This window comes from Streptomyces sp. NPDC107538, from assembly GCF_055657445.1.
In genome coordinates, this window is the sequence record NZ_JBVKAY010000002.1 from 737,410 (window position 1) to 792,329 (window position 54,920).

A 54,920-nucleotide genomic window follows, 5' to 3' on the forward strand; every position below is an offset into this window, starting at 1 on the left:
CTGGCACATCTCCCTGAGCCATGACGCGGGGGTGGCATCGGCGGTGGTGATCGCGGAGGGGTGAGGGGTGCCTTGTGGCTGGGGGTGCGGATCGGGGGTGCCTTGTGGCTCGGCGGCGCGGGGCAGGGGCGCTTCAGGGCTCGGGGTACTGGTCTGGGGCGCCTCAGAGCTCGGGAGTGCGGGTCGTAGGGCGGCCGCGGGCCGTGCGCGGCTGATCGCGCAGTTCCCCGCGCCCCTGTAGGGCACAACCCCGGCTGCGCGCGTTGCCTCGGCGGTGGCGAACGGGGCGCCTTGTCACTCGGGGGTACGCGTCCCAGGGCGACCGCAGGCCGTACGTGGCTGATCGCGCAGTTCCCCGCGCCCCCAAGAGGCAGGGGGCTTCGCCCCTGCCATCCCACCCCACCCCACCCCGCCCCCTCCCTGCGGGCAATCGTGCCGCTGGGGCGGCACGGGTGGGCGCAGGCGGCGCCTCGTGACCGCCGAGCAGCGGGACCCACCCCGTCCAGCGACAGCAGAGGGCGCCCAAGGACCCCCGGCCCGCCCCCGACCACCCCCACCCGCCCCAAAAGCAAGGCAGACTCGTCCCCATGCGCTCAGCCCACCGCGTAGAAACCGTCCGCTCAGCCGAACGCACCCTGATGGCCCGCCTCCCCGACGGCGCCCTGATGCAACGCGCCGCCGCAGGCCTCGCCGCGGCCTGCGCGGACGCACTCCCCCGCCGCGTCTACGGCAGCCGCATCGTCCTCCTCACCGGCAGCGGAGACAACGGCGGCGACACCCTCTACGCCGGCGCCCGCCTGGCAAGGCGCGGCGCGGGCGTGACCGCCGTCCTCCTCACCCCCGACCGCACCCACCCCGAGGCACTGAAGGCCTTCCTCCGAGCAGGCGGCACGACCACCACAGCCACCGCCCCCACCACCGCCGCACGAATCCACCACGCCGACCTCGTCCTGGACGGCATCGTCGGCATCGGCGGCAAGGGCGGCCTCCGCCCCGAAGCCGCCCACCTGGCCGACCTCCTCACCACCTCCCCCGCCACGGTCATCGCCGTAGACCTCCCGTCCGGCATCGAGCCCGACACCGGCGAGGTGCACGGCGCAGCCGTCCGCGCCGACCTCACCATCACCTTCGGCACCCACAAACCGGGCCTCCTCATCGACCCGGCCCGCGAGCACGCCGGCACGGTCCGCCTGATCGACATCGGCCTCGCCGAAACCCTCCCGCCCACCCCCGCCCTGGAATCCCTCCAGCACGCCGACGTGGCCGCCCTCCTCCCCCACCCCACCGGCGAGAGCGACAAGTACCGCCGGGGCGTCGTGGGCATCGCGGCGGGCTCGGCCCGCTACCCGGGCGCGGCGGTCCTCGCGGTCGCGGGCGCCCTGCGCGGCGGCGCGGGCGCGGTCCGCTACGTCGGCGCGGCCACGGACGCCGTCCTGGCCCGCTACCCGGAGACCCTCGTCTCGAACACGGGCCCGAAGAACGCGGGCCGGGTCCAGGCCTGGGTCGCGGGCCCGGGCGCGGGCGACGACCCGGCCCCCGTCGCCGAGGCCCTCGCCACCGACGTCCCCGTCCTCCTGGACGCCGACGGCCTCCGCCTCGCCGACCGCGAGACGGTCCGCACCCGCGAGGCCCCCACCCTGCTGACCCCGCACGCCGGGGAGGCGGCGGCCCTCCTGGGCCTCTCCCGGGAGGAGGTCGAGTCCGCCCGCCTCACCGCCGTACACGCGCTGGCCCGCGCCTACGACGCCACCGTCCTCCTCAAGGGCTCCACCACCCTGATCGCCACCCCGGACCCCGACGCCCCGGTCCGTGTCAACGCCACCGGCACCCCCTGGCTGGCGACGGCCGGCAGCGGCGACGTCCTCTCGGGCCTGGCCGGCTCCCTCCTGGCAGCCGGCCTCTCCCCGCTGGACGCGGCGAGCGTGGCGGCGTACGTCCACGGCCTGGCGGGCCGCTACGCCGCCGACGGCGCCCCGGCGGGCGCCCACGACGTGGCGGACGCGATCCCGGCGGCCTGGCGCGACATCACCTCACCGACCCGCTGACCTCACTCCCCCTCGTCAACCTCGTCGACCCGGCCGCTGACCTCACTCCCCCTCCTCGATCCGGTCGATGGCCTCCCGCACCATCCCCAGATACTCGACCTCCTCGCACCGCGGCTTACTCCCCATCCGGTACATGTCAATCGCGTCATCCAGGCACTCGCCCAGATCCTCGTCCGGCAGGTCCGCCGAGAGCTCGCTGCACACCCGTCCGGCGAGCTCCGCGTCACCGCGCGTAGACCCCCACCGAACGGCGTCCCGTAACTTCAGACGCACGCCAAATGCCATCCCAATCCCCCAATTCCCCCTGCTGGACCGGAAGGCGGTCCCCTCCCGACCGCCCGGACGCTAGTCCTCCCCCCACCCGAGGTCCATACCTTCACCACAGTTCACGCACAGAGAGGGGAGAACCCCCTACCGTGCCCCCGGCCCCGGCGTGACGGAACCCACCGGCCCCCACCCCGCCACCCCGTTCAAACTCCGTTAACAATGGACTGTGATCTCACCGGTCTCCTCGTTGCCGCGGAGCGCCCACCGGCCCAGGCCGGAGGCGACTCCCTACGTCGACCTCACCCGTGCCGAGTGGAGCGCGCTGCGCGAAAAAACGCCGCTGCCACTGAACGCCGAGGAGGTCGAGAAGCTGCGCGGTCTGGGCGATGTCATCGACCTCGACGAGGTACGGGACATCTACCTGCCGCTGTCCCGGCTCCTCAACCTCTACGTCGGCGCCACCGACGGCCTGCGCGGCGCCCTGAACACGTTCCTGGGCGAGCAGGGCTCCCAGTCCGGCACCCCGTTCGTCATAGGCGTCGCCGGCTCCGTGGCCGTCGGCAAGTCGACCGTCGCCCGCCTCCTCCAGGCCCTGCTGGCCCGCTGGCCCGAGCACCCCCGCGTCGAACTGGTCACCACCGACGGCTTCCTGCTCCCCATGAAGGACCTCCAGGAACGCGGTCTGGTCTCCCGCAAGGGCTTCCCCGAGTCGTACGACCGCCGGGCCCTGACCCGTTTCGTCGCCGACATCAAGGCCGGCAAGGACGAGGTGACGGCCCCCGTCTACTCCCACCTCATCTACGACATCGTCCCCGGCCAGCGGCTCACGGTCCGCCGCCCCGACATCCTCATCGTCGAGGGCCTCAACGTCCTGCAGCCCGCCCTCCCCGGGCAGGACGGCCGCACCCGCGTCGGTCTCGCCGACTACTTCGACTTCAGCGTGTACGTCGACGCCGGCGCCGACGACATCGAGCGCTGGTACCTCAACCGCTTCAAGAAGCTCCGTCAGACCGCGTTCCAGAAGCAGGACTCGTACTTCCGCAAGTACACCCAGGTCTCCGAGGACGACGCCGTCGACTACGCCCGCACCCTCTGGCGCACCATCAACAAGCCCAACCTGGTCGAGAACATCGCCCCCACCCGGGGCCGCGCCACCCTCATCATCCGCAAGGGCGCCGACCACAAGGTCCGCCGCCTGAGCCTGCGCAAGCTGTAGCCCCCGCACCGGGCCCAGCCCCTTCACCCGACCCGGCTACCCTGCGGGCATGCTGCATCTGCGCCTGATCACCCCGGCCGAGAAGACGGCCGAGGTCGTACGCCTGATCGAGGGGACGGTCGGGACCACCCATCTCGTCGTCCTGCCCGGCACCGCCCGCAACCCCGCCGGCGACGTCGTGATGTGCGACGTCGCACGCGAGGCGGGCGACGAACTGATCGCCGCGCTCCGGGCGTTGGACTTGGACGAGACCGGTTCGATCGCGGTCGAGAACATCGACCTGTCGCTGTCCAGGCGGGCCGACAAGGCGGAGAAGGAGGCCCCGGGCGAGGGCGCCGACGCGGTCCTCTGGGAACACCTGACCGACGCGACCCACGAGGAGTCGACGCTCTCCCTCACCTACATCGCGTTCATCACACTGGCCACGATGATCGCGGCCTGCGGCGTGGTCCTCGACAACGCGGTCCTGATCGTCGGCGCGATGGCGGTGGGCCCGGAGTTCGGCCCCCTGGCCGGCATCAGCACCTCCCTCGTCCAACGCCACCCGCGCCTGGCCGTACGGTCGCTCGTCGCCCTGCTGGTGGGCTTCGCCGTGGCGATGGCGGTGACGGTGGGCTTCAGCCTCTTCATGGACACGCTCGGCTACTTCACCGAGGCCAAACTGGAGGCCGACCGCCCCAACACCGCCTTCGTCTACGCCCCCGACGCCTTCTCCTTCATCGTGGCGGTCCTGGCGGGCATCGCCGGCACCCTCTCCCTCACCTCGGCGAAGTCGGGCGCCCTGGTGGGCGTCGCCATCTCGGTCACCACGGTCCCGGCGGCGGCCAACGCGGCGGTCGCCCTGGCCTACGGCGACACCAAACAGACGGTGGGCTCCACGGAGCAACTCCTCCTGAACCTCCTGGGCATCGTCCTCGCAGGCACCCTGACCCTGCTCCTCCAGAAGTGGCTGTGGTCCAGGCAACGCAGCACTTCATAACCGGGCCCAGCACAAAAGGGGCGCGAGGAACTGCGCGACAAGCCACGACGAACCCGCAGCCCGCACCACACAGAACCCCACGCCCCTACCCGGAACGACCGGAACCCCAGAACTACCCGAGCGCCGACTTCACCACATCAGCCAACCGCCCAGCCACAGACCGAGCCTGCTCGATATCGGCCGCCTCCACCATCACCCGCACCAACGGCTCGGTCCCCGAGGGCCGCAACAACACCCGCCCCGTGGACCCCAGTTCGGCCTCGGCCTCACCCACCGCCGCCGCCAGCTCCGCCGACGTGGACACCCGCGACCGGTCCACGTCCGGCACATTGATGAGCACCTGCGGCAGCCGCTCCATCACCCCGGCGAGCTCCCGCAGCGTACGCCCGGTCTGCGCCACCCGCGCCGCCAGCAGCAGCCCCGTCAGCGTGCCGTCACCCGTCGTCGCGTGGTCGGAGATGATCACATGCCCGGACTGCTCGCCCCCGAGCGCGTACCCGTGCTCCTTCATCTCCTCCAGCACATACCGGTCCCCGACCGCGGCCTGCACCAGCCGCAGCCCCTCCCGCTCCAGCGCCAGCTTGAACCCGAGGTTGGACATCACGGTGGCGACCACGGTGTCGGACCGCAGCACGCCCCGCTCCCGCATCGCCAGCGCGAGGACGGCGAGGATCTGGTCCCCGTCGACCTCGTCGCCCTCGTGGTCCACCGCGAGGCACCGGTCCGCGTCCCCGTCGTGCGCGATCCCGAGATGCGCCCCGTGCTCCAGGACAGCGGCCTTCAGCGGCCCGAGGTGCGTCGACCCGCACCCGTCGTTGATGTTGAGCCCGTCCGGCTCGGCCCCGATCGTGACGATCTCGGCGCCGGCGCGGGTGAACGCCTCCGGCGAGACCCCGGCGGCGGCACCGTGCGCCTCGTCCAGGACGATCTTGAGCCCGTCGAGCCGGTTGGGGAGGGCGGCGAGCAGATGCCCGACATACCGCTCGAAGCCGTCGTCGTACGACCGGACACGGCCGACGCCCGCACCCGTGGGCCGCTCCCAGGGGGCCCCGGTGCGGTGCTCCTCGTAGACGCCCTCGATCCTGTCCTCCAGCTCGTCGGCGAGCTTGTGACCGCCGCGGGCGAAGAACTTGACCCCGTTGTCGGGCATGGCGTTGTGGCTGGCGGAGAGCATCACACCGAGGTCGGCGCCCAGCTCGCCGGTGAGGAACGCCACCGCGGGGGTGGGCAGCACACCGACGCGCAGCACATCGACGCCCGCGCTGGCGAGGCCGGCCACGACGGCCGCCTCCAGGAACTCTCCGGACGCCCGCGGATCCCGTCCGACCACCGCCACCGGCTTGTGGCCCTCGAACGTTCCCGCCTCGGCGAGTACATGTGCCGCCGCGACGGAGAGTCCGAGCGCGAGCTCGGCCGTCAGATCCGCGTTGGCGACACCGCGCACGCCGTCCGTGCCGAAGAGTCGTCCCACTGTGGTGTCCTCCGAATTGCTGAGAATGTGCGGCTCGTACTGTTGGCCCCGAGTGTCCCGGCTTTCCCCGGACCAAGTACATCCCCTGAGACTGTCCTCCCCCTTTCGGGGTTGTACCGACAGTCTGTGTATAAGCCTGCGATAAGCGATCGCCCCTGCTACGCAAACCGCCCCGGCGGCACGGGTACGTGCCACCGGGGCGATACGCGCAATGCGCAACGCACGCGATACGCGCCCTGCGGCGCGAGCGCGGATTTAGCGCTTGCTGTACTGCGGAGCCTTGCGGGCCTTCTTCAGACCGGCCTTCTTGCGCTCGACCGCACGGTCGTCGCGGCGGAGGAAGCCGGCCTTCTTGAGGGCGCCACGGTTGTTGTCGACGTCGGCCTCGTTCAGCGCGCGGGCGACACCGAGACGGAGCGCACCGGCCTGGCCGGAGACACCGCCACCGGAGATGCGGGCGACGACGTCGTAACGGCCTTCGAGCTCAAGAACCTTGAACGGCTCGTTGACCTCCTGCTGGTGCACCTTGTTGGGGAAGTAGTCCTCAAGGGTGCGGCCGTTGATCTTCCACTTGCCGGAGCCCGGGACGATCCGGACGCGGGCGATGGCGTTCTTGCGACGGCCCAGGCCGGCGGCCGGCTGCGGGTCGCCGAAGCGGGAGGCCATGGACTCGGAGGTGTACTCGCCCTCGACGGGGACGTCCGACTCCGTGGTGTAGCTGTCGATGTCGACAAGCTCGGTCTCTTCGACCGGCTGCTCAACGGTGGTCTCGGCCACGATTCTCCTCAGATTCTTTCTTCGAGCTTGGGGGTGTGGCCGGACTTACTGCGCGACCTGGGTGATCTCGAACGGCACCGGCTGCTGGGCAGCGTGCGGGTGCTGGTCGCCCGAGTAGACCTTCAGCTTCGAAAGCATCTGACGGCCCAGGGTGTTCTTGGGGATCATGCCCTTGATGGCCTTCTCGACGGCCTTCTCGGGGTTCTTCGCCAACAGCTCGTCGTAACGGACGGAGCGCAGACCACCCGGGTAGCCGGAGTGGCGGTACGCCAGCTTCTGGGTCTTCTTGTTGCCGGACAGGTGAACCTTGTCGGCGTTGATGATGATGACGAAGTCGCCCATGTCCATGTGCGGGGCATAGGTCGGCTTGTGCTTGCCACGGAGGAGGTTCGCGGCAGTGGTAGCCAGACGGCCCAGGACGATGTCCTGTGCGTCGATGACGTGCCACTGGCGAGTCACATCGCCGGGCTTGGGGCTGTACGTGCGCACTTCGCAGCCTTCTTCTTCAGTGGATGGGTGCTGACACAGGCATCACTGAAGCGATCGTGCAGCTGGGGACGACAGTGCCGGGAACGCTGCCCGTATGCCGCCCACTGGTAACTGCTCCAGGGAACCTACGCAAGGGCTTCTCGCCTGAGAGCGACCAAGCCAATACGCATAACAATCCGCAAGAGTACTCGGGCGGCCCCGGACGGGTCAAAACGGCCCCGGAACGGGGGACCACGGCCCCCGTTGATCCACTTCGCCCGTGGGTTCGATACGATCCGGCCCCACGTGCCGCGAGGTACGCGATTGTGTCATGCAAGCTGCAAACTACGGGGTTCACATATGAAGTTCCGCAAGAACGTTGCCGCCGCGATCGTGGCGGCCGGTGTCGCACTGACGCTGGGCAGCGCAGGGACGGCGTCCGCGTCGAGCTACTACTCGGTGCCCGGCGGCCAGGTGAAGTTCACGTCCAAGGGCGAGATCCTCAAGATCTGGGACATGAAGGCGGGCAAGACCGGTCTCTACGTCTCCGTCTACGACCTGTCCGCGAAGAACCCGACGATGGACGACTGCCACGTCAAGGGCAAGGGCAAGAGCAAGACCTGCAACATGGGTTTCACGAATGGGCACAAGCTCGAGATCACCGTCTACTCGTACACGAAGCTGAACGACCACAGCACGCGCAAGATCGTCGCCAGCTGGAAGGACAAGGCGTAAGCCGCAACCGGGGCAAGTCATCTCCTCCATGGCTGTCGGCGTGACCCATAACTGAAGAAGGCCTCCCCCCGCCCGTCTAAACTGCGCCCCATGAGCTTTGGGCAGGGGGGGTCTCAGTGGAGCCCCGGGGGTTCCCACAATCCGTGGGACAATCAGTTCAATTCCAGCAGTAATCAGACCCCGGACTGGGCGTCACTCGCCGAGCAGTCCGAAACACGCAACAGACGCCGCAGACTGCTGCTGATCGTCGGCGGCGCACTCGCCACGGTCGGCATAGGCATCGCCGTGGCCGTCGCCGTCGTCAACACCGACGGCGGCAGCACCACGGCGAACGGCCCGAACGACCTCCCGGCCACGGCGGACATCCCGAGCGCCAGCGCCAAGACGGACCCGTCGTTCGCCCCGACCTCGGCCCCGCCACCGCTGGACCCGAAGGAGTTCATCTCCAGCTCGGGCAAGGACAAGGCGCCGATCAGCCCGGACATCCTCTTCCCGGGCTCCCAGCTGACCAAGCGCGAGGGCGTCGTCTACCGCAAGGGCGCCACGGCTTCGACGAAAGACTGCGCCTCGGCCGTCCAGGGCACCCTCGACAAGCTGCTGACCAGCAACGACTGCACCCGCTTCATGCGCGTGACCTACTTCCGGGAGAAGATCGCGGTCACGATCGGCGTCGCCCTGTTCGACACCGAGGCGAAGGCGACCAAGGTCAAGGAGGACTGGGACAAGCAGAGCACCATCGTCTCCGTCTCCGGTGAGGGCGTCCCCACCTTCTGCCGGACGACGGTGTGTCGCACGACCGCCAACTCCTACGGCCGCTACGCCTACTTCACCCTCTCCGGCTTCACCGACGGCAAGGACGTGACGGAGAAGGATAAGGCCGTCTTCGAGGCCGGCGACGACCTCGGCGAGTCCACATACGAACACATTCACCGCCGGGGCGAGACCCAGGCGGCCGCCGCGGCCAACGGCCAGTAGCACGTTCCGGTAGCCACACACCTCCCCCGCCCCGGGGTCAGCAGCAGCCGGCCCCGGGTGCCCCCGGCAGGCTCCGCCGGTTCCGCGCCTCCTTGCTCCGCGCGGCCAGCAGCTCGTCCGCCGGGTACCCGACCTCCTCCAGGGTCAGCCCGTGCGGCCGTACGACGTGCACGGCGGAGTCCCGTACACCGGCGGCCAGCACCTTCCCGGGCCACTCGGGCGCCCGGTGCCCGTCCCCCACGAACAGCAGCGCCCCGATCAGCGACCGCACCATGTTGTGGCAGAACGCGTCGGCCCGCACGGTCGCGGTGATCACCCCGTCGTCCCCGCGCACCAGGCTCAGCTCCTGGAGCGTACGGATGGTGGTGGCCCCCTCCCGCCGCTTGCAGTAGGCGGCGAAGTCGTGCTCCCCGAGCAGCGCCCGCGCGGCCTCGTTCATGGCGTCGACGTCGAGCGGCCAGTCGTGCCACAGCACGTGACCGCGCAGCAACGGGTCGACACCCCCGGGGTTGTCCGTCACCCGGTACGCGTACCGCCGCCAGACGGCCGAGAACCGCGCGTTGAAGCCGCTGGGCGCCTCCCTGAGGGCCCAGACCCGTACGTCCCTGGAGAGCCGTCCCGCGAGCCGCTTGAGGAGCTTCCCGTGGTGCTCGTCCCAGACCTCCCGCGGCAGGTCGACATGCGCCACCTGGCCCCGCGCGTGCACCCCCGCGTCGGTCCGCCCCGCCACGGTCAGCTCGTACGTCTCCCGCGACCGCGTCACGGTCCGCAGCGCGTCCTCGATCTCCCCCTGCACGGTCCGCCGCCCCCCGGCCTGCTTGGCCCACCCGGAGAACTCACTCCCGTCGTACGACAGGTCCAGCCGGACACGGACATGACCGGGCGCCGCTTCATCACTCACGTACAGCTCCTCTCAGGTACAAAAAAGCGGGCCCGCTCCCGTAACAGGAACGGACCCACTCAGACGCGCCCCCATCAGGGGCGCGGGGAACTGCGCGACCAGCCACGACGAACCCGCAGCCGCCAACCGCACAGCACCCCGCAGACGCTTATGCGTCCTTCGACTCCTCAGCGGCCTCGTCAGCAGCCTCGTCAGCCTTGGTGGTGTCCACCTTGGCCTCGGCGGCGGGCGCCTCGGCGTCCTTGGCGGCACGCTTGGTGGCAGCCTCGGCCTCACCGGTGGCCTGCTGCGCGACCGTCAGCGCCTCGACCAGCTCGATGACAGCCATGGGCGCGTTGTCGCCACGGCGGTTACCGATCTTGGTGATACGGGTGTAGCCACCCGGACGGTTCTCGTACCGCGGGCCGATCTCGGTGAAGAGCGTGTGCACGACGCTCTTGTCCGTGATGACCTGGAGCACCTGGCGGCGGTTGTGAAGGTCGCCCTTCTTGCCCTTGGTGATCAGACGCTCGGCGTAGGGCCGCAGACGGCGGGCCTTCGCCTCGGTGGTGGTGATGCGACCGTGCTCGAAAAGGCTCTTCGCGAGGTTCGCGAGCAGCAGCTTCTCGTGCGCGGCACTGCCGCCCAGACGGGCACCCTTGGTGGGCTTCGGCATGGTGTTTCTCCTAGGTGTCTGCCCCGGCCGTACCAGGTACCGGGGTCAGTATCCGAGCGGGCGGATGCCCGTCGAAGATCCGGAGTTCTTTACGACTCCGGAGGGTCCGCGCCCCGTAAGGGGCGCGGGGAACTGCGCGACCAGCCACTACGGACCCGCAGCCAGAATCCGGCCGTCTCGCGGAGCGACTAGTACTGCTCGGTCTCCACGAAGCCCGCGTCCGCATCGTCGTCCGCACCGAACGCGTCCGCCGCAGCGGTGGGGTCGAACCCGGGAGGCGAGTCCTTGAGCGCGAGGCCCATACCCGCCAGCTTCGCCTTGACCTCGTCGATCGACTTCGCACCGAAGTTACGAATGTCGAGCAGGTCCGCCTCGGAGCGCGCGACCAGCTCACCCACGGAGTGGATGCCCTCACGCTTGAGGCAGTTGTACGACCGAACGGTGAGCTCCAGCTCCTCGATCGGCAGCGCCAGATCAGCGGCCAGGGCGGCGTCCGTGGGGGACGGGCCCATGTCGATGCCCTCGGCGTCGATGTTCAGCTCACGGGCGAGACCGAACAGCTCGACCAGGGTCTTACCGGCGGAGGCCATGGCGTCACGGGGACGCATCGCCTGCTTGGTCTCGACGTCGACGATCAGCTTGTCGAAGTCGGTGCGCTGCTCGACACGCGTGGCCTCGACCTTGTACGTGACCTTGAGAACCGGCGAGTAGATCGAGTCGACCGGGATACGGCCGATCTCCTGGCCCACCTGCTTGTTCTGCACGGCGGAGACATAACCGCGGCCACGCTCGACCGTCAGCTCCATCTCCAGCTTGCCCTTGCCGTTGAGCGTGGCGAGGACGAGGTCGGGGTTGTGCACCTCGACACCGGCCGGGGGCGCGATGTCGGCGGCGGTGACCAGACCCGGACCCTGCTTGCGCAGGTACATCACGACCGGCTCGTCGTGCTCCGAGGAGACGACCAGCTGCTTGATGTTGAGGATCAGGTCGGTGACGTCCTCCTTGACGCCCGGCACGGTGGTGAACTCGTGCAGGACACCGTCGATCCGGATGCTGGTGACAGCCGCACCGGGGATCGACGACAGGAGCGTACGACGCAGGGAGTTGCCGAGGGTGTAGCCGAAGCCCGGCTCCAGCGGCTCGATCACGAACCGGGAGCGGAATTCGTCGACGACCTCTTCGGTCAACGAAGGGCGCTGAGCGATCAGCATGTGGTGATCCTTCTGTCATGGGCGCCCGCTATTTGACGCCCTTGAGAACTACAAGGGTACGGGCGATATGGCCCCGAAGAGCCATACCGCCCGAAAACCTCAGACCAAGCAGTCGCGCACCCGACCCGAAGGGTCAGACGCGGCGGCGCTTGGGGGGACGGCAGCCGTTGTGCGGGGTGGGCGTGACGTCCTGGATGGAGCCGACCTCGAGACCGGTCGCCTGCAGCGAACGGATGGCCGTCTCACGACCCGAGCCCGGGCCCTTGACGAACACGTCGACCTTGCGCATGCCGTGCTCCTGCGCGCGACGGGCGGCCGACTCGGCGGCCATCTGCGCGGCGAACGGCGTGGACTTCCGGGAGCCCTTGAAACCGACGTGGCCGGCGGAGGCCCAGGAGATCACGTTGCCCGAGGGGTCCGTGATCGAGACGATCGTGTTGTTGAACGTGCTCTTGATGTGCGCGTGGCCGTGAGCGACGTTCTTCTTTTCCTTGCGGCGCACCTTCTTGGCAGCGCCCTGACGACCCTTGGGGGGCATCTACAAACTCCTACGGGGAGGTGGTCGGTCCTACAGCGAAGACCGCTGATGAAGCGTTGTCCGCTGAGGACTACTTCTTGCCCGGCTTCTTCTTACCGGCGATGGCGCGACGCGGGCCCTTGCGGGTGCGGGCGTTGGTGCTGGTGCGCTGACCGCGGACGGGCAGACCACGACGGTGACGGAGACCCTGGTAGCAGCCGATCTCCACCTTGCGGCGGATGTCGGCCTGGACCTCGCGACGGAGGTCACCCTCGGTCTTGATGTTGTTGTCCACGTACTCGCGGATCGCGACGAGCTGCTCCTCGGAGAGGTCGCGGACGCGGGTGTCGGGGTTGACGCCGGTCGCTGCCAGCGTCTCCTGGGAGAGGGTCCGGCCGATGCCGAACACGTAGGTGAGGGCGACCTCCACGCGCTTGTCGCGCGGGATGTCAACACCGGAAACGCGTGCCATTCAATGGCTCCTGGTGATTGTCGGAGGTCTTCAACAGAACCGGCTCCCGGCCGCCGTACCAGGTACGAACCGGGTCCCCGGCCTCCGAGCCGGGGGTGTCAGACACGTTGCGAAAGCCGTGTCTGGGTCCTGCGTATGAACAAATTCAGCTCGCGTCGCGCGAATCCCTGCGATGTCGATGCAGAGGGAGTGGTCGAACGTGCGTCAGCCCTGGCGCTGCTTGTGGCGCGGGTTCTCGCAGATGACCATGACCCGACCGTGACGGCGGATCACCCTGCACTTGTCGCAGATCTTCTTGACGCTCGGCTTGACCTTCATGGGATCGAGGTTCTCCGAGTCAGAGGGATCTACTTGTAGCGGTAGACGATCCGGCCACGCGTCAGGTCGTACGGAGACAGCTCCACCACGACCCGGTCGTCAGGGAGGATACGGATGTAGTGCATACGCATCTTGCCGCTGATGTGTGCCAGGACCTGGTGGCCGTTCTGGAGCTCGACCTTGAACATGGCGTTCGGAAGAGACTCGACGACAGTGCCCTCGATCTCGATGGCACCTTGCTTCTTGGCCACGCTTCGCCCTTCGAATCGACTACCTTGATCGACTCCACGTAACCGAATGAAGACACACGGAAACACGAGAGCCGACGAGTCAGTCTACGCCAGGGCCCCGAGAAACACGAATTCGGGTAAGGATGCCCAGGCCCGAAGATCCTTATGCGGCGCCAGCCGCACCAAGGGGCGCGGGGAACTGCGCGATCAGCCCCCACCCACCCGCAACCGGCGACGAACCCTCAGCCCACCGGATCAGGAGCCGCGGTGATCCCGAACTCCGCGAGCTTCGCCCGACCCCCGTCCGGCGCCGTCAGCACCAACGGCCCCTGCTCGGTCAGAGCAACCGAGTGCTCCCAGTGCGACGACCACGTCCCGTCCGTGCTCACCACGGTCCAGTCGTCCGCGAGAACCTTCGTCTTCGGCGTCCCCAGAGCCACCATCGGCTCGATCGCGAGACAGAACCCGGGCACCAGCTTCGGCCCCTTCCCCCGCCGCCGCTCGACATAGTTCAGCAGATGCGGGTCCATGTGCATCTCGGTCCCGATGCCGTGGCCGCCGTAGTCCTCGACGATCCCGTACTTCCCGCCGCCCGGCTTCGGCTGCCGGCGGATGTACGTCTCGATGGCCCGTGACACGTCGACCAGCCGGTTGCCCACCTTCATCGCGGCGATCCCGGCCCACATGGACTCCTCGGTCACCCGCGACAGCTCGATCAGCTCCGGAGCGTGGCCGGAGCCCACGAAGGCGGTGTAGGCGGCGTCCCCGTGCCAGCCGTCGACGATCGCGCCGCAGTCGATGGAGATGATGTCGCCGTCCTTCAGGACGACCTCGTCGCTCGGGATGCCGTGCACCACGACCTCGTTCACCGAGGTGCAGATCGTCGCCGGGAAGCCGCCGTACCCGAGGAAGTTCGACTTCGCCCCGTGCTCAGCGAGCACCTTGCGGGCGACCTCGTCGAGGTCCTTCGTGGAGGCACCCGGCACGGCGGCCTCCCGGGTGGCCGCGTGGATCGCGGCGACGACCAGCCCCGCCTCGCGCATCTTGGCGATCTGCTCGGGGCTCTTGATCTGCACCATGGGGGCCTGCGCTCTCCGTCTTCCGTGACTGCGAACTGCGTGACTGCGTAACTGCGAACTGAAGAAAACTGCCTACACAACAGTACGGCCGCGGCGCCCTTCCCGGGCACCGCGGCCTATGTACCGACCGACGACCTAGTTGTCGTCGTCCTCGCGCTTGAGCGCCTCCATGGCGCGCTGGGTGACTTCCTCCACCGGACCGAGCGACGAGATCGTCACCACGAGGCCCTGGGCCTTGTAGTAGTCGATGATCGGCTCGGTCTGGGTGTGGTAGACCTCCAGACGCTTGCGGACGGTCTCCTCGGAGTCGTCGTCACGCTGGTACAGCTCGCCGCCGCAGACGTCGCAGACGCCCTCGCGCTTCGGCTGCTTGTACGTGACGTGGAAGACGTGGGCGGAGTCGTTCCGGCAGATGCGCCGGCCGGCGATCCGCTTGACGACCTCCTCCTCGGGGACCTCCAGGTCCAGCACCGCGTCCAGGTTCATGGACTCTTCCTGGAGCGTCACGTCCAGCGCCTCGGCCTGCGAGACGTTGCGCGGGAAGCCGTCGAGCAGGAAGCCGTGCTCGGCGTCCGGCTGCTCCATGCGGTCCTTGGCCATCGCGATGGTGACCTCGTCCGGCACCAGCTCGCCCTTGTCCATGTAGGACTTCGCGAGTTTGCCGAGCTCCGTCTGCTTGCTGATGTTGGCCCGGAACAGGTCGCCCGTGGAGATGTGCGGGATCGACAGGTTCTGTGCCAGGAACGCGGCCTGCGTTCCCTTACCCGCACCCGGCGGCCCGACGAGGACGATTCGCATCAGCGGAGGAACCCTTCGTAATTGCGCTGCTGGAGCTGGCTCTCGATCTGCTTCACCGTCTCCAGACCCACACCCACGATGATCAGGATGCTGGTACCGCCGAACGGGAAGTTCTGGTTTGCCCCGAGGGGCGCCAACGCCATTGTCGGTACGAGAGCGATCAGACCCAGGTACAGCGAACCCGGCCAGGTGATCCGGTTGAGCACGTAGCTCAGGTACTCAGCGGTCGGTCGGCCAGCCCGGATGCCCGGGATGAAGCCACCATACTTCTTCATGTTGTCCGCGACTTCCTCGGGGTTGAACGAGATGGCCACGTAGAAGAAAGCGAAGAAGATGATGAGGAAGAAATAGATCGTGATGTGCGCCGGCGCGGCGGTGTCCGCGAGATTCTTGGTGACCCAAGTCGCCCAGCCCGCCGTGGAGTTGGAGAACTGCACGATGAGAGCCGGAATGTAGAGCAGCGACGAGGCGAAAATCACAGGGATGATGCCCGCCTGGTTGACCTTCAACGGAATGTAGGTCGAGGTGCCACCGTAGGAACGGCGCCCGATCATGCGCTTGGCGTACTGGACCGGGATACGGCGCTGAGCCTGCTCGACGAAGACCACCAGCGCGACCATGACCAGACCCACGGCGATGACGATGCCGAACTCGATCCAGCCGCCCGCCAGGTCGCCCTGCTCCTTGATCGCCCACAGCGCGGACGGGAAGGTGGCGGCGATCGAGATGAACATCAGGATCGACATGCCGTTGCCGATACCGCGGTCGGTGATCAGCTCACCGAGCCACATGACGACGGCCGTACCGGCGGTCATGGTGATGACCATGACCATGGTGGTGAAGATCGACTGGTCGGGGACGATCAGGCCGGCCTGCGCACAGCCGTTGAACAGCGAGCCGCTGCGGGCGGTGGCGACGAGGCCGGTGCCCTGGAGGATCGCCAGGGCGACCGTCAGATAACGCGTGTACTGCGTGATCTTCGCCGTACCGGCCTGGCCCTCCTTCTTGAGGGCTTCCAGACGCGGGATCACCACGGTCAGCAGCTGCAGAATGATGCTCGCCGTGATGTACGGCATGATGCCGAGCGCGAAGATCGTGATCTGCAGCAGCGCGCCACCACTGAACATGTTGACCAGGCCGAAGAGACCCGAGTTGGTCTGGGCCTGGTCGATGCAGAACTGGACGGCGGAGTAGTCGACACCCGGGATCGGCACATGTGTGCCGATCCGGTAGATCACGATGATGCCGAACGTGAAGAGCAGCTTCTTGCGCAGGTCGGGCGTCTTGAACGCCCGGGCGAACGCGGTGAGCACGGTGCCTCCTGCGACCCCCGCGCTACTGCGTCAAGGGTGACGGTTTTGAGATTCTGATGAGGACGACTTACGTAACGTTTAACTGCCGCGTCGAGTGCCCCGTGCGGGGTCCCCTGTGAAAACGGACAGTGCAGGCCACCTTACCGGCGGGACTGCCTCCCTAGGAACGACCAACCGGGGATACCCCATTTGTGGGGTATCCCCGGTCGGGATCGCTCAAGTCATCGAGACGCCTGCTGTGTTCAGACGAGCTCGGTGACGGTACCGCCGGCGGCGGTGATCTTCTCCTTGGCGGAGCCGGAGACGGCGTCGACCGTCACCTGCAGCGCCACGGAGATCTCGCCCTGGCCGAGGACCTTGACGAGACTGTTCTTGCGGACGGCACCCTTGGCGACCAGGTCGGCAACGGTGACCTCCCCACCCTCGGGGTAGAGGGAGGCGAGCTTGTCCAGGTTCACGACCTGGAACTCCGTCTTGAAGGGGTTCTTGAAGCCCTTCAGCTTCGGGAGACGCATGTGGAGGGGCATCTGGCCACCCTCGAAGCGCTCCGGAACCTGGTAGCGGGCCTTCGTACCCTTGGTACCACGACCGGCCGTCTTACCCTTCGACGCCTCACCACGACCGACACGGGTCTTGGCGGTCTTGGCGCCGGGGGCCGGACGGAGGTTGTGGATCTTCAGCGGGTTGTTCTCCGCCATGATCAGACCTCCTCAACCGTCACGAGGTGGCGGACGGTGTGCACCATGCCGCGGAACTCGGGGCGGTCCTCCTTGACGACCTGCGTGTTGATGCCCTTGAGACCAAGGGAACGCAGGGTGTCACGGTGGTTCTGCTTGCTGCCGATGTAGGACTTGACCTGCGTAATCTTGAGCTGCGCCATGATTACGCACCCGCCCCGGCACGCGCACGGAGAAGAGCCGCGGGAGCGACGTCCTCGAGGGGCAGACCACGGCGGGCCGCGATCTCCTCGGGACGCTGCAGACCCTTCAGGGCCTCCACGGTCGCGTGCACGATGTTGATCGCGTTGTCGGAGCCGAGCGACTTCGACAGCACGTCGTGGATACCGGCGCACTCGAGCACGGCACGCACCGGGCCACCGGCGATAACGCCGGTACCGGGGGACGCGGGCTTGAGCAGGACGACGCCGGCAGCCTTCTCACCCTGGATGGGGTGCGGGATGGTGCCCTGGATACGGGGGACCTTGAAGAAGTGCTTCTTGGCCTCCTCCACACCCTTGGCGATGGCGGCCGGCACCTCCTTGGCCTTGCCGTAACCGACACCCACGGTGCCATCGCCATCGCCCACTACGACGAGCGCAGTGAAGCTGAAGCGACGACCACCCTTCACAACCTTGGCGACGCGGTTGATCGCGACAACGCGCTCAACGTACGCGGTCTTCTCGGCGGCAGCTGCGCCGCCGTCACGGCCCTTCCGGTCCCGCCGCTCGCCGCCACCGGCACCGCCACCGCGGCGCTGGGGTCCAGCCATTGGATTTACCTCTCTCTTTCCGCTAGCTACGCAGCGAGCTCAGAACTTGAGCCCGGCCTCGCGGGCGGCGTCGGCCAGGGCCGCGATGCGACCCGCATACCGGTTACCACCTCGGTCGAACACAACGGCCTCGACACCGGCGGCCTTGGCACGCTCGGCGACCAGGGCGCCGACCTTGCCGGCCTGCGCCGACTTGTCCTCCGACGCACCACGGATCGACGAGTCCAGGGTGGACGCCGACGCAAGGGTGTGCCCCTTGAGGTCGTCGATCACCTGGGCCACGATGTGGCGGTTCGAGCGGGTCACGACCAGGCGGGGACGCTCAGCCGTACCGTTGACCTTCTTACGGATCCGGATGTGGCGCCGCTTGATGGCTGCACGCTTGTAAGCGTCGCCCTTAGCGATCTTCGTACCGTATGCCATGGCTTACTTACCCGCCTTTCCGACCTTGCGGCGGATGACTTCGCCCTCGTACTTGACGCCCTTGGCCTTGTACGGGTCGGGCTTGCGCAGCTTGCGGATGTTGGCCGCAACCTCGCCGACCTTCTGCTTGTCGATGCCCTCGACCGAGAACCGGGTGGGGTTCTCCACCTTGAAGGTGATGCCCTCGGGCGCCTCGACGGTGATCGGGTGGCTGTAGCCGAGCGCGAACTCGAGGTTCGAGCCCTTGGCCTGCACGCGGTAACCGACACCGCTGATTTCGAGCTTCTTCACGTAACCCGTGGTCACGCCGGTGATCATGTTCGCCACCAGCGTGCGGGACAGGCCGTGCAGGGCCTTGTTCTGACGCTCGTCGTTGGGGCGGGTGACGTTCAGAACGCCGTCCTCACCCTTGGCGATGTCGATCGGCGAAGCGACGGTGTGGGTCAGCGAGCCCTTGGGGCCCTTGACCGAGACCGTACGGCCGTCGATGGTGACGTCCACGCCGGCGGGAACCGTGATGGGGAGCTTGCCAATACGCGACATAGCTTTTTCCTCCGATTCCTTTCCGCTACCAGACGTAGGCGAGAACTTCTCCGCCTACGCCCTTCTTGCCGGCCTGCTTGTCGGTGAGGAGCCCGTGCGACGTGGAGATGATCGCCACGCCGAGGCCGCCCAGCACCTTGGGCAGGGAGGTGGACTTCGCGTAAACCCGGAGACCGGGCTTGGAGATCCGCTTGATGCCCGCGATGGAGCGCTCACGGTTGGGGCCGAACTTCAGCTCCAGGACGAGGTTCTTGCCGACCTCGGCGTCCTCGACCTTCCAGCCCGTGATGAAGCCCTCCTGCTGGAGGATCTCCGCGATGTGAGACTTGATCTTCGATGCCGGCATCGTCACGGAGTCGTGGTATGCCGAGTTCGCGTTCCGCAGACGCGTAAGCATGTCTGCGATCGGATCAGTCATGGTCATGAATTGGCCTTCGGCCTCTCTCGCCGGGGTTTCCTGTATGCGCCATCCCTCTCCCCACTCGGTGGCGGGACGGGTGCGGTGCGGGGACCTACGGCGTAGTAAGTCGTACGGGCGGCAACAGGCGCCCAACCCTCCAAGCCTAAGCCATGGAAGGGAGGGCGCCTGACACGCCCAGTGCTTACCGAGAGCTTCGGGAGTCCCTTAAAGCGGGGACTACCAGGAGCTCTTGGTCACGCCCGGCAGCTCGCCACGGTGAGCCATCTCACGAAGGCACACGCGGCACAGGCCGAACTTGCGGTACACGGAGTGGGGACGGCCGCAGCGCTGGCAGCGCGTGTAGCCACGCACGCCGAACTTGGGCTTGCGAGCAGCCTTCGCGATCAGAGCCTTCTTCGCCATCTCGCTCACGCCTCCTTGAAGGGGAAGCCGAGGTGACGAAGGAGGGCGCGGCCCTCAGCGTCGTTGGTCGCCGTGGTCACCACGGTGATGTCCATACCCCGGGTACGGTCGATCTTGTCCTGGTCGATCTCGTGGAACATGACCTGCTCGGTGAGACCGAAGGTGTAGTTGCCACGGCCGTCGAACTGCTTGGGGGACAGACCACGGAAGTCGCGGATGCGCGGGAGCGCGAGCGACAGGGTGCGGTCCAGGAACTCCCACATGCGGTCGCCACGGAGCGTGACGTGGGCACCGATCGGCTGGCCCTCACGCAGCTTGAACTGCGCGATGGACTTGCGGGCCTTGGTGACGGCCGGCTTCTGCCCGGTGATCGTGGTGAGGTCGCGGATGGCGCCCTCGATCAGCTTGGAGTCGCGGGCGGCGTCGCCCACACCCATGTTGACCACGATCTTGACGAGGCCCGGGGTCTGCATGACGTTCTCGTACGAGAACTCTTCCTGCAGCTTGCCCGCGATCTCCTCGCGGTACTTCGTCTTGAGACGCGGAGTCGTGGTGGTAGCCATCAGATGTCCTCACCCGTCCGCTTGGCAACGCGAACCTTGTTGCCCTCGTCGTCGAAGCGGTAGCCGACACGCGTGACGACCTTCTTGCCGTCCTTCTCCACGACCAGCTGGACGTTGGAGACGTGGATCGGCGCCTCGACGGTGACGATGCCACCGGCCTGCGAACCCTTGGCGGTCGGGCCGGCCTTGGTGTGCTTCTTGACCCGGTTGACACCCTCGACCAGGACGCGGTCCTCGCGGGGGAAGGCCGCGATGACCTTGCCCTGCTTGCCCTTGTCCTTACCGGTGATGACCTGGACCAGGTCGCCCTTCTTGATCTTCATGCTTACAGCACCTCCGGCGCGAGCGAGATGATCTTCATGAACTTCTTCTCGCGCAGCTCCCGGCCGACCGGGCCGAAGATACGGGTGCCACGAGGGTCGCCGTCGTTCTTGAGAATGACGGCGGCGTTCTCGTCGAAGCGGATGTACGAGCCGTCCGGACGGCGGCGCTCCTTGACGGTGCGAACGATGACCGCCTTGATGACGTCACCCTTCTTCACGTTGCCGCCGGGGATCGCGTCCTTGACGGTGGCGACGATGACGTCACCGATGCCCGCGTAGCGGCGACCGGAGCCACCGAGCACACGGATGCAAAGGATCTCCTTCGCACCAGTGTTGTCGGCGACACGCAGTCGCGACTCCTGCTGGATCACGTCTATCTCCTGATTGTCTGCCGGTTCCCGGCAGGGGCCGCCTCGTTACGAGGGAGCCCCTGCCGAGCCTGGCGGAACTGACCTGCGGATGTACCCCGCAGGAATTACTTGGCCTTCTCGAGGATCTCGACGACGCGCCAGTGCTTCGTGGCGGACAGCGGCCGGGTCTCCATGAGGAGGACACGGTCGCCGACGCCGGCGGCGTTCTGCTCGTCGTGCGCCTTGAGCTTGCTCGTGCTGCGGATGACCTTGCCGTACAGGGCGTGCTTCTTGCGGTCCTCGACGGCGACGACGACGGTCTTGTCCATCTTGTCGCTGACGACGATGCCCTCACGGGTCTTGCGGAATCCGCGCGCCTCGGTGTTCGTCTCAGTCACGTTGTTCTCGCTCATCAGGCGTTCTCCACCGTTTCGATGCCCAGCTCACGCTCGCGCATCAGGGTGTAGATCCGCGCGATGTCCTTGCGGACCGCCTTCAGACGGCCATGGTTCTCAAGCTGTCCGGTCGCCGCCTGGAAGCGGAGGTTGAACAGCTCTTCCTTGGCCTCGCGGAGCTTGTTCAGCAGCTCCTCGTTGCCCAGCTCGCGCAGCTCGGACGCCTTGGTACCGGCCGACATCACGCTTCACCTGCCTCGCGCTTGACGATCCGGCACTTCATCGGCAGCTTGTGGGCGGCGCGAGTGAGGGCCTCACGGGCGATCTTCTCGTTCGGGTAGGACAGTTCGAACATGACCCGGCCCGGGTGCACGTTCGCGATCCACCACTCCGGCGAACCCTTACCGGAACCCATGCGGGTCTCGGCCGGCTTCTTCGTGAGCGGGCGGTCCGGGTAGATGTTGATCCAGACCTTGCCGCCACGCTTGATGTGGCGGGTCATCGCGATACGGGCCGCCTCGATCTGGCGGTTGGTCACGTACGCCGGCGTGAGGGCCTGAATGCCGTACTCGCCGAACGCAACCGTCGTACCGCCCTTGGCCTGGCCACGGCGCTTCGGGTGGTGCTGCTTGCGGTGCTTGACCCTACGAGGGATCAGCATGTCGGTCAGGCCTCCGTTCCGGTGCTCTCAGCCGGAGCGGCGGCGGCGGGAGCCTCGGCCTTGGGGGCCTCGGCGCCGGCAGCCTGCTGCGGCTTACGACCGCGACCGCCACGCTCGCCACCGCGGCCACCACGGCCGGCGGGGCGGTCAGCGCCACCACGGGCCGGGCGGTTGCCGGCGCGGGCAGCGGCGTTCTCGGCGCGGACCTCGGCGATGTTCTTGACGTCGCCCTTGTAGATCCAGACCTTCACACCGATGCGGCCGAAGGTCGTCTTGGCCTCGAAGAAGCCGTAGTCCACGTTCGCGCGGAGCGTGTGCAGGGGCACACGGCCCTCGCGGTAGAACTCCGAGCGGGACATCTCGGCGCCACCGAGGCGGCCACCGCACTGGATCTTGATGCCCTTGGCGCCGGCCTTCATGGCGGACTGCATGCTCTTACGCATGGCCCGACGGAAGGAGACGCGGGAGGAGAGCTGCTCGGCGACGGCCTGGGCCACCAGCTGAGCGTCCGTCTCCGGGTTCTTGACCTCGAGGATGTTCAGCTGGACCTGCTTGCCGGTCAGCTTCTCCAGGTCGCCGCGGATACGGTCGGCCTCGGCGCCGCGGCGGCCGATGACGATGCCCGGACGCGCGGTGTGGATGTCGACGCGGACGCGGTCACGGGTGCGCTCGATCTCCACCTTCGAGATGCCGGCGCGCTCCATGCCGGACGTCATCATCCGACGGATGGCGACGTCTTCCTTGACGTAGTCCTTGTACAGCTTGTCGGCGTACCAACGCGACTTGAAGTCGGTCGTGACACCGAGCCGGAACCCATGCGGGTTTACCTTCTGGCCCATTACCGGGTTCCTTCCTTGCTGCTGACGACCACGGTGATGTGGCTGGTCCGCTTGCGGATCCGGTAGGCACGGCCCTGGGCACGCGGACGGAACCGCTTCAGGGTCGGGCCCTCGTCGACGTACGCCTCGCTGATGAACAGCGAAGTGGCGTCCGTGTGGTCGTAGTTGTGCGCGGCGTTGGCGATGGCGCTGTCCAGCACCTTGCCGACCGGCACGCTCGCGGCCTGCGGGGCGAAACGCAGGACCGCCTGAGCCTCCGTGGCGTCGAGGCCACGGATGAGGTCCACCACTCGGCGGGCCTTCATGGGCGTGACGCGGATGTACCGCGCCTGGGCCCTGGCTTCCATGGTTGTCCTTCCAGTGTCTGTCATGGTCATTCCACCCCGCTGTTAGCGGCGCTTCGACTTCCGGTCGTCCTTGACGTGACCCCGGAAGGTGCGCGTCGGCGAGAACTCGCCGAGCTTGTGGCCGACCATCGACTCGGTGACGAACACCGGAATGTGGGTCTTGCCGTTGTGCACCGCGATCGTGTGGCCGAGCATGGCCGGGATGATCATCGAGCGACGGGACCAGGTCTTGATGACGTTCTTGGTGCCGGCTTCGTTCTGTACGTCCACCTTCTTGATGAGGTGTCCGTCGACGAAGGGCCCCTTCTTGAGACTGCGCGGCATCTAAACCCGCTCCTAGCGCTTCTTGTTCGTCTTGCGGCGGCGGACGATGTACTTGCTCGAAGCCTTCTTCGGCGAGCGAGTACGACCCTCCTTCTGACCCCAGGGGCTGACCGGGTGGCGACCACCGGAGGTCTTGCCCTCACCACCACCGTGGGGGTGGTCAACCGGGTTCATCGCCACACCGCGAACGGTCGGGCGGACGCCCAGCCAGCGCTTACGACCGGCCTTGCCCCAGTTGATGTTGCTCTGCTCGGCGTTGCCGACCTCGCCGACGGTGGCGCGGCAGCGCACGTCGACCAGACGGATCTCACCGGACGGCATGCGGAGGTGGGCGTAGGCGCCCTCCTTCGCGAGCAGCTGCACGGAGGTACCGGCGGAGCGGGCGAACTTGGCGCCGCCACCGGGACGGAGCTCGATCGCGTGGATCGTGGTACCGACCGGGATGTTGCGGAGCGCCAGGTTGTTGCCCGGCTTGATGTCGGCCCCGGGACCGTTCTCCACCCGGTCGCCCTGCTGCAGGTTGCGCGGGGCGAGGATGTAGCGCTTCTCGCCGTCCGCGTAGTGCAGCAGCGCGATGCGCGCGGTGCGGTTGGGGTCGTACTCGATGTGCGCGACCTTCGCCGGCACGCCGTCCTTGTCGTGGCGACGGAAGTCGATGACACGGAAGGCGCGCTTGTGTCCGCCACCCTGGTGGCGAACGGTCACACGACCGGCGTTGTTACGGCCGCCCTTGCTGTGCAGGGGGCGGACCAGCGACTTCTCCGGCGTGGACCGCGTGATCTCGACGAAGTCGGCGACGCTGGAGCCGCGACGGCCCGGCGTAGTCGGCTTGTACTTGCGGATTCCCATTTCTCAGTCCTCGTCCGATATCGGACGATCCGACCCGCTTACGCGGTCGGACCGCCGAAGATGTCGATACGGTCGCCCTCGGCAAGGGTCACGATCGCGCGCTTGCTGTCGGCACGCTTGCCGAAGCCGGTGCGGGTCCGCTTGCGCTTGCCCTGGCGGTTGATCGTGTTGACCCCGGTGACCTTGACCGAGAAGACCGCCTGGACGGCCTGCTTGATCTGGGTCTTGTTGGCGCCGGGGGCCACGATGAACGTGTACTTGCCCTCGTCGAGGAGCGCGTAGCTCTTCTCCGACACGACCGGCTTCAGCAGGACGTCACGGTGGTCCGTGAACGCCTTGCTGGGCGCGGTGACGACGGTGTTCTTGCCCTCGGTGGCGTGGCGCTTCGCCTTGGCGACGCGCGCGACCTTGGCGGCCTTGGCCGCCTTGGAGGCGATGGAGGGGTGACGAATCGCCATCAGACCTCAGTCCCTTCGGTGTCGTTGGCCTTGTTCGGGCCGGACACGAAGGACTCCAGGGCGCCCTGGGTGAAGACCACATCGTCGGAGACGATCACGTCGTACGTGTTCAGCTGGCCCGGCTCCAGGATGTGCACCTGGGGCAGGTTGCGGGCGGAGAGCCACGCGGCCTCGTCGGCACGCTCGACGACCAGGAGCAGGTTCTTGCGCTCCGAGATCTTGCCGAACAGCGACTTGGCGGCCTTCGTGGAGGGGTTCTCGCCCTCGATCACGCCGGAGACGACGTGGATGCGGTTGTGGCGGGCCCGGTCGGTGAGGGCGTGGCGCAGGGCCGCGGCCTTCATCTTCTTCGGGGTCCGCTGCGAGTAGTCACGCGGCTGCGGGCCGTGGACGACGCCACCACCGGCGAACTGCGGCGCGCGGGTCGAGCCCTGGCGCGCACGGCCGGTGCCCTTCTGACGGTAAGGCTTCTTACCGCCACCACGAACCTCGCCGCGGGTCTTGGTCTTGTGCGTGCCCTGGCGGGCGGCCGCGTTCTGCGCGACGACGACCTGGTGGATCAGCGGGATGCTGACCTTCTCCACGCCGAAGATCTCCGCGGGGAGTTCGACGCTTCCGGTCTTCTCGCCGGCAGGCGAAAGGATGTCAACAGTGCTCATCGGTACCTCAGGCCCCCTTGGCCGCGGTGCGGACCAGGACGAGGCCGCCGTTCGGACCGGGAACCGCGCCCTTGATGAGCAGCAGACCCTTCTCCGCGTCAACGGCGTGGACGGTCAGGTTCTGGGTGGTGACCCGCTCGTTGCCCATGCGACCCGCCATGCGGAGGCCCTTGAACACACGGCCCGGGGTGGCGCAGCCACCGATGGAGCCGGGAGAGCGGTGCTTGCGCTGGGTGCCGTGACCGGCGCCGAGGCCCTTGAAGTTGTGACGCTTCATGACACCGGCGAAGCCCTTGCCCTTGCTCTTGCCGGTCACGTCCACCTTGACGCCGGCCTCGAAGACCTCGGCGGAGATCTCCTGGCCCAGCGTGTACTCGGAGGCGTCCGCGGTGCGGATCTCGACGAGGTGACGGCGGGGGGTGACGTCGGCCTTGGCGAAGTGACCCTTGAGGGGCTTGTTCACCTTGCGCGGGTCGATCTCGCCGAAGGCGATCTGGACCGACTCGTAGCCGTCGACATCGTTCGTACGGACCTGGGTCACGACGTTGGGGCCGGCCTTGACGACGGTGACCGGAACAACACGGTTGTTCTCGTCCCACACCTGCGTCATGCCGAGCTTCTCGCCCAGGATTCCCTTGATCTGCTTAGCCATTCTCAGATCACCGATCCCTAGAGCTTGATCTCGATGTCGACACCGGCCGGGAGGTCGAGTCGCATCAGAGAGTCAACGGTCTTGGGCGTCGGGTCGAGGATGTCGATCAGGCGCTTGTGCGTGCGCATCTCGAAGTGCTCGCGCGAGTCCTTGTACTTGTGCGGCGACTTGATGACGCAGTACACGTTCTTCTCAGTGGGCAGCGGCACCGGGCCCGCGACCGACGCACCAGTGCGGGTCACCGTCTCGACGATCTTCTTCGCCGAGGAGTCGATGACCTCGTGGTCGTAGGCCTTGAGCCGGATGCGGATCTTCTGTCCCGCCATGGCTACTCAGTAGTCCTTTGTCTCGTTTAACGCTCTGGAACCCGGTGTCCTGTTCACCCGCCCCTCCGACCCACGCGGTCGGGTGTGTCGCGCTTCCACTGACACGGATGCCCCTTGTTCGAGCATCCCTGGTCCGGGAAACACGGCCTCACCTTCAGCCGCGGGCCGGGGGCAGAAGCCCACCGGGTGCCTGGCCTGTGCCGTACCTTGCTTCCCGAAAGATTCCCGTACGTCCGCCCCAGCGCTGCCATGTGGCAGTTAAGGCGACGAGTACTGTGGGACTCGCTTCCGGTCCTCCCGGCGGGAGGCGCGCAGCATCAACACTCGACCGAGCAACCCCGCTAGTCTGCCATACGGCCCACCGGCTCCGCCAATCGAGCCGGAGAGATTACCCCGAGAGTGACAGAGGTCAAACCCGACGCCCGGGGGCACGGGGGCGGTGACCGCTCGACTCCTCAAGTCGGCTCCTCAGACCGGCTCCGCCGTACGCCGTCGTGGCCCCGCCCAGTACACCGTGCCCAGCGCCAGGACCAGGGCGGCGGGGAGGAGCAGGACCGTCGCCGGGTGTACGTGTTCGTGGAGGAGCCAGGCGCCCAGGAGGCCGCCGGCGAACATCGCGGCGACCGAGGCGAGGCGGCGGCCCTCGTCGCGGAGGCCCGGGCCGGCGCGGGTGACGGGGAGCGGGGGCAGGCCGCTGAGGAAGGCGGTGAGGGCGCGGGTGGAGACCGTGGTGGGGACGTCCGCGACCCGGACCCGCAGGGTGGTGACGTTGCGGACACCCATGGCCGCGGCGACCAGGGCGACCACGGCGAAGTGCGGGCCGTCCACCGGGGTGCCCGGTGTGTCGACGTCGGTGCGCCAGGCGACCAGACCGCCGAGCCCCAGCAGCAGCGCCTCGACGATCAGCGCGGGCCCCAGCCACCGGTGGCCACGCGCGTCCACACCCGCCTCGAACCGGGAGCCGAGCACCGCGCCGACCGCGAACGCCGCACACGAGACACCCGCCGCGGCCGGCGACAGCCCGGCGACGCCGATGAGCGCGAAGGAGAGGAAGAGCAGGTTCCCGGTCTGCACCGCGGTGAACACCGGTCCGAGCACGAGAAAGCTGACGGCCTCGATCATGCCGGTCGTCAGCGTGAGCGCCACCATGGCGGAGGTGAGCCCGACGCCCGCTCGGGGTTTCATACCCGGACCCTAGGCCGCGCATAATCCGCTCGCCCGCCCACGAGCCGCACTCCTACGCTGATCAGGTAAGTCGGCTGCCACGGGGGAACCGGGGAACGTCCATCATGCGCACGCACTATCCGAGGACCCGGCATCTGCCCTGGTCCCCCGGCGCCACCGCCGACGATCTACGGGTCACCGACCTGTCCGGCCTGCGCGGCCACGAGGTCGTGGTGACCGAGAAACTCGACGGCGAGAACACCACGCTGTACCGCGACGGCGTGCACGCCCGCTCACTCGACTCCGCGCACCACCCCTCCCGTACCTGGGTCAAGGCGCTCCAGGCCCGTATCGGCCCCGCCGTGCCCGAGGGCTGGCGGGTGTGCGGCGAGAACATGTTCGCCCGGCATTCGATCGCGTACGACGACCTGGACAGCTGGTTCTACGGCTTCTCGGTGTGGGACGCGGACGGGCGCTGTCTGGACTGGGACCGGACGCTGGACTTTCTGCGTGGACTCGGGGTGCCCGCGCCGCGCGTGCTGTGGCGGGGCGTGTTCGACGAGCGCGCGCTGCGGGCCCTGCGGCTGGACCTCAGGCGGCAGGAGGGCTACGTCGTCCGGGTCGCCGACGGCTTCGCCGCGGAGGAGTTCGGCGCGCGGGTCGCGAAGTGGGTGCGGGCCGGGCACGTGCGGACGGACACGCACTGGATGCACGCGGCGGTCGTCGAGAACGGGCTGGGCGCGCGTGCGCCGCTGTGGGCCGTGCGCTCCGGCGCACCCGCCGACGCGGACGCGCTGGCGGAGGCGGTCGGACTGCCCGGCGAGGGCGACCGGGAGGCCGTGGCCCGCTTCGAACCGGCGCAAGCCACCGGCGACGACCGGCTCGTCGGCGTCCTGGCCACGCTGCTGCACGGCCAAGGCTCCGGCCACGGCGGCCGGCGGGCCCGGGTCGCCGCCCGGCTGGCCGGCGTCGTGGGCATGCCGCTCGCGCGCCGGGTCGCCGACCTGGTGGGGCTGCACCCCGCGCTGCACCGGCCGTATCCCGACGAGGAGCGCGGGACCGGCCTGGCCCGGCTCTCCCTGGCCACCGATCTCGGGCTGCTGCACGCGGTGGCGCGGGCCACGGCGGTGACGGACGAGGCGCGGGAGCAGGTGGAGTGGTCGGCGCTGCACGCCGAGGAGGTGCGGGGCCCGGACGGGACCGCCCTGCGGGAGGCGTTCGCGGGGCTGTCGGCCGACGCGGCCGTCCGGTGCCGGGCGGAGGCGCGGGAGGCGTACGCGCGGGGGCGCGTAGCGGATGTGGACGCGGCCGTCGCCGCGACCTGGCGGTGGCGGTCGGGGGCGTACCCGAGGCTGGTCCAGCTGGTCGGCCCGGCGGGGAGCGGCAAGAGCACGTTCGCGCGGGGGCTCGGGGGCGTGGACGCGTACGTATCGCTGGACGATCTGCGCGCGGCACGCGGCGCGCGCGCCGATCAGCGCGCCAACGCGGATGTCCTGCGCGCCGGGCTCGACCGGCTGGACGGCGCGCTGGCCGCCGGCGGGACGACGGTCTGGGACGCCACCTCGCTCACCCATCAGCAGCGCGCGCTGGTGCACGCGGTCGCGCACCGCCGCAACGCGCTGGTCACGCACGCCGTGGTGCTGGTGGACGAGGACGAACTCGTACGACGCAACACCCGGCGCGAACATCCGGTGCCGCCCGAGGTGCTCACCGGTCAGCTGCGCCGCTTCGCCCCGCCGTATCCGGGCGACGCGCACCGCACCTGGTACATCGGGGCGAGCGGGACCATAGAGGACGAGATCTGAGGAAGAGGTCTGAGGAACCGTGCGGACGAGCGAGGAGATCTATCACCGGGTGCGCTGGGACGCGCGCTTCGACCCGGCCCGTTTCGTGCTCGGCGTGCTCCAGCGGAACGCCGCGCCCAAGCGGGTCCCGCTGCCCGCGTTCGTGCCCGGCGGTGAGATCCCGTGGCACCGGGTGCTGTTCTTCGAGGCGGACGGCGAGGTGGTCTGGGACCGGGCCACGGGTGTGGACCGGATGGACGCGACGGACGCGGGGCGCGTACGGGAGGCCCGGCTGCTCCGGGCGCCCTTCTTCACGGCGCGCACGCCGCACGCGTGGGACGGCGAGCGCTGGGCGCCCGCGTCCGGCTCACCGCGCACGGCCGCCTCCGACCGCGTCCGGGTGCTGACCTGGAACACCCTCTGGAACCGCTACGACGCCGACCTCATCGACACCGCCCGGCGCAGACCCCTGCTGCTGCGGGCCCTGCGCGAGGCCGAGGTGGACGTGATCGCGTTGCAGGAGGTCGAGGCGGAGCTGCTGGCCCTGCTCCTGCGCGAGCCCTGGCTGCGCGAGGGCTGGACCCTCGCCACGGACCCGCGTGGCCGGGACGTGGACACGTACGGGCTGCTTTTGCTGAGCCGGCTGCCGGTCCGCGAGGCCGCGTTCCACGCGCTGGGCGCGCACAAGGCGGTGATCGCCACGGTGGTGGAGACCGGCGTACGCCCCCTCGTCGTCGCGGCGACGCATCTGAGCAGCGACCACTCGGCCGACGGCGCGGGCCGCCGTACGGCCGAACTGTCCCGTATCGCCGAGGGGTTGGCGGGTCTGGACTCCGATCTGCTCCTCCTCGGCGACTTCAACGACGGCGGCGACACCCCACAGACGACGCTGGGCATGCGGGACGCATGGAGCGAGGCGCACGGCCCGCAGGACATGACACCGACCTTCGACCCGACCGCCAACCCGCTGGCCGCGATCTCGTCCCTGTCCGGACGGGCGTCGCGGCTGGACCGGGTACTGCTGCGCGGCGCGGAGCTGCGGGTGGAGCGGGCCGAGCTGTACGGGGACGCGCCCACGGCGGAGGGGCTGTACGTCTCGGACCACTACGGGGTACGAGCGGAGGTGGGCCCCGCCACCACCGCGGACACCGGCCTCGCCCGCCTGGACGTCCGACCGACGGCCCGTACGGCGCTGGCGTGGCTGCCGCCCGAGGACCTGTGGCCGCCGCTGCAGGACATCCGCCGGAGGCACGACCCGCAGATCCACCGCTGGCCCCCGCATGTGAACGTCCTCTTCGGCTTCGTACCGGAGCACGCGTTCGAGGAGGCGGCGTCGGTGCTGGAGACGGCGATGACGGCGATGACGGCCACGACCTCCCCGTTCGACGCCCGGCTGGAGGGCGTGCACTGGTTCGGGCACCGGGACGACGCGACGGTGTGGCTGGACCCGGCGGCGGCGGGCGAGGGCCCGTGGGCCGCCCTGCACGACACCCTCGTACGCCACTTCCCGAGCTGCCGGGGCCGCCACGAGGGCTTCACCCCGCACCTGAGTCTGGGCCGCACCACCGACCCGAACACCTTGGCGACGGCCTGCGCGGCACGGCTCGGTCCCCTGTCGGCGAAGGTCGGCGAGCTGGCCCTGCTGTCGCGGCGCGGGGACGAGCCGATGCGGGTGCGGGGGACGGTGGCGCTGGGGACGGGTGAGGTGCGCTGGAGGGAGGAGGAGCGGGGGTCTGACGAGGGTGGCGAGGCCGACGGGGACGAGGTGGCCGACCGGGTCACCCGCCTCCTCACGGACGCGCTCCCCGCCGGTGTCGTCCACGTGGTCGGCTCCCGGCGCATGGGCTGCGCGCTGCCCGGCGCGGATCTGGACCTGGTGGCGGCACTGCCGGGCGCGGTCGAACTGGCCGATGTTCAGGCGAAGTTGATCGCGATGCCGGGTGCGGCAGCCGACGGCGTACGCGAGGTGATCGGGGCGCGCGTACCCGGCGTACGGCTGCGGCTCGACGGGCTGGACGTGGATCTGGCGGTCGTGGCCACCGGTTCGATGGACCCGGCTGAGGCGGTGGAGCGGCGGGCCGAACTGGGCGAGGCGGCGGCGATCGCGCTCAGCGCGGTGAGCGACGCGGAGGCGGTGCTCGCCTCGGCGGGCGCGCAGGGGCCGGCGTTCGCGCGGCTGGCCCGACAGGTCAAGGCGTGGGCGAGGGCGCGGGGCCTGGACTCGGCACCGTTCGGCGGTCTGCCGGGCCTGGCGTGGTCCGTGCTGGCCGCGCGCACGGTGAGGGAAACGGGTGGCGGGGAGACGGGCGAGGCCGGTGTCCAGTCGCCCTCCGACCTCCTCCGGCACTTCTTCGCGACGTGGGCGGCATGGGACTGGCGAGAGCCGGTAGGAGCCCCTGCGGACACTCCCCTTCCCCTCCCCCTCACCATCACGACCCCCTCGGCCCCGGTCCGCCCCTGCACGGACCAGGTCACGGTGGGCATGCGCGACCTGATCACCCAAGAGCTGTTCCGGGCCTGGGAGTTGCTGGAGGAGGGGAGCCCTCTGTCCGCCCTTCTCACCCCTCCCCCACTCCACCGCCGCCACGCCGCGTGGGCGATCGTGACGGTGGAGGGGGGTGCGGACGAGGACCGGGGCCGGGTACGCGGCAGGATGCGGGCCCTGATCACGGACCTCGCCGAGGCGGCCCCCGACTGCCACGCCTGGCCCCGCCCCTTCACCACGGCCCCCACCCGCTACGCCATCGGCCTGGGGAAGACCCCACCGGCCCCGGCCGACCTGACCGCCGTGGCGGAGCGTCGGCTACGCGGCTTGCCGGGGGTCACGCTGACGAGGGCCGAGGGCGGCGAGGTGCCGAGCCTGTACTGAGGCGGTCAGCGCACGTCGACGTAGGCCACCGGGCTGGTGGCGGTGCCGGTCGTGGTGTTGCCGTAGTACACCCAGCGGTAGAAGCCGTCGGCGGAGGCGTTGACCGTGGTCTTCAGGCCGCCGGTGCTGCTGGTGGTGACCTTCTTGACCGTCTTGAACGAGGTGGCGTCCGAGGCGCGGTACTGGAGGCTGACCGTACGGCCGCTGTAGCCGCCGTACTTCTTGGTGCTCCAGTTCGCCCGGGTGACCTTGCCCGTGACGGTGATCTTCTTGCCCTTGGTGACCGTCTCCGGGGTGGCGCCCACGGTCGCCTTGGCCGCGCGCTTGAGCTGCACGGTCATGGACCGGGTCTCGTACTCCTCGGTCTTGAGACCGCCGTTGGACTTCCACAGCCGCAGTGCGACGGCGGTCTTCCAGGTGGTGGCCGCCGCGTTGGTGTCGACCTGCTTCCGGCTCCAGTGCGGGTCGATGTGGAACTCGCCCTCGCAGCGGGCGTGCTTGGCGTCGACCTCGAAACAGGTGTAGATACCCGGCCCGATGTAGCCGTCGCCGGTGTCGACGGCCTTGCTCATGCCACCGCGGTAGATGAAGGGGTGCGCGGTGTAACCGGAGGGCTTCGCGGTGCTCTGCCCGGCCGGCAGAGTGATGTTGAAGGAGATCGGCGGCGCCACTTCCTTCGTCGTGCCGACCACGATCGGCTTGCCCTTGTTGATGACGATGTCCGACACGGTGATACCGGTGTCCGCCGCCTGAGCCGCCGGCGCGTTCAGCACCGTAAGCCCGAGCGCCCCCACGAGCGCGGCCACCGCGACGGTTCGTCTGCCTGACTTCATTCACACCTCTTCGAACGAATGCCCTACTAGGAAGCGGCAGAGTACCAAGGGTGATCTCACGGCGATTCCACACGTCAAACCCACCGGAGGGGGCAGACTTTGCTCTCGTTCAGGGATGGGTGACAGAACGCGAAAGAACCGGAGAAACCGACGTCATGGTGAAGGTGCGGCTGGAGACCAGCCGGGAACACGTCGCCGAGCTGGCACGGCTGCGCGATCCGATCGGCGCGGTCGAGGAGCTGATCTGGAACAGCGTCGACGCCGACGCCGGACACGTGACCGTCACGCTGGAGCGCAACGACCTGGGCGGCGTGGACCGGGTCCGCGTCCAGGACGACGGCAGCGGGATGCCGGCCGAGCACTGCGAGGAGTACTTCCGGCCGATCGGCGCCTCCTGGAAGAAGCGCGCTCAGGGCAGCCCCGTGAAGAAGCGCGCCCTGCACGGCAAGAACGGGCGCGGCCGGGTCCGCGCCTTCGCCCTCGGCATCCAGGTGCGCTGGACCAGCGTCAGCGACGCGCTCGGGGGCCGGCAGCAGCTGGTGATAGAGGCGGACCGGCGCTCGATGGACGAGTTCGACATCGGCGACCCGGAACCCACCGACGATCCGACCGGCACGCTCTTCGAGGCGTTCGGCGGGGACGAGCAGCTGGACATCCTCGCGGAGGACCGGGCCCGCTCATCGCTCACCACGGCCTTCGCCACGTACCTGGAGAAATACCCGGACGTCCGGATCGAGTACGACGGCCAGGACCTTGACCCGGCCGCCGAGCAGTCGCACGTGAGCGACTACGACCTGCCTTCCCCCGCCGCTTGGAGCGGCGACCCGGCGCGTCTGAAGGTGGTCGAGTGGCGCAAGCCCGTCACCCGCGCGCTCTTCCTGTGCGACGGAGAAGGCATGTCGCGAGCGCAGCTCAAGCCCGGCATCCAGGCCCCCGGCTTCGAGTTCACGGCACATCTCACCTGGTCCGGCTTCGACGACGTCGACTCCGAGGACCTCGCCTTCACCGACTGGGCGGCCCACGGGCCGCTGGCCGAAGTGCTCGCGGCGGCCCGTGACCAGCTCAAGACTCACTTCCGCGCACGTGTGGACGAACGACGGCGGGAACAAGTCGCGGAATGGCGCCGGGAAGGCATCTACCCGTACGCGGGGCAGCCTGCCGACGCACGCGAACGAACCGAACGCGAGACATTCGACGCGGTGGCCACGACCGTCTTCCGCCACCTGCCCAAGTCCACCGGCACGCGCAGAACCACGTTCGCCCTGCTTCGCTCAGTGCTCGCGCACGAGCCCTCGGACGTGCTGCGCATCGCCGAGGAACTGTTCAACCTCTCCAAGCAGGAACGCGAGCAGCTCAACCGGCTGCTCGACCGCACTCCCTTGTCAGCCCTGGTCAAGGCCTCCACGGCCGCGACCAGCCGGCTGGACTTCCTGGCGGCCCTGGAACACCTCGTCTTCGACCCCGAAGCCAAGAACCGCGTGAAGGAGCGCTCCGAGCTGCACCGAATCCTGGAGAACGAGTGCTGGGTCTTCGGCGAGGAGTACGGCCTGCATGTGAGCGATCGAAGCCTCACCGAGGTTCTACGGCAGCACTGCCACCTGCTGGGCCGCGAGAAGCCGACGGGCCCTCCCGTGCTCCGGCCCGACGGGCGCCAGGGGATTGTCGACCTCATGCTGTCGAGAGCGTCCCGGCACCGCCATGACGAACGGCACCACCTGGTGGTCGAACTCAAGCGCCCCGGCCTCACCCTGGGGTCGGCTGAGTTCGAGCAGCTCAGCAGCTACGCACAGGCTGTGCGCAAGGATGACCGGTTCCGGGACACTCGCACCACGTGGGACTTCTGGCTGGTCGGCAACGACATGACGGACACGCTCCGGGAGCTGTCCCACCAGCCCCACAATCCCCCCGGCTGCGCCCTCAACCAGCCGACGTACCGGATCTGGGTACGCACCTGGGGCGAACTCGTCCAGGACTGCGAAGCTCGGCTGCGTTTCTACGGGCAACAGCTGGAGTACCAGTCCTCCACCGAACACGCGATGGACTACCTGGTCCGCAACCACGGCGACGCGGTGGCGGAACTGGTCGCGGACGGAACGGTCCCCTCACCCCGCCGGGACGGTCAGCCCCCGGCCGCGTACGACACGAAGTCCGCCCAGGCGGAGGGCGTGAGCGCGAGCTGAGGGAGGCGTATGTCTTTGGAGTCGCGGATGTGGACGGTGCCGGGGGCGTGGGCGATCTCGACGCAGGACTCGCCATTGGTGCCGCTGCTGTAGCTGCTCTTGAACCACGCCAGTGCGGAGGCGTCCCCGGCCCCGGCCTCGTCGATCACATCTCCCCCGACAGCTGCTCGACGAAGGCCGCCCAAGCCGACGACGTGAGCGCGAGCCCGGGGAGCCGTATGTCCTTCGAGTCACGGACGTGGACAGTGCCGGGGGCGTGGGCGATCTCGACGCAGGACTCGCCATTGGTGCCGTCGCTGTAGCTGCTCTTGAACCACGCCAGTGCGGAGGCGTCCCCGGCGGAGGCCTTGCGGATCATGTCTCTCCCAGCAGTTGCTCGATGAAGGCCAGCGACTCCCGCGTGGGGAGGGCTTGCGCTCGGATGGTGCCGTACAGCAGCTCGATGATGCGCAGTTGCCGTAGATCGGAGACAGGCCGTCCCTGAAAGACACCGTCGGCGCGTCCCACTGCCGTGCCGTCCTCGAACTTCAGCAGCTCGACCCGGCCGTCCAGTCCCGGGTGGGCGCCGCTGTTGGTCGGCATCACCTGGAGCGTCACATTACGCATCTGGCCCACCTCCAGCAGACGGTGGAGCTGCTGCCGCCACACCATTGTGCCCCCGACCTCCCGGCGTAGAGGGGCCTCTTCCAGCACGAAGGCGATCGAGGGCGCAGGGTCCCGGTCGAACACGGACTGGCGGGCCACACGAGCGGCCACCATCCGCTCCACATCGTCCGGCGAGTACGCGGGCTTCCACGCCTCGATCAGGGTCCGCGCGTGCTCCGGCGTCTGCAGCAGCCCGCTGAGGCTGTTGCAGACGTACACCCCGATCTCAACCGCCTGCCCCTCCAGCTTCCCCAGCTCCCGCACCTTCTTCGGGTACCGGACCTTCTTCACGTCCTCCCAGGTCGCCGAGACGAGCCCGCCCGCGCCCAGCACCTCGTCGGACTTGTCCAGGTACTCCTGTCGGGGGATCCGCTTGCCGGCCTCGATCTTGTAGACGAGGTCCTCGCCGTACCCGATCGCCACCGCGAAGTCGGCCACCCGCATGCCGACGGCCTCGCGCCTCAACCGCAGCTGTCGCCCCACGGTCTCGACGACCGCGACGCCCCAGTCGTCGTCGGGGTCCACCTCCCAACCCGGCTCGTCCGTCGCGTCCTTGAGCCCGTCCACGTGCATCGCGCACCCCTTTGCCGTACCGCTGTGACGCAACGCCCCCTACCCGTACGCCCGTTTTGGACAAGCCCGACAGCGCCGGACAAGCCCTGGACAGTAACCGTACGTACCGGCGCAGTCACTGTGCACACTAGGCATACGCCGCCACGCTGAGTGAGGTGAATCCGGAAACCGTCGCCCCCGACACCGAACTCGTCGGCCCCGCCCGCAACTTCAGCGTGCGGCTGTCACCCACGCCTCGCGGAGCCCGTCTCGCGCGTCTCCTCGCCACCGAGCAACTGCGCGCGTGGGGGCTGCCCTTGCACCCGGCGGACCACATCGTCGCCGAGCTGGCGGCCAACGCGGCGACCCACGGCCGCGTACCGGGCCGCGACTTCGACCTGACGCTGTACGTCATCGGCGGCACCCTGCGCATCGAGGTGACGGACACGCGCGGCGAACGGCTCCCCCGAGCCCAACATCCCTCCCCCTACGCCGAGTCCGGGCGAGGCCTCCTCCTCGTCGAGGCCCTCGCCGACCGTTGGGGCACCGCGCCGGGAAGGCCGCCGCGCAAGACCGTCTGGGCCGAAATCACCCTGCGACCGGGACCCGATGTCGTGTGCTTCGGTGCGGCGGACGGTCTTTCCCCAAGGACCCTGGGAGTGAAAGAACCGCACCAAACCCCACCCCTCCTCCCGCCCGGCAGGCCGCCTCACCCTCGCGGGTGAACATCGCCCGCTCAGCTGGATTCGGCAGCGGTCACCTGCCCTACGCTCAGCGCAGCAGGACCACACAACCGCAGACATACGACGGCCCCCGCCGGGACTGCAATCCCAGTGCGAGGGCCTGACCACCAAGGAAGCAGAGACCCTTCCCGATGGATACCCAGCACCCTAGCGCGCCCTCGCGCGCCCCCGCCCGGCTTGCCGACGACAACCACCCGAACCGGCAGAGCCAGTCCCACGGCGGCGGTCTGATCCACGAGCACACCCGCCACACCACCCGCTTCACCGTGATCGGCAACCACCTCGCCCAGCACCCGGAGCTGTCGCTCCTCGCGATCGGGCTGGGGGCTCACATCCAGTCGTTGCCGAAAGGCGCCCGCATCGACATCAAGAGCCTCGCCGCCCGCTTCAAGGAGGGCGCGACCCGTATCGCCGCCGCGCTGAACGAGCTGGAGCACCACGGCTATCTGCGCCGGGAGCGCGTACGCATCCCCGGCGGCCGGATCATCACCCGTACGACGTCCTGCAACCAGCCCGGCCGCAGCCGTAGCCGTAGCCACAGTCACAGCCACGCGGAGGACGAGCCCGTACGCCCGGCACGCGCGCCCCGGCGGGAGAAGGCCCCCCGCAAGCCCCTCCCCGAGGTCCCCCAACCCGCCTACCGCTCCCCCACCCTCCTCCAGACCGCCACCGACCTCCTCGCCGACCTGCGCCGCACGGACCCCCGACTGCTCCTCTCGGCCTGCGACGCCGCGCACCTCGCCCCGGGCGTGGCCGCCTGGCTGGAGCGCGACCTCACCCCCACCGCCGTACGCCACGCCTTGACCGGCGATCTCCCGAACGAGCCCCTCCACCGCCCGGCCGCCCTCCTGGCCCACCGGCTCATGGCCCAGCTGCCACCCCTGCCGCCGTACCGGGCGCCCGCGTCACCACCGGCCGTCCAGTACCCCATGACGAACTGCGACGGCTGCGACCGCGGCTTCCGGGGCCCGGCGGGAAGCCGCTGCCGCGACTGCGGCCCCGCCCACACCACGCCCGACCAGACTCCTGACCTCACGGAGCCCGCCTAGCATGAACGTGACGATCCTTGCCTCCGGGCACAGACGAGGAGCGAGCGCCATGACCATCACCCCGGACAACGCACAGCACGGCGCCTCCCACCCCTACCGGGCCATGCGGGACTTCGTTCAGTCGATGGACGACACCCTCCCCGGCAAGTTCGAGATCACCAAGGAAGGGATCGTCCACGACATGCTGTCGCCCGTGAAGCAGCACGAACTCACCGCGCTGCGCCTGCGGAAACGGCTTGAGCGGCTCATGCCCGACGACCTGGTGGCCCACACGGGCACCCCGGATGTGGAGGACGAGCCGGAGGGGGTCATGCGACACCCCGACGTGATGCTCATCGCCGAGGCGGACATGGAAGGAGACGGATCCTTCGACGCCCGTACGCTGATCGCCGCGATCGAGATCGTGTCCCGCTCCAACCCCGACAACGACTGGATCGGCAAGGTCCGCGACTATCCCCTGCTCGGCATCCCCGTCTACGCCGTCTTCGACCCCCGCACCGGCACCGGCGCCGTCCTCACCGACATCCACTCCACCCCTGACGGCCCCCGCTACGCCACCCGCAAGGACTTCGTCTACGGCGAGGACGTCACCATCGCGGACTGGACCATCTCCACGAAGAACCTGCCCCTCTACCCGGACAAAAGCTGACAACGCCCGGGGCAGGGAGCACCGGGGTCACCGCCCCGCGGCCAACCCCTCCCGCAGCTCGGCATACGCCGCCTTCCGCCCGTACCCCTCGTCCATCGGCGTCGCCGCCCCCTGCCCCGCGAACACCCCGGGCACCCATGAGTACCGGTCCGTGAACCCCCACACCGTGAACGACGTACAGCTCCGCGCCCCGAGGCACGCGTCCAGCAGCCGCCGGAAGTACGACGCCTGGGTCGCGAGCTTCTCGGAGTCGGTCGGCAGAATCATCCGCACGTCCACCTCCGTGAACGCCGTCCGCATCCCCAGCGCCTCGAACCGGGCGAGGTTCTCCGCGACCTGCCCCGGGAAGCCGTACTGGATCGCGAGGTGCCCCTGCGCGCCGAAGCCCTGCACCGGTACGCCCTCCGCGCGCAACCGCTTCGCCAGTTCGTAGTACGCCGTGGACTTCGGGTTGACGCCCTCCACGTTGTAGTCGTTGAGGAAGAGCTTCGCCTTGGGGTCGGCCGCGTGGGCCCAGCGGAACGCGTCCGCGATGTACGACGGGCCCAGCTCACGCAGCCAGATCGAGTTCCGCAGGCTGCCGTCCTCCTCGAAGACCTCGTTCACCACGTCCCACTGCTGGATCTTCCCCTTGTACCGCTTCACCTCGGTGGTGATGTGCTTCCGGAGGATCCCGCGCAGCTCCGCCGCGCCGATCGACCCGTCCGCCACCCCGGCCGTCAGCCAGCCCGGCAGCTGGCTGTGCCAGACCAGGGTGTGACCGCGCACGACCTGACCGTGGGCGCGCGCGGAGCGGACCAGGTCATCGGCGGCCTTCCACTCGTACACACCGCGCTGCGGCTCGACCGACTCCCACTTCATGACGTTCTCGGCCGTCACCGAGTCGAACTCACGGCCCACAGTCCTGCGATACGTCCGGTCCTCGGCCAGCGCGGTCATGTCCACGGCCGTGCCGACACGCACCCCGGCCCGGTCGGCAAGCTGTCTCAACGACGGTCCGGACGCCCCGTGCGCCGAGGCCGGCTGCACAGCCACCCCCGTGGCCAGCAACGCCCCGGCGACCAGCGCGAGCACGGGCGTACGAAGGCGGTTCATGTACGTCATCTGCGAGTCCCTTCTCAGATCCGGCGGCTCTCCAACGGCCCCAGATACGTCGGCGTCAACCCACCCACATCGATCACCAGCCGCTGCAACACCACCGTCGGGTCGACCATCCAGAACGTCAGCCGGTGCGTCCCGGGCCCGGCGACCGCGTGCCGGGTCGCCGTCACGTTCACGTTGTCCGAGGTGTTGCGCGCCCACTGCTTGTTCATGAGCCCGTCGTCGGCCCCGGTGGCGGCATGGATGTCGACCACCCGCGGCTCCCCGTCGCCGAACGACACCGCGTACCGCAGCCCGCCCGTCGCGAGCGCCGGGTTGCGCGGCGAGACATACGCCCAGACGGTCACCTCGTCCACGGCCGACAGGACGCCGACCTCGTACTCCAGGCGCGGCCCGGCCCCACCCGGCGTCTGCCGGGCCGCCGTCACCGGCCACGGGGTCACCCCCGCGCCCGTACGCCCGATCCGCTCGATCCGGCGCCAGCGCACGCGCCCGTCGGGCGCCCCCACCGCCCGCGCGTAGCGCTCCGCGTCGATCGCCACATACCCGCCCGCCTCGACGAACCCCCGCAGCCCGCGCACCTCCCGCGCCGACGGCTTCTCGGCGACGGCCTTCACGGTCACCGAGGCCCCCGCCCCGGTCACGGTCAACGAACCCTCGGCACCCCCCGCCGGCACCCGCCCCCAGTCCACCCGGACACCCACCCGCACCTGCTCCTCGACCCGCCCCCGCGACCGCTCCACCACCAGCCACGGCACCGAGGCCTCGATCCGGTACGTGAAGGGCGTACGCCCCCGGTTGAAGATCTCCACATACTGCTGGGGCCGCGTCTGATACGGACTGAACACCGGCAGAACGGCTTCCTTCACCGAGTCCGGCCACCACTCCCCGGAGTCCTCGGAACCGTCGACCGCCACCCCCAGCCCCGCCCCCTCCGGCACCTCGATCCGCCGTACCTTGGGGAAGATCTCGTCCGGGAGGGCCACGTTGTCCTTCTCCGGCTGCTGCCACCCGGCGTTGGGGCCGTAGCGCTCCACGTCCCCGTACCCGATGTGCGGCTGGGTCTGGAAACCCCGCCACTTCCCGCCCGCCACCTCGGAGTTGAAGCGATCGGCCAGGGCGAAGTCCCGCTGGAGCCCCGCCTCGGCGGCCGCCGCCCGGCCGTTCGTCGCGGCCCGGCCCTGCCGCGCGTAGAGCAGGTTCTCGAACTCGGCCGCGCGCAGCCCGTACAGGTTCGCCGTCGCCAGCACCGCGTACCCGACCAGCTCGAACCACGCGTCCTGAGCGGCGGCCGGCAGCCGCCTCCCCACCCGCTCGGCCCGCTTCGCCAGCGCCCGCCACTCCTGCGTGACCCGCTCCAGCTCCCGGTGGCCGAAGTAGAAGGGCGTCTCCTGATCGTCGTAGACGACCTCCCCCGCGCCCCCGGCCAAGGTGATCCGCCGATTCAACAGCTCCGGCTTACGGCGGGCCTGGAGCTGCCCGTACGCGCTCAGCGCCTCGGCGATCTCCCCGGCGACGGCCTCCCCGAAGTTCTGCCGGGCGAACCCGCGCTCCCACTCCGCCAGCTCCTCCAGCCCCCAACGCCCGGTGTTCCAGGCGAAGTTCAGGAAGAACTCGGTCGGCAGCTCGTTCCCCTTGAGATCACCGACGTTCACCACCCACAGCCCGTGGTTGCCGTAGGCGGCGGCCTCGTGCAGCTGCTCCCACAGATTCGCCAGGTTCGCGGTGTCGACCCACTTGTAGTTGCGCCCGACCCCGACGTAGTCGAAGTGGTAGTACAACCCGTAACCCCCAGGTCGTACGGGCTCCCCCGGGTCCGGATGCTTACGGATGTTCCCCCAGTTGTCATCCGTGAGGACCACGGTCACATCGTCGGGCGCCCGCAGCCCCCGGTCCCAGTACCGCTGGACCTCCTTGTAGAGGGTCCACACCTGCGGGGTCTCCGACGCCGGGCGACCCGTCTCCTCCTCGATGATCCGGCGCTGGGCCGTGATGATCTCCTGCATCAGCTCGATGCCGTCGCCGTCGGGGAGGCTCGTGTCGCCGTTCCCGCGCATCCCGAGCGTGACGACACCCTCGAAGTCCTGCTCCACCATCCGCCGGACGCCGTCCCGCCAATAGGCCCGGATCGCCTCGGCGTTCCGGCGGTACGACCACTCCCCGGTGCCCCCGTAGGGGTCCCGCCCGGGGGTCACGACGTTCCCGGCCGCGTCCCGGACCGCCGGCACCGCATGCCGGTTCCACTCCTCGATCCCCCGCATCATGGGCGCCTCGTGAGACGTGCCCATGACAACCCCGTACTCGGTCGCCCGCGCGTGGTTCTCGGGGTCGTCCTCGGCGAAGGCCCGCCCCCACACCGCCGGCCAGACGTAGTTCCCCTTCAGCCGCAGCAGGACCTCGAAGACCTTGGCCCAGAAGTCCGCGGTGAAGCCCCCGGGGTGCCCCGGCGCCTTCCCGGGCCCGAAGTACGCCGGGGCCCACGTCCCGAGCGCCGGGTTCTCGTCGTTGATGAAGATCCCCCGGTACTTCACGGACGGCGTCCCCTGGCTGAAACGGCCGGGCCGCACGTACACCGCCTTCCGCCGGACCGGCGGCACATCGTCCCACCAGTACCAGGGCGAGACACCGAGGCCGTACGAGACGTCGTACGCCCCGAAGATCGTGCCGCGCGGATCGCTGCCCGCGACGACGAAGGCCCGCTCGACCCCGGGCATCGGCCGCTCGACGACCGTCTGCAGCGAGGTCTCCCACTTGCCCCGCACCCCGTCGACGTCCAGCTTCCCGGCGGCGATCAGCCCGTCGATCAGCGGACTCCGCCCGATGGTCCCCACCAGCACGACCTCGGCCGCCATCGCACTCCCCGGCCGCACCCCCGTCACCCGCTCGATGTCGCCCCGCAGATCCCCTGCGACCCGTACGACTCCGGGGTGATCCTCGGGGTCGACCACCACCGGGACCCCGACCAGCGACATGGCTCCGCCAGTGAAGGAGACATAGGCGCCGGGATCCGTGAGCCGTATCCCGGAACCCTCCGTGTCCGCCCGCGCGACCCCGGAGAGCACGGGCAGCATCGGCAGCGCGACCGCCCCCGCACTCGCTCCCAGCAACGCCCTACGCCCGACGCTCCACGCCATGACACAGCCCTCCACCCGAATTTGGTCAGCGGCATGACAAATGGTGAGGGGAGTGGCCCATGAGGGGAATGGGTCATCACCGTCGAATAGTTTCGGAACGACGAAAGGGCCCGTACGACCGAAGTCGTACGGGCCCTCTCAGGTCAGATGACCCTCAAGCGAGTGGACTCACTTGTTGATCTTGGTGACCTGGCCGGCGCCCACCGTGCGGCCACCCTCACGGATGGCGAACTTCAGGCCCTCTTCCATGGCGATGGGCTGAATGAGCTCAACCTTCATCTCCGTGTTGTCGCCGGGCATGACCATCTCGGTGCCCTCGGGGAGGGTCACAACGCCCGTCACGTCCGTCGTACGGAAGTAGAACTGCGGACGGTAGTTGTTGAAGAACGGCGTGTGGCGGCCACCCTCGTCCTTGGACAGGATGTAGGCCTGGGCCTCGAACTCGGTGTGCGGCGTGACCGAACCGGGCTTGATGATGACCTGGCCGCGCTCGACGTCCTCGCGCTTGATGCCACGGAGGAGCAGACCGACGTTCTCACCGGCCTGGCCCTCGTCGAGCAGCTTGCGGAACATCTCGATGCCGGTGACCGTGGTGGTGGTCTTGTCCTGCTTGATACCGACGATGTCGACGGTCTCGTTGACCTTGAGGACACCACGCTCGATACGACCGGTGACGACGGTGCCACGACCGGTGATCGTGAAGACGTCCTCGATCGGCATCAGGAACGGCTTGTCGACGTCACGCTCGGGCTGCGGGATGTTCTCGTCGACGGCCTTCATCAGGTCGAGGACGGACTGGCCCCACTCCTTGTCACCCTCAAGGGCCTTGAGCGCCGAGACCTTGACGACCGGCAGGTCGTCGCCCGGGAACTCGTACTCGGAGAGCAGCTCACGGACCTCGAGCTCGACGAGCTCCAGGATCTCCTCGTCGTCCACCATGTCGGCCTTGTTCAGGGCGACGACGATGTACGGAACGCCGACCTGGCGGGCCAGGAGCACGTGCTCCTTGGTCTGCGGCATCGGGCCGTCGGTGGCGGCGACAACGAGGATGGCGCCGTCCATCTGCGCCGCACCCGTGATCATGTTCTTGATGTAGTCCGCGTGACCGGGGCAGTCGACGTGGGCGTAGTGACGGGTCTCCGTCTGGTACTCGACGTGCGCGATCGAGATCGTGATACCGCGCTGACGCTCCTCGGGAGCCTTGTCGATCTGGTCGAACGCCGAGGCCTCGTTCAGGTCCGGGAACGCGTCGTGCAGCACCTTGGTAATGGCGGCCGTGAGGGTCGTCTTACCGTGGTCGATGTGACCGATGGTGCCGATGTTGACGTGCGGCTTAGTCCGCTCGAACTTCGCCTTCGCCACGGGGGTCCTCCTGGGAGTGGTTCTGGAACGCCTTGCTTCATCGGCGCCAGGTGATCTTTGCTGGAAAGTCCGGGTCCTTGGGCAAACACCCGTGTTCGCGGGTGTTTGCCCCCTGAGGCTCCGGAGTCAAGCCTAAAGCGTGTGGACGCGGTGCGTTACTCGCCCTTGGCCTTCGCGATGATCTCCTCGGCGACGTTCCGCGGAACCTCGGCGTAGGAGTCGAACTGCATCGAGTAGCTTGCGCGACCCGAGGTCTTGCTGCGGAGGTCTCCGACGTAGCCGAACATCTCCGAGAGGGGCACGAGGCCCTTCACGACGCGGGCACCGGCCCGCTCCTCCATGGCCTGGATCTGACCACGGCGGGAGTTGATGTCGCCGATGACCTCACCCATGTAGTCCTCGGGCGTGGTGACCTCGACGGCCATCATCGGCTCAAGGAGCACGGGGGACGCCTTGCGCGCGGCCTCCTTGAAGGCCTGCGAACCGGCGATCTTGAAGGCGAGCTCGGAGGAGTCGACCTCGTGGTAGCCACCGTCGATGAGCGTGACGCGGACGCCCGTCATCTCGTAGCCCGCGAGGATGCCGAACTGCATGGCCTCCTGCGCACCGGCGTCCACCGAAGGGATGTACTCCTTCGGGATACGGCCACCGGTGACCTTGTTCACGAACTCGTACGAGGCGTCGCCGCCCTCGATCGGCTCGATCGCGATCTGCACCTTGGCGAACTGGCCGGTACCACCAGTCTGCTTCTTGTGCGTGTAGTCGACGCGCTCGACGGCCTTGCGGATCGTCTCGCGGTAGGCGACCTGCGGCTTGCCGACGTTGGCCTCGACCTTGAACTCACGGCGCATACGGTCGACCAGCACCTCAAGGTGCAGCTCGCCCATACCACCGATGATGGTCTGGCCGGTCTCCTCGTCCGAGTGGACCTGGAAGGAGGGGTCCTCCTCCGCGAGACGCTGGATGGCGACACCCAGCTTCTCCTGGTCACCCTTGGACTTGGGCTCGATGGCGACCTGGATGACCGGCGCCGGGAAGTCCATGGACTCCAGGATCACCGGCTGCTTGTCGTCGCACAGCGTCTCACCGGTCGTGGTCTGCTTCAGACCCATCACGGCGATGATGTCGCCGGCGCCCACCGACTCGATCTCCTCACGCTTGTTCGCGTGCATACGGTAGATCTTGCCGATGCGCTCCTTCTTGCCCTTGACGGAGTTCAGCACGGCGGTGCCGGACTCCAGGCGGCCCGAGTAGACCCGGACGAAGGTGAGCTTGCCGAGGTGCGGGTCGCTCATGATCTTGAACGCCAGCGCGGACAGCGGCTCGTCGTCGGACGGCTTGCGCTTGACGACCTCCTCCGGGTCGTTGACGGCGTGGCCCTCGATGGCCTCGACGTCAAGCGGGGTGGGGAGGTAGCGCACGACCGCGTCGAGCAGGGGCTGAACGCCCTTGTTCTTGAACGCGGTGCCACAGAACACCGGGGTGACGGTGACGCCGTCGGACTTGCCGGACGCGATGGTGATGCGACGGATCGCGGCGTACAGCTGCTCCTCGGTGGGCTCCTGGCCCTCCAGGAACAGCTCCATGATCTCGTCGTCGTTCTCCGCGACGGCCTCGACCAGCTTGCCGCGGTACTCCTCGGCGGCCTCGGTGTGCGTGGCCGGGATGTCGACGACGTCGTACATCTCGCCCTTGGCGGCCTCGGCGGACCACACGAGCGCCTTCATGCGGACCAGGTCCACAACGCCCTTGAAGTCCATCTCGGCGCCGATCGGCAGCTGCATGACGAGCGGGACGGCGCCCAGGCGGCTGGAGATCATGTCCACACAGCGGTGGAACTCCGCGCCCGTACGGTCCAGCTTGTTCACGAAGCAGATGCGCGGCACGCCGTAACGGTCGGCCTGACGCCACACCGTCTCGGACTGCGGCTCGACACCGGCGACACCGTCGAACACCGTGACGGCACCGTCGAGCACGCGGAGCGAACGCTCCACCTCGACCGTGAAGTCGACGTGACCCGGGGTGTCGATGATGTTGATCGTGTAGTCGTTGTCCTCGAGCGGCCAGTGACAGGTGGTGGCAGCAGAGGTGATCGTGATGCCACGCTCCTGCTCCTGCTCCATCCAGTCCATGGTGGCGGCGCCGTCGTGGACCTCACCGATCTTGTAGCTGACGCCGGTGTAGAAGAGGATCCGCTCGGTGGTGGTCGTCTTGCCCGCGTCGATGTGGGCCATGATCCCGATGTTGCGGACCCTGGCCAGGTCAAGTGAAGTGGTAGCCATAAGGCTTCAGTCTTCTCTCGGTCTCGATGGGGGTAGCGACTACCAGCGGTAGTGCGCGAAGGCCTTGTTGGACTCGGCCATCTTGTGGGTGTCCTCGCGCTTCTTCACAGCGGCACCGAGGCCGTTGGAGGCGTCGAGAAGCTCGTTGAGCAGACGCTCGGTCATGGTCTTCTCGCGACGGGCGCGGGAGTAACCGACCAGCCAGCGCAGCGCGAGCGTGTTGGCACGACCGGGCTTGACCTCGATCGGAACCTGGTACGTCGCACCACCGACACGGCGGGACTTGACCTCGAGGGTCGGCTTGATGTTCTCCAGCGCGCGCTTCAGCGTGATGACCGGGTCATTGCTGGTCTTCTCGCGCAGGCCCTCCATGGCGCCGTACACGATGCGCTCGGCGGTGGAGCGCTTGCCGTTCAGCAGCACCTTGTTGATGAGCGACGTGACAAGAGGAGAACCGTAGACCGGGTCGATGATGACCGGGCGCTTCGGGGCGGGGCCCTTACGAGGCATTCTTACTTCTCCTTCTTGGCGCCGTAGCGGCTGCGGGCCTGCTTGCGGTTCTTGACACCCTGGGTGTCAAGCGAACCGCGGATGATCTTGTAGCGAACACCGGGCAGGTCCTTCACACGGCCGCCGCGCACGAGCACGATGGAGTGCTCCTGCAGGTTGTGTCCCTCACCCGGAATGTAAGCGGTGACCTCGATCCCGCTGGTCAGACGCACACGCGCGACCTTACGCAGGGCCGAGTTCGGCTTCTTCGGGGTGGTCGTGAACACACGCGTGCAGACGCCACGACGCTGGGGCGAACCCTCGAGTGCGGGCGTCTTGTTCTTCTCGACCTTGTCCTGCCGGCCCTTACGGACCAGCTGCTGGATCGTAGGCACTACTTCTCCGGTTTCTGTGTGCCGAATGGTGAAGCTAACCTGGAACATTCGCCGACCCACGCGGTCGGGTGTGTCGAAACTGCTGAACTCCCGCCGCGAGGCAGAAAGGGCGCAGAGTACGGCGGCCGCTTACGGCTCCCCCTGTGCGGTTGAAGGCACGCACGAGAGCCAGGGCACACCCCAGGCACAAGGTCTGAGCGTACCTACCTCATTCGCTACGGTCAAAACAAATGGGCGGGCGGGGGTTTAGACACCGAGCGCCCACACGGCGGAAGCACCGTCTTCTACGCCCCCACACCCCTGCCGAACTCCCCGCGCGCCACCCCGCGGACGCCCCCACGCCACGCTCCGGCCACCGCCCTCCGGCACCGGGCTCGTGTCGGCCTCCGGGTGCCGCTCTGCCGACCCGGTGGTGCCGCGACACCACCGAGCCGCCTCAGGCCCCCTCGCGGACGCCGAGGGGGCCCTACCCGCCTCCTACGCCCTCCTGAGGGCCGCGCGCGGCCGGCCGAGCGGCGTCAGCCGTTCGCCGACACCTCCAGCAGCGCGATGAGGGTCAGGAACGCGGCCCAGCCGGCCACGGAGAGCCAGCCGAGGATGATGCCGGCGAGGGCGAAGCCGTCGCCACCCTCGCCCGTGCGCTTGATCTCGGCGCGGGCGGTGTGCCCGAGGATGACCGCCGGAATACCGGTGAGCCCCATCGTCATCGTCGTCAGGACGCCGCACACCATGGCGCCCACGGCCTTGCCGTTGGTGACCGGCGGCGGCAGCGGGACCGGCATGAACGTCCTCGGCACCGGCGCGCCCATCATCGCGGTCGGCTGCATCGAGGACGGGCCCTGCGGCAGGTCGGCGACGAGCAGGGACAACTCCCCCACGGTCCGCGCCTGATAGGCCCGCTCCACACGCCGCTCGTACTCGTCCTGCGGAAGGCGGCCCTCACTGAAGCCCGCCTTGAGGACATCGACGGCACGCTCACGGTCGGCATGGGCGGCGAGCATCGAGGGGCTACTGCCCTGCGCCTGCTGCTGCCAAGGGATCGGCTGCCACGACGGGTTCGACACGAGAAACACTCCCCCGGACTGGTTGTTCCTCCATGATGCTCCAACGCACAACCCACAGCACCGGTTCCCGCACCGGTTCTGTTGCGGTTCTGCTACCGCGGGGTACGCCGAAGGGCGGTCACCCCGCACGAAGCGAGGTGACCGCCCTTCACAAGCGACTACTACTGGTTGTACGGACCGTAGTCGTAGTCCTCCAGCGGGACGGCCTGGCCGGAGCCCGTGCCGAACGGCGAGTAGTCGATGTCGTCGTAGCCGACGGCCGAGTACATCGCAGCCTTGGCCTCCTCGGTCGGCTCCACCCGGATGTTGCGGTAGCGGGACAGACCCGTACCGGCCGGGATGAGCTTACCGATGATGACGTTCTCCTTGAGGCCGATGAGGCTGTCGGACTTGGCGTTGATCGCCGCGTCCGTCAGGACTCGGGTCGTCTCCTGGAAGGAGGCGGCCGACAGCCAGGATTCCGTCGCCAGCGAGGCCTTGGTGATACCCATCAGCTGGGGACGACCGGAGGCCGGGTGACCGCCCTCCTGGACCACACGACGGTTCTCGGTCTCGAACTTCGAGCGCTCGACCAGCTCACCGGGCAGCAGCTCGGCGTCGCCGGACTCGATGATCGTCACACGGCGGAGCATCTGCCGGATGATGATCTCGATGTGCTTGTCGTGGATCGACACACCCTGCGAGTTGTAGACCTTCTGGACCTCGCCGACCAGGTGGACCTGGACGGCACGCTGACCCAGGATGCGCAGCACGTCGTGCGGGTTGGTGGCACCCACGGTGAGCTTCTGGCCCACCTCGACGTGCTCGCCCTCGCTCACCAGCAGACGGGCGCGCTTCGAGATCGGGAACGCCGTCTCGTCGCTGCCGTCGTCCGGCGTGATGACGATCTTCTTGGTCTTCTCCGTCTCCTCGATGCGGACGCGACCGGCCGCCTCGGAGATCGGCGCGACACCCTTGGGCGTACGGGCCTCGAAGAGCTCGACGACACGCGGCAGACCCTGCGTGATGTCGTCACCGGCCACACCACCGGTGTGGAAGGTACGCATCGTCAGCTGGGTACCGGGCTCACCGATGGACTGGGCGGCGATGATGCCGACCGCCTCACCGATGTCGACCAGCTTGCCGGTGGCCAGGGAGCGGCCGTAGCACATGGCACACGTGCCGACCTTGGACTCACAGGTCAGGATCGAGCGGGTCTTGACCTCCTCGACACCGTGGTGCACGAGCTGGTCGATGAGCACGTCGCCCAGGTCCACGTTGGCCGGCGCGATCACCTTGCCGTCGATGACGACGTCCTCGGCGAGCATGCGGGCGTAGACGCTGGTCTCGACGTCGTCCGTCTTGCGCAGGACGCCGTCCTCGCCGCGGACGGCGATCTTCAGCTTCAGACCGCGCTCGGTGCCGCAGTCCTCCTCGCGGATGATGACGTCCTGCGAGACGTCCACCAGACGACGGGTCAGGTAACCCGAGTCGGCGGTACGCAGGGCGGTGTCCGCCAGACCCTTACGGGCACCGTGCGTGGAGATGAAGTACTCCAGCACGGACAGGCCCTCACGGAAGGACGCCTTGATGGGACGCGGGATCGTCTCGTTCTTGGCGTTCGACACCAGACCACGCATACCGGCGATCTGACGCATCTGCATCATGTTTCCGCGGGCACCCGAGTCGACCATCATGAAGATGGGGTTCGTCTTCGGGAAGTTCGCGTTCATCGCCTCGGCGACCTCGTTGGTCGCCTTGGTCCAGATCGCGATGAGCTCCTGCGTGCGCTCTTCCTTGGTGATCAGACCGCGCTCGTACTGCTTCTGGACCTTCTCGTCCTGCGCCTCGTACCCGCGGACGATCTCCTTCTTCGCCTCGGGAACGACGACGTCGGAGATGGCCACGGTGACACCGGAACGGGTCGCCCAGAAGAAGCCGGCCGCCTTCAGGTTGTCGAGCGTCGCCGCCACGATGACCTTGGGGTAGCGCTCGGCCAGGTCGTTGACGATCTCGGAGAGCTGCTTCTTGCCCACCGAGTAGTCGACGAACGGGTAGTCCTCGGGCAGCAGCTCGTTGAAGAGCGCGCGGCCCAGCGTGGTCTTCAGCCGGAAGCTGTCACCCTGCTGCCACTCCGGCTCGCCCTCCTCGCGCTCCGGCGGGGTCCAGCCGCGCGGCGGGATGGTGCCCACCGGGAAGCGGATGTCCACCGCGGACTGCAGCGCCAGCTCGTCGGCGTCGAACGCCATGATCGCCTCGGCCGTGGAGGCGAACGAACGCCCCTCGCCCTTGGTGTCACGCAGTTCACCGTCGGTGGTGAGGAAGAACAGACCGAGGACCATGTCCTGGGTCGGCATCGTCACCGGACGGCCGTCGGCGGGCTTGAGGATGTTGTTCGAGGACAGCATCAGGATGCGGGCCTCGGCCTGCGCCTCCGCGGAGAGCGGCAGGTGCACGGCCATCTGGTCACCGTCGAAGTCCGCGTTGAACGCGGTGCAGACGAGCGGGTGGATCTGGATGGCCTTGCCCTCGACCAGCTGCGGCTCGAAGGCCTGGATGCCGAGGCGGTGCAGGGTGGGCGCACGGTTCAGCAGCACCGGGTGCTCGGCGATGACCTCTTCGAGGACGTCGTACACCACGGTGCGGCCGCGCTCGACCATCCGCTTGGCGCTCTTGATGTTCTGCGCGTGGTTGAGGTCCACGAGCCGCTTCATCACGAACGGCTTGAACAGCTCCAGCGCCATCGCCTTCGGCAGACCGCACTGGTGCAGCTTCAGCTGCGGACCGACGACGATCACGGAACGCGCGGAGTAGTCCACACGCTTGCCGAGCAGGTTCTGACGGAATCGACCCTGCTTGCCCTTGAGCATGTCGCTCAGGGACTTCAGGGGCCGGTTACCGGGGCCCGTCACCGGGCGACCACGACGACCGTTGTCGAACAGCGCGTCGACGGCCTCCTGAAGCATGCGCTTCTCGTTGTTGACGATGATCTCGGGAGCACCAAGATCCAGAAGCCGCTTCAGACGGTTGTTCCGGTTGATCACACGGCGGTACAGGTCGTTCAGGTCGGAGGTCGCGAAGCGGCCACCGTCCAGCTGCACCATCGGGCGAAGGTCCGGCGGGATGACCGGCACGCAGTCGAGCACCATGCCCTTGGGGCTGTTGCTGGTCTGCAGGAACGCGGAGACGACCTTGAGGCGCTTGAGCGCACGGGTCTTCTTCTGGCCCTTGCCGGTACGGATGATCTCGCGGAGGCGCTCGGCCTCCTCGTCCAGGTCGAAGGACTCCAGGCGCTTCTGCAGCGCCGCGGCGCCCATCGAACCGTCGAAGTACGTGCCGAAGCGGTCACGCAGTTCGCGGTAGAGGAGCTCGTCGCCCTCCAGGTCCTGGACCTTGAGGTTCTTGAACCGGGTCCACACCTCGTCGAGACGGTCGATCTCGCGCTGCGTACGGTCGCGCAGCTGCTTCATCTCCCGCTCGGCGCCTTCGCGCACCTTGCGGCGCACGTCGGCCTTGGCGCCCTCGGCCTCCAGCTCGGCCAGGTCGGTCTCGAGCTTCTTGGCGCGGGCCTCCAGGTCGGCGTCCCGGCGGTTCTCGATCTGCTGCCGCTCGACGGAGACATGCGCCTCCAGCGAGGGCAGGTCACGGGTGCGGCGCTCCTCGTCGACGTACGTGATCATGTACGCCGCGAAGTAGATGACCTTCTCCAGGTCCTTCGGGGCGAGGTCGAGCAGGTAGCCCAGCCGCGACGGAACGCCCTTGAAGTACCAGATGTGGGTGACAGGAGCGGCCAGCTCGATGTGGCCCATCCGCTCACGGCGCACCTTGGCGCGCGTGACCTCGACGCCACAGCGCTCACAGATGATGCCCTTGAAGCGGACACGCTTGTACTTGCCGCAGTAGCACTCCCAGTCCCGGGTCGGACCGAAGATCTTCTCGCAGAAGAGTCCGTCCTTTTCGGGCTTGAGCGTGCGGTAGTTGATCGTCTCGGGCTTCTTGACCTCGCCGTGGCTCCACTGACGGATGTCGTCAGCGGTGGCCAGACCGATCCGGAGCTCGTCGAAGAAGTTGACGTCGAGCACTATGCGTCAATCCCTCTCAGGGTTGTAAGTCATGGGGTCTGATACGGGGGTCCTGGGGCCGGACGGGCTCTGAGTGAGCCCGTCCGGACTCCCGTCAGACCTCTTCGACGCTGCTCGGCTCGCGCCGGGACAGGTCGATGCCAAGCTCCTCCGCTGCGCGGAAGACGTCCTCGTCGGTGTCGCGCATCTCGATGGACATGCCGTCCGAGGACAGCACCTCCACGTTGAGGCACAGGGACTGCATCTCCTTGATGAGGACCTTGAAGGACTCGGGGATGCCGGGCTCAGGGATGTTCTCGCCCTTGACGATGGCCTCGTAGACCTTCACGCGGCCGGTCACGTCGTCGGACTTGATGGTCAGCAGCTCCTGGAGGGCGTACGCGGCGCCGTAAGCCTCCAGCGCCCACACCTCCATCTCACCGAAGCGCTGGCCACCGAACTGGGCCTTACCACCCAGCGGCTGCTGGGTGATCATCGAGTACGGGCCGGTCGACCGGGCGTGCAGCTTGTCGTCGACCAGGTGGTGGAGCTTGAGGATGTACATGTACCCGATGGAGATCGGGTCCGGGAACGGCTCACCGGAGCGGCCGTCGAACAGCCTCGCCTTACCGGTCGGCTGCACCATGCGCTCGCCGTCGCGGTTCGGGATGGTGTGCTGGAGCAGACCGGCCAGCTCGTCCTCGCGGGCACCGTCGAAGACCGGGGTCGCGACGTTGGTGCCGGGGGCGACGGAGTCGGCGCCGATGACCTGCAGACGCTTCGCCCAGTCCTCGCCGAGACCGGAGACGTCCCAGCCGCGGCTGGCGAGCCAGCCGAGGTGGATCTCCAGCACCTGTCCCGGGTTCATTCGGGACGGCACACCCAGCGGGTTGAGGATGATGTCGACCGGGGTGCCGTCCTCCAGGAACGGCATGTCCTCGATCGGCAGGATCTTCGAGATGACGCCCTTGTTGCCGTGACGGCCGGCGAGCTTGTCACCGTCGGTGATCTTGCGCTTCTGCGCGACGTACACCCGGACCAGCTGGTTGACGCCGGGCGGCAGCTCGTCGCCCTCCTCGCGGTCGAAGACGCGGACGCCGATGACCTTGCCGATCTCGCCGTGCGGCACCTTCAGCGAGGTGTCACGGACCTCACGGGCCTTCTCGCCGAAGATCGCGCGGAGCAGGCGCTCCTCGGGGGTCAGCTCGGTCTCACCCTTGGGCGTGACCTTGCCGACGAGGATGTCACCGGCGACGACCTCGGCACCGATACGGATGATGCCGCGCTCGTCGAGGTCGGCGAGGACCTCCTCGGAGACGTTCGGGATGTCCCGGGTGATCTCCTCGGGGCCGAGCTTGGTGTCACGGGCGTCGACCTCGTGCTCCTCGATGTGGATCGAGGAGAGGACGTCGTCCTGCACGAGGCGCTGCGACAGGATGATCGCGTCCTCGTAGTTGTGACCCTCCCACGGCATGAACGCCACGAGCAGGTTCTTGCCCAGGGCCATCTCGCCGTTCTCGGTGGCCGGACCGTCGGCCAGGACCTGGCCCTCGATGATCCGGTCGCCCTCGTTGACGATGACCTTCTGGTTGACCGAGGTGCCCTGGTTGGAGCGGGCGAACTTGGCCAGGCGGTACGTGATGTACGTGCCGTCGTCGTTGGTGGTGGTGATGTAGTCCGCGGAGACCTCCTGGACCACACCCGCCTTCTCGGCCTTGACCACGTCGCCGGCGTCGACGGCGGAGCGGTACTCCATGCCGGTGCCGACGAGCGGGGACTCGCTCTTGATGAGCGGCACGGCCTGACGCATCATGTTCGCGCCCATGAGGGCACGGTTGGCGTCGTCGTGCTCCAGGAAGGGGATCATGGCGGTCGCGACCGACACCATCTGGCGCGGCGAGACGTCCATGTAGTCGACGTCGTCACCGGGGACGTAGTCGACCTCGCCGCCACGGCGGCGGACCAGGACGCGGTTCTCGGTGAAGCGCATGCCGTCGTCGAGCGTGGCGTTGGCCTGCGCGATGACGAACCGGTCCTCTTCGTCGGCCGTGAGGTAGTCGACCTCGTCGGTGACGACACCGTCGGTGACCCGGCGGTACGGCGTCTCCACGAAACCGAACGCGTTGACGCGCCCG

Annotated in this window: 61 protein-coding genes (2 of these 61 only partly in view); 12 read left to right on the plus strand and 49 right to left on the minus strand. The window is 68.5% G+C overall.

The window, feature by feature from the left end:
- Positions 1-64 carry the 3' portion of a holo-ACP synthase gene (locus ACZ7MG_RS09075; RefSeq protein WP_471385385.1) on the plus strand. It extends 308 nt beyond the left edge of the window, so 64 of the gene's 372 nt are visible here — the last part of the coding sequence; its start codon lies off the left edge, out of view; it ends in the stop codon at positions 62-64.
- Positions 65-587: 523 nt separating this feature from the next.
- A complete protein-coding gene (locus ACZ7MG_RS09080) occupies positions 588-2,045 on the plus strand; it encodes an NAD(P)H-hydrate dehydratase (RefSeq protein ID WP_471385383.1) in 1,458 nt (485 codons plus the stop codon).
- A 42-nt stretch (positions 2,046-2,087) separates the two neighbouring features.
- Here the strand turns inward: ACZ7MG_RS09080 and ACZ7MG_RS09085 are convergent, their stop codons facing one another.
- Positions 2,088-2,318 (minus strand): hypothetical protein, encoded by a 231-nt coding sequence (locus ACZ7MG_RS09085; RefSeq protein ID WP_471385381.1) that lies wholly within the window; start codon positions 2,316-2,318, stop codon positions 2,088-2,090.
- Between the two features lie 220 nt (positions 2,319-2,538).
- On the opposite strand from ACZ7MG_RS09085, the gene coaA reads away from it, so the two are divergent.
- Together coaA and ACZ7MG_RS09095 are read left to right on the plus strand one after the other, a co-directional pair.
- Positions 2,539-3,528 (plus strand): type I pantothenate kinase, encoded by a 990-nt coding sequence (gene coaA, locus ACZ7MG_RS09090; protein ID WP_471385379.1) that lies wholly within the window; start codon positions 2,539-2,541, stop codon positions 3,526-3,528.
- A 49-nt stretch (positions 3,529-3,577) separates the two neighbouring features.
- On the plus strand, positions 3,578-4,507 hold the full coding sequence (locus ACZ7MG_RS09095; RefSeq protein ID WP_471385377.1) for a DUF389 domain-containing protein: 930 nt from the start codon (positions 3,578-3,580) through the stop codon (positions 4,505-4,507).
- Positions 4,508-4,619: 112 nt separating this feature from the next.
- On the opposite strand, the gene glmM is transcribed toward ACZ7MG_RS09095, so the two are convergent.
- The 3 genes from glmM to rplM form a co-directional block, all read right to left on the minus strand.
- Entirely contained in the window at positions 4,620-5,978 is a 1,359-nt protein-coding gene (gene glmM / locus ACZ7MG_RS09100; protein ID WP_471385375.1) for a phosphoglucosamine mutase, read from the minus strand.
- A gap of 255 nt (positions 5,979-6,233) precedes the next feature.
- Positions 6,234-6,755, minus strand: a complete 522-nt coding sequence (gene rpsI / locus ACZ7MG_RS09105) for a 30S ribosomal protein S9 (protein ID WP_471385373.1) — start codon at positions 6,753-6,755, stop codon at positions 6,234-6,236.
- 45 nt (positions 6,756-6,800) lie between these two features.
- A complete protein-coding gene (rplM, locus tag ACZ7MG_RS09110; RefSeq protein ID WP_045559465.1) occupies positions 6,801-7,244 on the minus strand; it encodes a 50S ribosomal protein L13 in 444 nt (147 codons plus the stop codon).
- Positions 7,245-7,583: 339 nt separating this feature from the next.
- Between rplM and ACZ7MG_RS09115 the strand changes: the two genes are divergently transcribed.
- Entirely contained in the window at positions 7,584-7,958 is a 375-nt protein-coding gene (locus ACZ7MG_RS09115; RefSeq protein WP_471385371.1) for a hypothetical protein, read from the plus strand.
- A gap of 90 nt (positions 7,959-8,048) precedes the next feature.
- Positions 8,049-8,933 carry a hypothetical protein gene (locus ACZ7MG_RS09120; protein ID WP_471385369.1) on the plus strand — a complete coding sequence of 295 codons (885 nt, stop codon included), beginning with the start codon at positions 8,049-8,051 and terminating at the stop codon, positions 8,931-8,933.
- A gap of 37 nt (positions 8,934-8,970) precedes the next feature.
- On the opposite strand, the gene truA is transcribed toward ACZ7MG_RS09120, so the two are convergent.
- The 32 genes from truA to ACZ7MG_RS09280 all read right to left on the minus strand — a co-directional run bounded on the left by truA (position 8,971) and on the right by ACZ7MG_RS09280 (position 27,635).
- On the minus strand, positions 8,971-9,834 hold the full coding sequence (gene truA, locus ACZ7MG_RS09125; RefSeq protein ID WP_471385367.1) for a tRNA pseudouridine(38-40) synthase TruA: 864 nt from the start codon (positions 9,832-9,834) through the stop codon (positions 8,971-8,973).
- A 148-nt stretch (positions 9,835-9,982) separates the two neighbouring features.
- Positions 9,983-10,489 carry a 50S ribosomal protein L17 gene (rplQ, locus tag ACZ7MG_RS09130; protein ID WP_471385365.1) on the minus strand — a complete coding sequence of 169 codons (507 nt, stop codon included), beginning with the start codon at positions 10,487-10,489 and terminating at the stop codon, positions 9,983-9,985.
- Between the two features lie 188 nt (positions 10,490-10,677).
- Complete coding sequence (locus ACZ7MG_RS09135; protein WP_003966937.1) at positions 10,678-11,700, minus strand: DNA-directed RNA polymerase subunit alpha; 1,023 nt, start codon at positions 11,698-11,700, stop codon at positions 10,678-10,680.
- A gap of 133 nt (positions 11,701-11,833) precedes the next feature.
- Positions 11,834-12,238, minus strand: coding sequence for a 30S ribosomal protein S11 (rpsK, locus tag ACZ7MG_RS09140; protein ID WP_003956432.1), 405 nt, complete (start codon positions 12,236-12,238; stop codon positions 11,834-11,836).
- A 70-nt stretch (positions 12,239-12,308) separates the two neighbouring features.
- On the minus strand, positions 12,309-12,689 hold the full coding sequence (rpsM, locus tag ACZ7MG_RS09145) for a 30S ribosomal protein S13 (RefSeq protein WP_005481202.1): 381 nt from the start codon (positions 12,687-12,689) through the stop codon (positions 12,309-12,311).
- A gap of 204 nt (positions 12,690-12,893) precedes the next feature.
- Positions 12,894-13,007 (minus strand): 50S ribosomal protein L36, encoded by a 114-nt coding sequence (rpmJ, locus tag ACZ7MG_RS09150; protein WP_003998809.1) that lies wholly within the window; start codon positions 13,005-13,007, stop codon positions 12,894-12,896.
- 29 nt (positions 13,008-13,036) lie between these two features.
- Entirely contained in the window at positions 13,037-13,258 is a 222-nt protein-coding gene (infA, locus tag ACZ7MG_RS09155) for a translation initiation factor IF-1 (RefSeq protein WP_003948620.1), read from the minus strand.
- A 221-nt stretch (positions 13,259-13,479) separates the two neighbouring features.
- Positions 13,480-14,316, minus strand: a complete 837-nt coding sequence (gene map / locus ACZ7MG_RS09160) for a type I methionyl aminopeptidase (RefSeq protein ID WP_471385363.1) — start codon at positions 14,314-14,316, stop codon at positions 13,480-13,482.
- A 135-nt stretch (positions 14,317-14,451) separates the two neighbouring features.
- Complete coding sequence (locus ACZ7MG_RS09165; RefSeq protein ID WP_471385361.1) at positions 14,452-15,114, minus strand: adenylate kinase; 663 nt, start codon at positions 15,112-15,114, stop codon at positions 14,452-14,454.
- The gene (secY, locus tag ACZ7MG_RS09170; protein WP_471385359.1) at positions 15,114-16,427 is read right to left on the minus strand and encodes a preprotein translocase subunit SecY; all 1,314 of its coding nucleotides are present in this window, start codon (positions 16,425-16,427) and stop codon (positions 15,114-15,116) included. The genes ACZ7MG_RS09165 and secY overlap by 1 nt, the downstream gene beginning before the upstream one ends.
- Before the next feature lie 242 nt (positions 16,428-16,669).
- Positions 16,670-17,125, minus strand: a complete 456-nt coding sequence (rplO, locus tag ACZ7MG_RS09175; RefSeq protein ID WP_030359014.1) for a 50S ribosomal protein L15 — start codon at positions 17,123-17,125, stop codon at positions 16,670-16,672.
- A gap of 2 nt (positions 17,126-17,127) precedes the next feature.
- The gene (gene rpmD / locus ACZ7MG_RS09180; RefSeq protein WP_052580766.1) at positions 17,128-17,307 is read right to left on the minus strand and encodes a 50S ribosomal protein L30; all 180 of its coding nucleotides are present in this window, start codon (positions 17,305-17,307) and stop codon (positions 17,128-17,130) included.
- Between the two features lie 2 nt (positions 17,308-17,309).
- Positions 17,310-17,915, minus strand: coding sequence for a 30S ribosomal protein S5 (gene rpsE, locus ACZ7MG_RS09185; RefSeq protein WP_009190144.1), 606 nt, complete (start codon positions 17,913-17,915; stop codon positions 17,310-17,312).
- Positions 17,916-17,954: 39 nt separating this feature from the next.
- Complete coding sequence (gene rplR, locus ACZ7MG_RS09190; protein WP_005481210.1) at positions 17,955-18,338, minus strand: 50S ribosomal protein L18; 384 nt, start codon at positions 18,336-18,338, stop codon at positions 17,955-17,957.
- Positions 18,339-18,341: 3 nt separating this feature from the next.
- Complete coding sequence (gene rplF, locus ACZ7MG_RS09195) at positions 18,342-18,881, minus strand: 50S ribosomal protein L6 (protein WP_086752865.1); 540 nt, start codon at positions 18,879-18,881, stop codon at positions 18,342-18,344.
- 25 nt (positions 18,882-18,906) lie between these two features.
- Positions 18,907-19,305, minus strand: coding sequence for a 30S ribosomal protein S8 (rpsH, locus tag ACZ7MG_RS09200; RefSeq protein ID WP_013001411.1), 399 nt, complete (start codon positions 19,303-19,305; stop codon positions 18,907-18,909).
- Positions 19,306-19,518: 213 nt separating this feature from the next.
- Complete coding sequence (locus tag ACZ7MG_RS09205; RefSeq protein WP_003948630.1) at positions 19,519-19,704, minus strand: type Z 30S ribosomal protein S14; 186 nt, start codon at positions 19,702-19,704, stop codon at positions 19,519-19,521.
- Between the two features lie 5 nt (positions 19,705-19,709).
- Positions 19,710-20,267 (minus strand): 50S ribosomal protein L5, encoded by a 558-nt coding sequence (gene rplE / locus ACZ7MG_RS09210; protein WP_005481216.1) that lies wholly within the window; start codon positions 20,265-20,267, stop codon positions 19,710-19,712.
- On the minus strand, positions 20,267-20,590 hold the full coding sequence (gene rplX / locus ACZ7MG_RS09215) for a 50S ribosomal protein L24 (RefSeq protein ID WP_013001412.1): 324 nt from the start codon (positions 20,588-20,590) through the stop codon (positions 20,267-20,269). The genes rplE and rplX overlap by 1 nt, the downstream gene beginning before the upstream one ends.
- A 2-nt stretch (positions 20,591-20,592) precedes the next feature.
- Entirely contained in the window at positions 20,593-20,961 is a 369-nt protein-coding gene (gene rplN / locus ACZ7MG_RS09220; protein ID WP_003992364.1) for a 50S ribosomal protein L14, read from the minus strand.
- Between the two features lie 104 nt (positions 20,962-21,065).
- The gene (gene rpsQ / locus ACZ7MG_RS09225; RefSeq protein WP_006130775.1) at positions 21,066-21,353 is read right to left on the minus strand and encodes a 30S ribosomal protein S17; all 288 of its coding nucleotides are present in this window, start codon (positions 21,351-21,353) and stop codon (positions 21,066-21,068) included.
- Positions 21,353-21,577: a 50S ribosomal protein L29 gene (gene rpmC, locus ACZ7MG_RS09230; protein ID WP_059079052.1), complete on the minus strand. Its 225-nt coding sequence runs from the start codon at positions 21,575-21,577 to the stop codon at positions 21,353-21,355. Before rpmC ends, rpsQ begins: the two co-directional genes overlap by 1 nt.
- Positions 21,577-21,996: a 50S ribosomal protein L16 gene (gene rplP, locus ACZ7MG_RS09235; RefSeq protein ID WP_004927269.1), complete on the minus strand. Its 420-nt coding sequence runs from the start codon at positions 21,994-21,996 to the stop codon at positions 21,577-21,579. The genes rpmC and rplP overlap by 1 nt, the downstream gene beginning before the upstream one ends.
- A gap of 5 nt (positions 21,997-22,001) precedes the next feature.
- Entirely contained in the window at positions 22,002-22,835 is an 834-nt protein-coding gene (gene rpsC / locus ACZ7MG_RS09240) for a 30S ribosomal protein S3 (protein WP_013001414.1), read from the minus strand.
- The gene (rplV, locus tag ACZ7MG_RS09245; RefSeq protein ID WP_152171197.1) at positions 22,835-23,182 is read right to left on the minus strand and encodes a 50S ribosomal protein L22; all 348 of its coding nucleotides are present in this window, start codon (positions 23,180-23,182) and stop codon (positions 22,835-22,837) included. Before rplV ends, rpsC begins: the two co-directional genes overlap by 1 nt.
- Positions 23,183-23,224: 42 nt before the next feature.
- A complete protein-coding gene (gene rpsS, locus ACZ7MG_RS09250; RefSeq protein WP_013001415.1) occupies positions 23,225-23,506 on the minus strand; it encodes a 30S ribosomal protein S19 in 282 nt (93 codons plus the stop codon).
- Positions 23,507-23,518: 12 nt separating this feature from the next.
- Positions 23,519-24,355: a 50S ribosomal protein L2 gene (rplB, locus tag ACZ7MG_RS09255; protein WP_005481225.1), complete on the minus strand. Its 837-nt coding sequence runs from the start codon at positions 24,353-24,355 to the stop codon at positions 23,519-23,521.
- 38 nt (positions 24,356-24,393) lie between these two features.
- The gene (gene rplW, locus ACZ7MG_RS09260; RefSeq protein ID WP_471385353.1) at positions 24,394-24,813 is read right to left on the minus strand and encodes a 50S ribosomal protein L23; all 420 of its coding nucleotides are present in this window, start codon (positions 24,811-24,813) and stop codon (positions 24,394-24,396) included.
- Positions 24,813-25,472, minus strand: coding sequence for a 50S ribosomal protein L4 (gene rplD / locus ACZ7MG_RS09265; protein WP_086752855.1), 660 nt, complete (start codon positions 25,470-25,472; stop codon positions 24,813-24,815). The genes rplW and rplD overlap by 1 nt, the downstream gene beginning before the upstream one ends.
- Before the next feature lie 7 nt (positions 25,473-25,479).
- Positions 25,480-26,124, minus strand: coding sequence for a 50S ribosomal protein L3 (rplC, locus tag ACZ7MG_RS09270; RefSeq protein WP_005481233.1), 645 nt, complete (start codon positions 26,122-26,124; stop codon positions 25,480-25,482).
- 17 nt (positions 26,125-26,141) lie between these two features.
- A complete protein-coding gene (rpsJ, locus tag ACZ7MG_RS09275) occupies positions 26,142-26,450 on the minus strand; it encodes a 30S ribosomal protein S10 (RefSeq protein WP_003948644.1) in 309 nt (102 codons plus the stop codon).
- A gap of 468 nt (positions 26,451-26,918) precedes the next feature.
- Positions 26,919-27,635, minus strand: coding sequence for a YoaK family protein (locus ACZ7MG_RS09280; RefSeq protein WP_471385350.1), 717 nt, complete (start codon positions 27,633-27,635; stop codon positions 26,919-26,921).
- A 104-nt stretch (positions 27,636-27,739) separates the two neighbouring features.
- Between ACZ7MG_RS09280 and ACZ7MG_RS09285 the strand changes: the two genes are divergently transcribed.
- Positions 27,740-29,419, plus strand: a complete 1,680-nt coding sequence (locus tag ACZ7MG_RS09285; RefSeq protein WP_471385349.1) for an RNA ligase family protein — start codon at positions 27,740-27,742, stop codon at positions 29,417-29,419.
- Positions 29,420-29,438: 19 nt separating this feature from the next.
- Positions 29,439-32,267, plus strand: a complete 2,829-nt coding sequence (locus tag ACZ7MG_RS09290; protein ID WP_471385347.1) for an RNA repair domain-containing protein — start codon at positions 29,439-29,441, stop codon at positions 32,265-32,267.
- A 5-nt stretch (positions 32,268-32,272) separates the two neighbouring features.
- Here the strand turns inward: ACZ7MG_RS09290 and ACZ7MG_RS09295 are convergent, their stop codons facing one another.
- The gene (locus tag ACZ7MG_RS09295; protein ID WP_471385345.1) at positions 32,273-33,100 is read right to left on the minus strand and encodes a hypothetical protein; all 828 of its coding nucleotides are present in this window, start codon (positions 33,098-33,100) and stop codon (positions 32,273-32,275) included.
- A gap of 155 nt (positions 33,101-33,255) precedes the next feature.
- Here ACZ7MG_RS09295 and ACZ7MG_RS09300 point away from each other — a divergent pair, with 155 nt between their 5' ends.
- Complete coding sequence (locus ACZ7MG_RS09300; protein WP_471385343.1) at positions 33,256-35,280, plus strand: ATP-binding protein; 2,025 nt, start codon at positions 33,256-33,258, stop codon at positions 35,278-35,280.
- Here ACZ7MG_RS09300 and ACZ7MG_RS09305 read toward each other — a convergent pair.
- The 3 genes from ACZ7MG_RS09305 to ACZ7MG_RS09315 are packed head-to-tail and all read right to left on the minus strand — an operon-like array spanning position 35,220 to position 36,498.
- Positions 35,220-35,429: a DUF397 domain-containing protein gene (locus ACZ7MG_RS09305; RefSeq protein ID WP_471385341.1), complete on the minus strand. Its 210-nt coding sequence runs from the start codon at positions 35,427-35,429 to the stop codon at positions 35,220-35,222. The two genes, ACZ7MG_RS09300 and ACZ7MG_RS09305, sit on opposite strands and share 61 nt — an antisense overlap.
- Positions 35,426-35,638: a DUF397 domain-containing protein gene (locus tag ACZ7MG_RS09310; protein WP_471385339.1), complete on the minus strand. Its 213-nt coding sequence runs from the start codon at positions 35,636-35,638 to the stop codon at positions 35,426-35,428. The genes ACZ7MG_RS09305 and ACZ7MG_RS09310 overlap by 4 nt, the downstream gene beginning before the upstream one ends.
- Positions 35,635-36,498 carry a helix-turn-helix domain-containing protein gene (locus tag ACZ7MG_RS09315; protein ID WP_471385337.1) on the minus strand — a complete coding sequence of 288 codons (864 nt, stop codon included), beginning with the start codon at positions 36,496-36,498 and terminating at the stop codon, positions 35,635-35,637. The genes ACZ7MG_RS09310 and ACZ7MG_RS09315 overlap by 4 nt, the downstream gene beginning before the upstream one ends.
- Before the next feature lie 155 nt (positions 36,499-36,653).
- Between ACZ7MG_RS09315 and ACZ7MG_RS09320 the strand changes: the two genes are divergently transcribed.
- From ACZ7MG_RS09320 to ACZ7MG_RS09330, 3 genes are all read left to right on the plus strand, one after another.
- A complete protein-coding gene (locus ACZ7MG_RS09320) occupies positions 36,654-37,202 on the plus strand; it encodes an ATP-binding protein (RefSeq protein WP_471385335.1) in 549 nt (182 codons plus the stop codon).
- Positions 37,203-37,351: 149 nt separating this feature from the next.
- Positions 37,352-38,269: a helix-turn-helix domain-containing protein gene (locus tag ACZ7MG_RS09325; protein ID WP_471385333.1), complete on the plus strand. Its 918-nt coding sequence runs from the start codon at positions 37,352-37,354 to the stop codon at positions 38,267-38,269.
- 49 nt (positions 38,270-38,318) lie between these two features.
- Positions 38,319-38,918, plus strand: a complete 600-nt coding sequence (locus tag ACZ7MG_RS09330; RefSeq protein WP_471385331.1) for a Uma2 family endonuclease — start codon at positions 38,319-38,321, stop codon at positions 38,916-38,918.
- 27 nt (positions 38,919-38,945) lie between these two features.
- On the opposite strand, the gene ACZ7MG_RS09335 is transcribed toward ACZ7MG_RS09330, so the two are convergent.
- The 9 genes from ACZ7MG_RS09335 to rpoB form a co-directional block, all read right to left on the minus strand.
- Positions 38,946-40,022: an endo-1,4-beta-xylanase gene (locus ACZ7MG_RS09335; protein ID WP_471385329.1), complete on the minus strand. Its 1,077-nt coding sequence runs from the start codon at positions 40,020-40,022 to the stop codon at positions 38,946-38,948.
- 14 nt (positions 40,023-40,036) lie between these two features.
- A complete protein-coding gene (locus tag ACZ7MG_RS09340) occupies positions 40,037-43,090 on the minus strand; it encodes a glycosyl hydrolase 115 family protein (RefSeq protein ID WP_471385644.1) in 3,054 nt (1,017 codons plus the stop codon).
- A 231-nt stretch (positions 43,091-43,321) separates the two neighbouring features.
- Positions 43,322-44,515, minus strand: coding sequence for an elongation factor Tu (gene tuf / locus ACZ7MG_RS09345; RefSeq protein WP_033528329.1), 1,194 nt, complete (start codon positions 44,513-44,515; stop codon positions 43,322-43,324).
- 155 nt (positions 44,516-44,670) lie between these two features.
- Positions 44,671-46,797, minus strand: a complete 2,127-nt coding sequence (fusA, locus tag ACZ7MG_RS09350) for an elongation factor G (protein WP_318810798.1) — start codon at positions 46,795-46,797, stop codon at positions 44,671-44,673.
- A gap of 39 nt (positions 46,798-46,836) precedes the next feature.
- The gene (rpsG, locus tag ACZ7MG_RS09355) at positions 46,837-47,307 is read right to left on the minus strand and encodes a 30S ribosomal protein S7 (protein ID WP_005481264.1); all 471 of its coding nucleotides are present in this window, start codon (positions 47,305-47,307) and stop codon (positions 46,837-46,839) included.
- Positions 47,308-47,309: 2 nt separating this feature from the next.
- Entirely contained in the window at positions 47,310-47,681 is a 372-nt protein-coding gene (gene rpsL, locus ACZ7MG_RS09360; RefSeq protein ID WP_003948652.1) for a 30S ribosomal protein S12, read from the minus strand.
- A 518-nt stretch (positions 47,682-48,199) separates the two neighbouring features.
- Entirely contained in the window at positions 48,200-48,682 is a 483-nt protein-coding gene (locus ACZ7MG_RS09365; RefSeq protein WP_471385642.1) for a DUF1707 and DUF4190 domain-containing protein, read from the minus strand.
- A 224-nt stretch (positions 48,683-48,906) separates the two neighbouring features.
- Positions 48,907-52,806: a DNA-directed RNA polymerase subunit beta' gene (locus ACZ7MG_RS09370; protein ID WP_471385325.1), complete on the minus strand. Its 3,900-nt coding sequence runs from the start codon at positions 52,804-52,806 to the stop codon at positions 48,907-48,909.
- 94 nt (positions 52,807-52,900) lie between these two features.
- Positions 52,901-54,920, minus strand: the 3' portion of a protein-coding gene (gene rpoB, locus ACZ7MG_RS09375) for a DNA-directed RNA polymerase subunit beta (RefSeq protein ID WP_471385323.1). The gene runs 1,466 nt beyond the window's last position; only the last 2,020 of its 3,486 coding nucleotides appear in the window; the start codon falls outside the window, past its right edge — the gene reads right to left on this strand; the stop codon is at positions 52,901-52,903.

What these genes read in the sequence shown, in the direction of transcription:
- ACZ7MG_RS09080 (WP_471385383.1), top strand. Translation starts at nt 588, where the DNA reads ATGCGCTCAGCCCACCGCGTAGAAACCGTCCGCTCAGCCGAACGCACC.
- ACZ7MG_RS09095 (WP_471385377.1), top strand. Translation starts at nt 3,578, where the DNA reads ATGCTGCATCTGCGCCTGATCACCCCGGCCGAGAAGACGGCCGAGGTC.
- ACZ7MG_RS09115 (WP_471385371.1), top strand. Translation starts at nt 7,584, where the DNA reads ATGAAGTTCCGCAAGAACGTTGCCGCCGCGATCGTGGCGGCCGGTGTC.
- ACZ7MG_RS09120 (WP_471385369.1), top strand. Translation starts at nt 8,049, where the DNA reads ATGAGCTTTGGGCAGGGGGGGTCTCAGTGGAGCCCCGGGGGTTCCCAC.
- rplQ (WP_471385365.1), bottom strand. Translation starts at nt 10,489, where the DNA reads ATGCCGAAGCCCACCAAGGGTGCCCGTCTGGGCGGCAGTGCCGCGCAC.
- ACZ7MG_RS09135 (WP_003966937.1), bottom strand. Translation starts at nt 11,700, where the DNA reads ATGCTGATCGCTCAGCGCCCTTCGTTGACCGAAGAGGTCGTCGACGAA.
- rpsK (WP_003956432.1), bottom strand. Translation starts at nt 12,238, where the DNA reads ATGCCCCCCAAGGGTCGTCAGGGCGCTGCCAAGAAGGTGCGCCGCAAG.
- rpsM (WP_005481202.1), bottom strand. Translation starts at nt 12,689, where the DNA reads ATGGCACGCGTTTCCGGTGTTGACATCCCGCGCGACAAGCGCGTGGAG.
- rpmJ (WP_003998809.1), bottom strand. Translation starts at nt 13,007, where the DNA reads ATGAAGGTCAAGCCGAGCGTCAAGAAGATCTGCGACAAGTGCAGGGTG.
- map (WP_471385363.1), bottom strand. Translation starts at nt 14,316, where the DNA reads ATGGTGCAGATCAAGAGCCCCGAGCAGATCGCCAAGATGCGCGAGGCG.
- ACZ7MG_RS09165 (WP_471385361.1), bottom strand. Translation starts at nt 15,114, where the DNA reads ATGCGAATCGTCCTCGTCGGGCCGCCGGGTGCGGGTAAGGGAACGCAG.
- rplO (WP_030359014.1), bottom strand. Translation starts at nt 17,125, where the DNA reads ATGGCGGAGAACAACCCGCTGAAGATCCACAACCTCCGTCCGGCCCCC.
- rpmD (WP_052580766.1), bottom strand. Translation starts at nt 17,307, where the DNA reads ATGGCGCAGCTCAAGATTACGCAGGTCAAGTCCTACATCGGCAGCAAG.
- rpsE (WP_009190144.1), bottom strand. Translation starts at nt 17,915, where the DNA reads ATGGCTGGACCCCAGCGCCGCGGTGGCGGTGCCGGTGGCGGCGAGCGG.
- rplR (WP_005481210.1), bottom strand. Translation starts at nt 18,338, where the DNA reads ATGGCATACGGTACGAAGATCGCTAAGGGCGACGCTTACAAGCGTGCA.
- rplF (WP_086752865.1), bottom strand. Translation starts at nt 18,881, where the DNA reads ATGTCGCGTATTGGCAAGCTCCCCATCACGGTTCCCGCCGGCGTGGAC.
- rpsH (WP_013001411.1), bottom strand. Translation starts at nt 19,305, where the DNA reads ATGACCATGACTGATCCGATCGCAGACATGCTTACGCGTCTGCGGAAC.
- ACZ7MG_RS09205 (WP_003948630.1), bottom strand. Translation starts at nt 19,704, where the DNA reads ATGGCGAAGAAGGCTCTGATCGCGAAGGCTGCTCGCAAGCCCAAGTTC.
- rplE (WP_005481216.1), bottom strand. Translation starts at nt 20,267, where the DNA reads ATGGCTACCACCACGACTCCGCGTCTCAAGACGAAGTACCGCGAGGAG.
- rplX (WP_013001412.1), bottom strand. Translation starts at nt 20,590, where the DNA reads ATGAAGATCAAGAAGGGCGACCTGGTCCAGGTCATCACCGGTAAGGAC.
- rpsQ (WP_006130775.1), bottom strand. Translation starts at nt 21,353, where the DNA reads ATGAGCGAGAACAACGTGACTGAGACGAACACCGAGGCGCGCGGATTC.
- rpmC (WP_059079052.1), bottom strand. Translation starts at nt 21,577, where the DNA reads ATGTCGGCCGGTACCAAGGCGTCCGAGCTGCGCGAGCTGGGCAACGAG.
- rplP (WP_004927269.1), bottom strand. Translation starts at nt 21,996, where the DNA reads ATGCTGATCCCTCGTAGGGTCAAGCACCGCAAGCAGCACCACCCGAAG.
- rpsC (WP_013001414.1), bottom strand. Translation starts at nt 22,835, where the DNA reads ATGGGCCAGAAGGTAAACCCGCATGGGTTCCGGCTCGGTGTCACGACC.
- rplV (WP_152171197.1), bottom strand. Translation starts at nt 23,182, where the DNA reads ATGGAAGCCAGGGCCCAGGCGCGGTACATCCGCGTCACGCCCATGAAG.
- rpsS (WP_013001415.1), bottom strand. Translation starts at nt 23,506, where the DNA reads ATGCCGCGCAGTCTCAAGAAGGGGCCCTTCGTCGACGGACACCTCATC.
- rplB (WP_005481225.1), bottom strand. Translation starts at nt 24,355, where the DNA reads ATGGGAATCCGCAAGTACAAGCCGACTACGCCGGGCCGTCGCGGCTCC.
- rplW (WP_471385353.1), bottom strand. Translation starts at nt 24,813, where the DNA reads ATGGCGATTCGTCACCCCTCCATCGCCTCCAAGGCGGCCAAGGCCGCC.
- rplD (WP_086752855.1), bottom strand. Translation starts at nt 25,472, where the DNA reads ATGAGCACTGTTGACATCCTTTCGCCTGCCGGCGAGAAGACCGGAAGC.
- rplC (WP_005481233.1), bottom strand. Translation starts at nt 26,124, where the DNA reads ATGGCTAAGCAGATCAAGGGAATCCTGGGCGAGAAGCTCGGCATGACG.
- rpsJ (WP_003948644.1), bottom strand. Translation starts at nt 26,450, where the DNA reads ATGGCGGGACAGAAGATCCGCATCCGGCTCAAGGCCTACGACCACGAG.
- ACZ7MG_RS09280 (WP_471385350.1), bottom strand. Translation starts at nt 27,635, where the DNA reads ATGAAACCCCGAGCGGGCGTCGGGCTCACCTCCGCCATGGTGGCGCTC.
- ACZ7MG_RS09285 (WP_471385349.1), top strand. Translation starts at nt 27,740, where the DNA reads ATGCGCACGCACTATCCGAGGACCCGGCATCTGCCCTGGTCCCCCGGC.
- ACZ7MG_RS09295 (WP_471385345.1), bottom strand. Translation starts at nt 33,100, where the DNA reads ATGAAGTCAGGCAGACGAACCGTCGCGGTGGCCGCGCTCGTGGGGGCG.
- ACZ7MG_RS09300 (WP_471385343.1), top strand. Translation starts at nt 33,256, where the DNA reads ATGGTGAAGGTGCGGCTGGAGACCAGCCGGGAACACGTCGCCGAGCTG.
- ACZ7MG_RS09310 (WP_471385339.1), bottom strand. Translation starts at nt 35,638, where the DNA reads ATGATCCGCAAGGCCTCCGCCGGGGACGCCTCCGCACTGGCGTGGTTC.
- ACZ7MG_RS09315 (WP_471385337.1), bottom strand. Translation starts at nt 36,498, where the DNA reads ATGCACGTGGACGGGCTCAAGGACGCGACGGACGAGCCGGGTTGGGAG.
- ACZ7MG_RS09325 (WP_471385333.1), top strand. Translation starts at nt 37,352, where the DNA reads ATGGATACCCAGCACCCTAGCGCGCCCTCGCGCGCCCCCGCCCGGCTT.
- ACZ7MG_RS09330 (WP_471385331.1), top strand. Translation starts at nt 38,319, where the DNA reads ATGACCATCACCCCGGACAACGCACAGCACGGCGCCTCCCACCCCTAC.
- ACZ7MG_RS09335 (WP_471385329.1), bottom strand. Translation starts at nt 40,022, where the DNA reads ATGACGTACATGAACCGCCTTCGTACGCCCGTGCTCGCGCTGGTCGCC.
- ACZ7MG_RS09340 (WP_471385644.1), bottom strand. Translation starts at nt 43,090, where the DNA reads ATGCTGCCCGTGCTCTCCGGGGTCGCGCGGGCGGACACGGAGGGTTCC.
- fusA (WP_318810798.1), bottom strand. Translation starts at nt 46,797, where the DNA reads ATGGCTACCACTTCACTTGACCTGGCCAGGGTCCGCAACATCGGGATC.
- rpsG (WP_005481264.1), bottom strand. Translation starts at nt 47,307, where the DNA reads ATGCCTCGTAAGGGCCCCGCCCCGAAGCGCCCGGTCATCATCGACCCG.
- ACZ7MG_RS09365 (WP_471385642.1), bottom strand. Translation starts at nt 48,682, where the DNA reads ATGCTCGCCGCCCATGCCGACCGTGAGCGTGCCGTCGATGTCCTCAAG.